This window comes from Sporosarcina sp. ACRSM, from assembly GCF_022346545.1.
GTDB lineage: Bacteria > Bacillota > Bacilli > Bacillales_A > Planococcaceae > Sporosarcina.
The window spans coordinates 1-57,671 of record NZ_JAKRNU010000006.1 but is presented as its reverse complement, the minus strand read 5'-3'; the positions used below and the strand labels follow the sequence as shown (position 1 = coordinate 57,671).

General features: G+C 41.7%; 50 protein-coding genes, 1 other RNA gene and 1 other annotated feature (1 of these 52 running past the window's edge). Of the genes, 37 read left to right on the top strand and 14 right to left on the bottom strand.

All coding sequences use genetic code 11. From position 1 onward, the window contains the following. The 9 genes from MHZ95_RS10770 to MHZ95_RS10730 all read left to right on the top strand — a co-directional run. Positions 1 to 406 carry the 3' portion of a PaaI family thioesterase gene (locus MHZ95_RS10770; protein ID WP_370643005.1) on the top strand. It extends 20 nt beyond the left edge of the window, so 406 of the gene's 426 nt are visible here — the last part of the coding sequence; its start codon lies beyond the left edge, outside the window; the stop codon is at positions 404 to 406. A 422-nt stretch (positions 407 to 828) separates the two neighbouring features. Continuing rightward, positions 829 to 1,755 carry a ribokinase gene (gene rbsK, locus MHZ95_RS10765; RefSeq protein WP_239390636.1) on the top strand — a complete coding sequence of 309 codons (927 nt, stop codon included), beginning with the start codon at positions 829 to 831 and terminating at the stop codon, positions 1,753 to 1,755. A gap of 30 nt (positions 1,756 to 1,785) precedes the next feature. Further along, entirely contained in the window at positions 1,786 to 2,520 is a 735-nt protein-coding gene (locus tag MHZ95_RS10760) for a glutamine amidotransferase (RefSeq protein WP_239390635.1), read from the top strand. A gap of 44 nt (positions 2,521 to 2,564) precedes the next feature. Next, positions 2,565 to 3,866: an ArgE/DapE family deacylase gene (locus MHZ95_RS10755; RefSeq protein WP_239390634.1), complete on the top strand. Its 1,302-nt coding sequence runs from the start codon at positions 2,565 to 2,567 to the stop codon at positions 3,864 to 3,866. Between the two features lie 2 nt (positions 3,867 to 3,868). Continuing rightward, complete coding sequence (locus MHZ95_RS10750) at positions 3,869 to 4,822, top strand: substrate-binding domain-containing protein (protein ID WP_239390633.1); 954 nt, start codon at positions 3,869 to 3,871, stop codon at positions 4,820 to 4,822. A gap of 35 nt (positions 4,823 to 4,857) precedes the next feature. After that, entirely contained in the window at positions 4,858 to 6,363 is a 1,506-nt protein-coding gene (locus tag MHZ95_RS10745) for a sugar ABC transporter ATP-binding protein (protein WP_239390632.1), read from the top strand. Beyond that, the gene (locus tag MHZ95_RS10740; protein ID WP_239390631.1) at positions 6,353 to 7,348 is read left to right on the top strand and encodes an ABC transporter permease; all 996 of its coding nucleotides are present in this window, start codon (positions 6,353 to 6,355) and stop codon (positions 7,346 to 7,348) included. The genes MHZ95_RS10745 and MHZ95_RS10740 overlap by 11 nt, the downstream gene beginning before the upstream one ends. Before the next feature lie 44 nt (positions 7,349 to 7,392). After that, positions 7,393 to 8,403 carry a LacI family DNA-binding transcriptional regulator gene (locus MHZ95_RS10735; RefSeq protein WP_239390630.1) on the top strand — a complete coding sequence of 337 codons (1,011 nt, stop codon included), beginning with the start codon at positions 7,393 to 7,395 and terminating at the stop codon, positions 8,401 to 8,403. 16 nt (positions 8,404 to 8,419) lie between these two features. Next, positions 8,420 to 9,748 carry a M20 family metallo-hydrolase gene (locus MHZ95_RS10730; protein ID WP_239390629.1) on the top strand — a complete coding sequence of 443 codons (1,329 nt, stop codon included), beginning with the start codon at positions 8,420 to 8,422 and terminating at the stop codon, positions 9,746 to 9,748. 546 nt (positions 9,749 to 10,294) lie between these two features. Here the strand turns inward: MHZ95_RS10730 and MHZ95_RS10725 are convergent. From MHZ95_RS10725 to MHZ95_RS10715, 3 genes are all read right to left on the bottom strand, one after another. After that, positions 10,295 to 10,531 (bottom strand): YkuS family protein, encoded by a 237-nt coding sequence (locus MHZ95_RS10725; RefSeq protein ID WP_239390628.1) that lies wholly within the window; start codon positions 10,529 to 10,531, stop codon positions 10,295 to 10,297. Positions 10,532 to 10,620: 89 nt separating this feature from the next. After that, positions 10,621 to 11,064: a YusW family protein gene (locus MHZ95_RS10720; RefSeq protein ID WP_239390627.1), complete on the bottom strand. Its 444-nt coding sequence runs from the start codon at positions 11,062 to 11,064 to the stop codon at positions 10,621 to 10,623. A gap of 110 nt (positions 11,065 to 11,174) precedes the next feature. Continuing rightward, positions 11,175 to 12,080: an AEC family transporter gene (locus MHZ95_RS10715; RefSeq protein ID WP_239390626.1), complete on the bottom strand. Its 906-nt coding sequence runs from the start codon at positions 12,078 to 12,080 to the stop codon at positions 11,175 to 11,177. A 167-nt stretch (positions 12,081 to 12,247) separates the two neighbouring features. Between MHZ95_RS10715 and MHZ95_RS10710 the strand changes: the two genes are divergently transcribed. After that, the gene (locus tag MHZ95_RS10710) at positions 12,248 to 13,045 is read left to right on the top strand and encodes an ABC transporter ATP-binding protein (RefSeq protein WP_239390625.1); all 798 of its coding nucleotides are present in this window, start codon (positions 12,248 to 12,250) and stop codon (positions 13,043 to 13,045) included. 111 nt (positions 13,046 to 13,156) lie between these two features. Beyond that, on the top strand, positions 13,157 to 13,708 hold the full coding sequence (locus MHZ95_RS10705; protein WP_255726724.1) for a DUF420 domain-containing protein: 552 nt from the start codon (positions 13,157 to 13,159) through the stop codon (positions 13,706 to 13,708). A gap of 58 nt (positions 13,709 to 13,766) precedes the next feature. Here MHZ95_RS10705 and MHZ95_RS10700 read toward each other — a convergent pair whose 3' ends face one another. Further along, positions 13,767 to 14,483 (bottom strand): 3-ketoacyl-ACP reductase, encoded by a 717-nt coding sequence (locus MHZ95_RS10700; RefSeq protein WP_239390623.1) that lies wholly within the window; start codon positions 14,481 to 14,483, stop codon positions 13,767 to 13,769. Positions 14,484 to 14,638: 155 nt separating this feature from the next. On the opposite strand from MHZ95_RS10700, the gene MHZ95_RS10695 reads away from it, so the two are divergent. Genes MHZ95_RS10695 through MHZ95_RS10685 form a run of 3 tightly spaced genes read left to right on the top strand, consistent with a single transcriptional unit; the run spans position 14,639 to position 17,979 of the window. Next, complete coding sequence (locus tag MHZ95_RS10695) at positions 14,639 to 15,325, top strand: response regulator transcription factor (RefSeq protein ID WP_239390622.1); 687 nt, start codon at positions 14,639 to 14,641, stop codon at positions 15,323 to 15,325. Positions 15,326 to 15,329: 4 nt separating this feature from the next. Next, positions 15,330 to 16,802, top strand: a complete 1,473-nt coding sequence (locus tag MHZ95_RS10690) for a HAMP domain-containing sensor histidine kinase (protein WP_239390621.1) — start codon at positions 15,330 to 15,332, stop codon at positions 16,800 to 16,802. Positions 16,803 to 16,860: 58 nt separating this feature from the next. After that, on the top strand, positions 16,861 to 17,979 hold the full coding sequence (locus MHZ95_RS10685; protein WP_239390620.1) for a TolB-like translocation protein: 1,119 nt from the start codon (positions 16,861 to 16,863) through the stop codon (positions 17,977 to 17,979). A gap of 172 nt (positions 17,980 to 18,151) precedes the next feature. On the opposite strand, the gene MHZ95_RS10680 is transcribed toward MHZ95_RS10685, so the two are convergent. Further along, the gene (locus tag MHZ95_RS10680) at positions 18,152 to 18,880 is read right to left on the bottom strand and encodes a polysaccharide deacetylase family protein (protein WP_239390619.1); all 729 of its coding nucleotides are present in this window, start codon (positions 18,878 to 18,880) and stop codon (positions 18,152 to 18,154) included. Positions 18,881 to 19,077: 197 nt separating this feature from the next. Beyond that, positions 19,078 to 19,842, bottom strand: coding sequence for a DUF2935 domain-containing protein (locus tag MHZ95_RS10675; RefSeq protein WP_239390618.1), 765 nt, complete (start codon positions 19,840 to 19,842; stop codon positions 19,078 to 19,080). Positions 19,843 to 20,037: 195 nt separating this feature from the next. On the opposite strand from MHZ95_RS10675, the gene MHZ95_RS10670 reads away from it, so the two are divergent. The 7 genes from MHZ95_RS10670 to nhaC all read left to right on the top strand — a co-directional run bounded on the left by MHZ95_RS10670 (position 20,038) and on the right by nhaC (position 30,982). After that, entirely contained in the window at positions 20,038 to 21,888 is a 1,851-nt protein-coding gene (locus MHZ95_RS10670; protein ID WP_239390617.1) for an SLC13 family permease, read from the top strand. Between the two features lie 31 nt (positions 21,889 to 21,919). Beyond that, the gene (locus MHZ95_RS10665; protein WP_239390616.1) at positions 21,920 to 23,392 is read left to right on the top strand and encodes a response regulator transcription factor; all 1,473 of its coding nucleotides are present in this window, start codon (positions 21,920 to 21,922) and stop codon (positions 23,390 to 23,392) included. A 498-nt stretch (positions 23,393 to 23,890) separates the two neighbouring features. Continuing rightward, a complete protein-coding gene (gene hutU / locus MHZ95_RS10660) occupies positions 23,891 to 25,567 on the top strand; it encodes a urocanate hydratase (RefSeq protein ID WP_239390615.1) in 1,677 nt (558 codons plus the stop codon). Beyond that, positions 25,567 to 26,829 (top strand): imidazolonepropionase, encoded by a 1,263-nt coding sequence (gene hutI / locus MHZ95_RS10655; RefSeq protein WP_239390614.1) that lies wholly within the window; start codon positions 25,567 to 25,569, stop codon positions 26,827 to 26,829. Before hutU ends, hutI begins: the two co-directional genes overlap by 1 nt. Then, the gene (locus MHZ95_RS10650; protein WP_239390613.1) at positions 26,826 to 27,797 is read left to right on the top strand and encodes an agmatinase family protein; all 972 of its coding nucleotides are present in this window, start codon (positions 26,826 to 26,828) and stop codon (positions 27,795 to 27,797) included. The genes hutI and MHZ95_RS10650 overlap by 4 nt, the downstream gene beginning before the upstream one ends. 28 nt (positions 27,798 to 27,825) lie before the next feature. After that, complete coding sequence (locus MHZ95_RS10645; protein WP_370643003.1) at positions 27,826 to 29,160, top strand: YjiH family protein; 1,335 nt, start codon at positions 27,826 to 27,828, stop codon at positions 29,158 to 29,160. A gap of 364 nt (positions 29,161 to 29,524) precedes the next feature. After that, positions 29,525 to 30,982 carry a Na+/H+ antiporter NhaC gene (gene nhaC, locus MHZ95_RS10640; protein ID WP_239390612.1) on the top strand — a complete coding sequence of 486 codons (1,458 nt, stop codon included), beginning with the start codon at positions 29,525 to 29,527 and terminating at the stop codon, positions 30,980 to 30,982. A gap of 55 nt (positions 30,983 to 31,037) precedes the next feature. Here the strand turns inward: nhaC and MHZ95_RS10635 are convergent, their stop codons facing one another. Further along, positions 31,038 to 32,288, bottom strand: coding sequence for an HTH domain-containing protein (locus MHZ95_RS10635; RefSeq protein WP_239390611.1), 1,251 nt, complete (start codon positions 32,286 to 32,288; stop codon positions 31,038 to 31,040). A gap of 88 nt (positions 32,289 to 32,376) precedes the next feature. Between MHZ95_RS10635 and MHZ95_RS10630 the strand changes: the two genes are divergently transcribed. From MHZ95_RS10630 to corA, 6 genes are all read left to right on the top strand, one after another. Next, complete coding sequence (locus MHZ95_RS10630) at positions 32,377 to 33,489, top strand: mandelate racemase/muconate lactonizing enzyme family protein (RefSeq protein WP_239390610.1); 1,113 nt, start codon at positions 32,377 to 32,379, stop codon at positions 33,487 to 33,489. After that, positions 33,486 to 34,178 carry a GNAT family N-acetyltransferase gene (locus MHZ95_RS10625; RefSeq protein WP_239390609.1) on the top strand — a complete coding sequence of 231 codons (693 nt, stop codon included), beginning with the start codon at positions 33,486 to 33,488 and terminating at the stop codon, positions 34,176 to 34,178. Before MHZ95_RS10630 ends, MHZ95_RS10625 begins: the two co-directional genes overlap by 4 nt. 156 nt (positions 34,179 to 34,334) lie before the next feature. Continuing rightward, complete coding sequence (locus MHZ95_RS10620) at positions 34,335 to 36,086, top strand: GGDEF domain-containing protein (RefSeq protein ID WP_239390608.1); 1,752 nt, start codon at positions 34,335 to 34,337, stop codon at positions 36,084 to 36,086. 139 nt (positions 36,087 to 36,225) lie between these two features. Continuing rightward, the gene (gene helD / locus MHZ95_RS10615) at positions 36,226 to 38,457 is read left to right on the top strand and encodes an RNA polymerase recycling motor HelD (protein WP_239390607.1); all 2,232 of its coding nucleotides are present in this window, start codon (positions 36,226 to 36,228) and stop codon (positions 38,455 to 38,457) included. Continuing rightward, the gene (locus MHZ95_RS10610; RefSeq protein ID WP_239390606.1) at positions 38,454 to 38,918 is read left to right on the top strand and encodes an SRPBCC family protein; all 465 of its coding nucleotides are present in this window, start codon (positions 38,454 to 38,456) and stop codon (positions 38,916 to 38,918) included. Before helD ends, MHZ95_RS10610 begins: the two co-directional genes overlap by 4 nt. A 137-nt stretch (positions 38,919 to 39,055) precedes the next feature. Beyond that, on the top strand, positions 39,056 to 40,018 hold the full coding sequence (gene corA / locus MHZ95_RS10605; RefSeq protein ID WP_239390605.1) for a magnesium/cobalt transporter CorA: 963 nt from the start codon (positions 39,056 to 39,058) through the stop codon (positions 40,016 to 40,018). Positions 40,019 to 40,056: 38 nt separating this feature from the next. Here the strand turns inward: corA and ssrS are convergent. Next, a non-coding RNA gene (gene ssrS, locus MHZ95_RS10600) (6S RNA) lies at positions 40,057 to 40,248 on the bottom strand. 70 nt (positions 40,249 to 40,318) lie between these two features. Then, positions 40,319 to 40,861 (bottom strand): RNA 2',3'-cyclic phosphodiesterase, encoded by a 543-nt coding sequence (gene thpR / locus MHZ95_RS10595; protein WP_239390604.1) that lies wholly within the window; start codon positions 40,859 to 40,861, stop codon positions 40,319 to 40,321. Between the two features lie 336 nt (positions 40,862 to 41,197). On the opposite strand from thpR, the gene MHZ95_RS10590 reads away from it, so the two are divergent. Both MHZ95_RS10590 and MHZ95_RS10585 read left to right on the top strand, forming a co-directional pair. Then, a complete protein-coding gene (locus MHZ95_RS10590) occupies positions 41,198 to 42,295 on the top strand; it encodes a branched-chain amino acid aminotransferase (protein WP_239390603.1) in 1,098 nt (365 codons plus the stop codon). A gap of 132 nt (positions 42,296 to 42,427) precedes the next feature. After that, a complete protein-coding gene (locus tag MHZ95_RS10585; RefSeq protein ID WP_239390602.1) occupies positions 42,428 to 43,237 on the top strand; it encodes an HAD family hydrolase in 810 nt (269 codons plus the stop codon). 526 nt (positions 43,238 to 43,763) lie between these two features. Here the strand turns inward: MHZ95_RS10585 and serA are convergent. Then, positions 43,764 to 45,350 carry a phosphoglycerate dehydrogenase gene (serA, locus tag MHZ95_RS10580; RefSeq protein WP_239390601.1) on the bottom strand — a complete coding sequence of 529 codons (1,587 nt, stop codon included), beginning with the start codon at positions 45,348 to 45,350 and terminating at the stop codon, positions 43,764 to 43,766. Positions 45,351 to 45,507: 157 nt separating this feature from the next. Further along, positions 45,508 to 45,737: a binding site (T-box leader), on the bottom strand. 188 nt (positions 45,738 to 45,925) lie between these two features. On the opposite strand from serA, the gene MHZ95_RS10575 reads away from it, so the two are divergent. Continuing rightward, positions 45,926 to 46,942 (top strand): LLM class flavin-dependent oxidoreductase, encoded by a 1,017-nt coding sequence (locus MHZ95_RS10575; protein ID WP_239390600.1) that lies wholly within the window; start codon positions 45,926 to 45,928, stop codon positions 46,940 to 46,942. 136 nt (positions 46,943 to 47,078) lie between these two features. Here the strand turns inward: MHZ95_RS10575 and MHZ95_RS21055 are convergent, their stop codons facing one another. Then, the gene (locus MHZ95_RS21055) at positions 47,079 to 47,492 is read right to left on the bottom strand and encodes a methyl-accepting chemotaxis protein (RefSeq protein WP_483315926.1); all 414 of its coding nucleotides are present in this window, start codon (positions 47,490 to 47,492) and stop codon (positions 47,079 to 47,081) included. A gap of 669 nt (positions 47,493 to 48,161) precedes the next feature. Continuing rightward, entirely contained in the window at positions 48,162 to 49,151 is a 990-nt protein-coding gene (locus tag MHZ95_RS10565; protein ID WP_239390598.1) for a M23 family metallopeptidase, read from the bottom strand. Between the two features lie 237 nt (positions 49,152 to 49,388). On the opposite strand from MHZ95_RS10565, the gene MHZ95_RS10560 reads away from it, so the two are divergent. The 3 genes from MHZ95_RS10560 to MHZ95_RS10550 all read left to right on the top strand — a co-directional run bounded on the left by MHZ95_RS10560 (position 49,389) and on the right by MHZ95_RS10550 (position 52,224). Further along, positions 49,389 to 50,267, top strand: coding sequence for a BC_2427 family protein (locus MHZ95_RS10560; RefSeq protein WP_239390597.1), 879 nt, complete (start codon positions 49,389 to 49,391; stop codon positions 50,265 to 50,267). A gap of 183 nt (positions 50,268 to 50,450) precedes the next feature. Further along, the gene (locus tag MHZ95_RS10555) at positions 50,451 to 51,215 is read left to right on the top strand and encodes a CsxC family protein (RefSeq protein ID WP_370643001.1); all 765 of its coding nucleotides are present in this window, start codon (positions 50,451 to 50,453) and stop codon (positions 51,213 to 51,215) included. 244 nt (positions 51,216 to 51,459) lie between these two features. Further along, a complete protein-coding gene (locus tag MHZ95_RS10550; protein ID WP_239390596.1) occupies positions 51,460 to 52,224 on the top strand; it encodes a CsxC family protein in 765 nt (254 codons plus the stop codon). A gap of 358 nt (positions 52,225 to 52,582) precedes the next feature. On the opposite strand, the gene MHZ95_RS10545 is transcribed toward MHZ95_RS10550, so the two are convergent. Then, complete coding sequence (locus MHZ95_RS10545; RefSeq protein ID WP_239390595.1) at positions 52,583 to 53,254, bottom strand: exosporium glycoprotein BclB-related protein; 672 nt, start codon at positions 53,252 to 53,254, stop codon at positions 52,583 to 52,585. A gap of 191 nt (positions 53,255 to 53,445) precedes the next feature. Beyond that, entirely contained in the window at positions 53,446 to 54,666 is a 1,221-nt protein-coding gene (locus MHZ95_RS10540; RefSeq protein ID WP_239390594.1) for a kinetochore Spc7 family protein, read from the bottom strand. Between the two features lie 257 nt (positions 54,667 to 54,923). Here MHZ95_RS10540 and MHZ95_RS10535 point away from each other — a divergent pair, with 257 nt between their 5' ends. From MHZ95_RS10535 to MHZ95_RS10520, 4 genes are all read left to right on the top strand, one after another. Then, the gene (locus MHZ95_RS10535) at positions 54,924 to 55,649 is read left to right on the top strand and encodes a BMQ_0737 family morphogenetic spore coat protein (protein ID WP_239390593.1); all 726 of its coding nucleotides are present in this window, start codon (positions 54,924 to 54,926) and stop codon (positions 55,647 to 55,649) included. Between the two features lie 103 nt (positions 55,650 to 55,752). Then, complete coding sequence (locus tag MHZ95_RS10530) at positions 55,753 to 56,328, top strand: hypothetical protein (RefSeq protein WP_239390592.1); 576 nt, start codon at positions 55,753 to 55,755, stop codon at positions 56,326 to 56,328. Beyond that, positions 56,321 to 56,638: a hypothetical protein gene (locus MHZ95_RS10525; RefSeq protein WP_239390591.1), complete on the top strand. Its 318-nt coding sequence runs from the start codon at positions 56,321 to 56,323 to the stop codon at positions 56,636 to 56,638. The genes MHZ95_RS10530 and MHZ95_RS10525 overlap by 8 nt, the downstream gene beginning before the upstream one ends. Positions 56,639 to 56,699: 61 nt before the next feature. Further along, a partial coding sequence (locus tag MHZ95_RS10520; RefSeq protein ID WP_239390590.1) for a hypothetical protein occupies positions 56,700 to 57,671 on the top strand: 972 nt, incomplete at its 3' end.

Genomic DNA, 57,671 nt, shown 5'->3' with positions numbered 1-57,671 from the left:
GATAGATTTTAGAAATGTGGTTCATAAAAGGGCGGCGCCTCCTAATTGTGATAGTACGTTACAAATTGAAGCCGTTTATGCGGAACAGGGCGAGTCAAAAGGGATTTGGCAAGTCGACGATCAGTTTCTTAATGGAATTGGTGTGGCGATGGGCGGATTTCTCACTTCGGCAGCTGATATTATGATGGCCTACGCTATTGCAACCAAACTGGATGAACAGCAGTCATTCGCCTCTATTGATATACACACAACATTTCATCGCCCGGTAAAGACTGGTCAGGTTCTAGTTTCAGCTAAAGTCGAAAGAATCGGGAAAAAAGTGGCTTATGTTGTTGCGGAGTTAGTACAAAACGACAAGACAGTGGCCAGTGCGGTTTCTTCAATTATGATTTTGGAAAATGAGTGATTGTCCGATATCCGTTAAAGAAGTAGCGTTTTTTCCTTTAATGGATTTATTGAATCCAGCAAATGGATTTTTTCCTTATCCCTATAACCTATAATGAAAAAGCAGCATCTTTTGCGATGCTGCTTCCATTGTGTTTACATTTGATTGACGCGCGTTTCAATGGCATCAGACTATAGATTTAATCAATGATTTATATAAGCACTATCCAAACGGCTTCTATTTAAAATTAGAAAAGAAAATGAGAGATACCAAAGGAGCTGCTAAATACATTGGTTGAGATCTGGCATGCTGATTATGGAATTTCGTACATTACGATTGAGGGTTAATTATTTTATTGACACTCACTTCAGAAGATGGTAAATTATCTGTAAGTAACCGGTTACATATAGACCTATACATTTTGAAGTGAGGGGTAAAGCAAATTGAAAGAGTCACCTTCTATAGTTATCATTGGTAGTTTAAACCTAGACATGGTATTGCAGTCTTCCAAATTTCCCGAAGAAGGAGAGACTATCATTGGTCAAAGCTTTTTTTCTAGTATGGGTGGAAAGGGAGCAAATCAAGCAGTTGCGGCTGCCCGTCTAGGAGCAGAAGTAAGTCTAATCGGGGCAGTTGGAAATGATGCCTATGGAGAACAATTGATTAATAAACTTAAGGAGGAGGGGGTAAACACATCTTATATCACAAAAATCAGTGATCAGCCCACTGGAATTGCATGTGTGCATGTAAGTTCAAATGATAATCGAATAACGGTGATTCCTGGTGCAAACTATCATTTGCTTCCAGCTCATATTGATCAAGCTGAGAGACTCATTGAAGCCGCAGATATCGTAGTACTGCAGATGGAAATACCGATTGATACCATCATCCATGGCATTACAAGGGCTAAGTATTTAGGGAAGAAAATAATATTGAATCCTGCACCGGCATTTAATTTACCTAAAGACATCCTGAGTCAAATAGATTATTTAACACCTAATGAAACCGAACTTCATATTCTCGCATCAGGATCTGATATTGAAATTGATATTCTTAATTCAGCCCAGCGGCTTTTGAAGATGGGAGTTGGGAATTTAATCGTAACACTGGGTGAAAAGGGGGCCAGATACTTCTCGGGAAAAAGTGAAGAAAAGCATTTTTCATCGCATTGTGTACAAGTAATCGATACTACTGGGGCAGGAGATGCTTTCAATGGGGGGTTAGCGTATTCATTGGCAAAAGGAGATGAAGTGGATGAAGCAATTACTTTTGCTACGAAGGTTGGAGCGCACGCAGTAACGAAACTGGGTGCACAGGCAGGCATGCCATCGAATAAAGAGTTAGACGCTTTTTTTATGAATGTGATGTAACCGGTTACATATAATGAGGAGGAGATTGTTATGAAAGTATTATTTATTGGAGAGTCTTGGACAGTTCATATGATTCATGCGAAGGGATATGACACTTTCGAATCTACAAAATATGAAGAAGGTGCAACTTTTTTATTAGATTGTTTAAAAGAAAATGGCGTGGAAATTGACTATATGCCATCACATGAAGTGCAAGTAAGATTTCCCAATAGTCTTGAAGTGTTGGAACAGTATGATTCGATTGTAATCAGTGATATTGGAAGTAACACTTTCTTGCTTCAAAATAAAACTTTCTATCAAATGGAAAGAATTCCAAACGCATTGGAATTGATTCGCCAATACGTCGAAAACGGGGGCGGACTGCTCATGATTGGTGGATACCTATCCTTTATGGGAATCGAAGGAAAAGCCAACTATAAAAATACTGTTCTTGCTGATGTATTGCCGATAGTGATGTTGGACAGAGATGACAGAGTGGAAAAACCTGAAGGCGTTTCTCCGGAAACAATTGCCGAACACGAAATTACGAAAGGTCTTGAAAAATGGCCACCATTCCTAGGGTATAACCGTTTTACTGCCAAAGAAGATGCAACGACATTAGTGAAAATTGAGGAGGATCCGTTATTAGTCGTTGGTGAGTACGGTAAAGGAAAAACAGCTGCCTTTGCCAGCGATTGCGCACCTCACTGGGGATCAATTGAATTCCTTCAATGGGATCAATATACACAGTTATGGAAAAGGATTTTAGAGCAAATCAAGAGGTGATAAATATTATCTATTAATGTTATCTATTATGGAAGGTGAAGAAAATGGCTTTGAAAAACATCCAAGCTCGACTTAATGAACATCAGGATCAATATATTCAATTTCTGAAGAAGCTGGTTCAAACCGATACGATGGTTATTGGACACGGCATCGATGGTGGGAACGAGAAGGCTGGACAGGTCATCATTAAGAAAGAACTTGAAAAATTAGGATTCGAAATTGATGAATTTGAGGTTGAAGATGAAAAAATAAAAAGGTATCCAGGTGCCAACCTTGGTCATGAAAATAAGGGGCGTCCCAATATCGTTGGGACCCTGCACGGAAAAGGCTCTGGTCGTTCGCTTATACTCAATGGACATATTGACACAATGCCTTATGGAAACAAAGAAGATTGGAATCACGATCCTTTTCTTGGGGAAGTAATCGATGGCTATTTGTACGGATTGGGAGCGACTGATATGAAAGCCTCCCTCTCCGCTATGATCATGGCAGCCGAACTGCTTCACTCATTGGGAATTCAATTAAAAGGAGACTTAATTATTCAATCCGTTGTAGATGAGGAAGGTGGCGGTAACGGAACGCTTGCCTGTGTAGAGAGAGGGTATAAAGCGGATGGAGCGATTGTTGGTGAACCAACGACTTTAAATATTCAACCAGCTCATATGGGTTTTCTTTTTCACGAGATTGAAGTGAAAGGGTTAGCTTTACACTCAAGTCAGTTATGGCAGGGTGTCAATGCAATTGATAAGGCAATGGATATTTATCGGGCCATCAAAAAGCTTGAACATAGATGGCTAATGACTGAAAAACATCCATTGTTACCAGGACAGACGACAAACCTTGGCGTTATCGAAGGGGGGATTGCAGGGTCTGTTGTACCAAATAACTGTAAGATGAATTTTTGTACGCATTACCACCCAAAAAAAGGAGTTTCACATCAAAAACGAAGAGACGAAGTTTGTGATGAAATAATGGGAGCGATTGAAAGTGTTGTAAGCGGTGATAAATGGCTTAAGGAGCATCCACCGAAAATAACAGTTTATCAAGAAGGATTTCCATTTGAAACTTCGATAGACGATCCCCTTGTTAGGGAGTCTAAGGAATTGGTGACGTTTATCCTTGGTAGGGAAGCAGTCATTGAAGGAATGCCGGCAGGTTGTGATGCTAGATTATTGTCGGGATATGGGGAGATTCCAACGATTATACTAGGATGTGGCGATCCAAAAGTATCACATTCCGTCAACGAATCAGTAGAAGTGGCACAGTATATTAAATTGATTGAAATCTATGCAGCATTTATTATCCAATGGTGTGGGATTGCTGACATACATAAAGAGGGGGAATGAGGATGTTTATGAAAAAAAACTTGTTAGTGGCTATGATGGCATTTACTTTATTGATTGCGACAGCTTGTAGTTCTGGAACAGCAAATGAAAAAGAGGAAGGTCAACTTACAGTTGGTGTAAGTACAATTACACTTCAGCATCAGTTCTTTATTGAAATTGATAAAGGGATTAAAAAAGCTGCAGATGAGATGGGCGTGAAATTACTTACAAATGATCCAAATCAGGATTTGGCCAAACAAGTTTCGGCAGTGGAAGATTTTATTCAAAAAGATGTTGATGGTTTAATACTAATGGCAACGGATAATGCAGGCGTTATTCCAGTAGTCGAAGAGGCGGATGGTCTAGGCATTCCTGTTGTTACAGCAGACGCAGTTGTAGATTCCCCAGGAGTTACGACATTTATCGGTACTGCAAATTACGAAGCCGGTGAAGAACTCGGTAACTATTTCAAAAAATATCTTGAAGAAAATAAAAAAGCTGATGAAAAAATTAAAGTTGGTGTTGTCACTTCCATCAAGTCATTGGTACAGCAAGAGAGGTTAAAAGGATTCAAAAGTGCATTGGAAGATGTAAATAACGTTGAATTCCTAAATGATCAGCCTGGATATGACCGTGAGGAGTCAATGAGAACGGTGGAAAATATCTTGCAGGCAAATCCTGATGTTGATTATATCTTTGCCTCGGCTGAAAATGGTGTGCTTGGTTCACTTGCTGCACTTGAATCTGCAAAAACAAAGGATATTCAGATCTTAGGATTTGATGTGAATAAAGAAGCTGCTATTGGTATCAAGAATGGTCACATCCTTGCGATGATACAGCAACAGCCTGAATTAATTGGAGAAACTGCTTTGAAAACAGTTGTGGACGCCATTAATGGCAAGGAAATCGATAAGAATATTAGCGTTCCAGTTATACTGATGGATCAAAAAAATGTAAATGACCATTTCAAAGATTGATCAAGGATTTTAGCCGGAAACGGAGGTAATGTCTTGTGTCAACCCCAAGGCTTCAATTAAATCATATAACAAAAGAGTTCTCAGGAGTTAAGGCATTGAAAGGGGTTTCCCTCACGTTGATGCCAGGAAGCGCGCATGGCCTTGTTGGAGAAAATGGGGCTGGAAAGTCGACTCTTATTAAAATCTTAACAGGTGCCTATGCGAAAACGAGTGGAGAGATTATTTACGAGGGAAAAACAATTGAAGGAATGAACCCAAAGAAAGCAAAAGAGCTTGGGATCCACTGTATTTATCAAGAATTAAACATTGCGAATCATTTATCAATTGCTGAAAATATTTTCCTAGGGGAACAGCCGACGAAGATGCTAGGCTTGATTGACTGGAAAAAAATGAACAGTGATGCGCAGGCAGTACTGAGTTCACTGCAAATTGAACTAGACCCTAAAACAATGGCAGGTGAATTAAGTATTGCCCAGAAGCAAATGATTGAAATAGCTCGAGCTATTTCTCAAAATGCCAATGTACTGATTATGGATGAGCCTACTTCATCTCTATCGGAAAGAGAGACAGAAGTACTTCTGTCTCTTGTAGAAAAGTTGAAATCTAAAGGTGTTAGCGTTATTTATGTGTCTCACCGAATGCCTGAAATATTTAGGGTTTGTGATACCGTAACGATTTTACGTGATGGTACGTATATTCAGACACTTCCAGTCGATCAGATTGATGGAACGAATGATCTTGTGCAGTTGATGGTAAATCGAAAGCTTGAAGACTTCTTTGGGAAAACGGAAGTCCCACTTAAGGACATCGTAATCGAGACAAGGAAGTTAAGGAAAGATGGCATATTTAAAGATATCAGCTTCTCCGTAAGAGGAGGAGAAATCTTGGGTGTTGCGGGTTTGGTAGGATCAGGGCGTACTGAAATAGCAGAAGCCTTGTTTGGAGTGATGTCCCTCAACGAGGGGGAGATCTTGATAGATGGTCGAAAAGTCAACATTAAATCGCCTAGAGAAGCCATTTCAAATGGTATTGGATTTGTTACTGAAAATAGAAAGGAAACAGGGCTAGTCTTGAAAAGAAGTGTAATGGAAAATATCTCACTAGCGAATTTATCTTTACTTTCGGGGGGGATGTTTGTTTCAAATAAAAAAGAAAAGGAGATTGCGAACCTTTATAAGCAGAAGTTGAATATAAAAACAGCTAATTTGGAGCAAAGAATATCGAATTTAAGTGGTGGAAACCAGCAAAAGGCTATTTTGGCACGGTGGATGATCCAAAAGCCCAAAGTGCTCATCTTGGATGAACCATGCCGCGGTGTTGATGTTGGTGCGAAAACAGATATTTATTCACAAATTACTGAAATGGCAAAGCAAGGTACGGCTATCATTATGATTTCATCAGAAGTTGATGAAATTGTCGGGATGAGTGATCGAGTTATAGTCATGCATGAGGGTGAAATATCAGGAGAATTGAGCCGAGTAGATATCAATCCTGATAACATTATAAATCTTGCATTTGGAGGAACTGTTAATGCAAAATAATACAACAGAATTAAAGACCATGAATACAAAATCCGATTTTTCTAAGAAAGCGGTTCATTTTTTGTTAGATAAAGGTATAGCGATAATTGGTGTTGTGCTTCTTTTCATTATTATGTCCATTGTTTCGAGTGACTTTTTAACAGTAGATAATTTGCTAAACGTATCTAGACAGTCTGCTGTATTGTGTATAATGGCTGTGGGAATGACGTTCATTATTATTACGGGTGGTATTGATTTAAGTGCGGGATCACAAATTGCAGTTTCAGGAGTAATTATAGCTAGTTTGCTAGCGGCAGGAGTGCCTTTACCATTCGCAATATTACTCACAATTGCCGCAGGTGGAGTAATTGGTTTCATAATAGGAGGTATTGTTGCTACACAAAAAATACCACCATTTATTGTAACATTGGCCATGATGACCATTTTAAGTGGCTTGGCCTTTGTTATTACCCAAGGAAGTCCGATTATCGTTTCAAACGAAGCATTTCGCTTTTTAGGAAGAGGATATATTGGACCTATCCCTGTGCCTATACTCCTACTAGTTGTCGTTTCAATTATTGGTTATCTTTTGTTATCTCAAACTAAATTTGGAAGGTATGTCTATGCCGTTGGTGATAATGAGGAAGCTGCAAGGTTATGTGGGATTAACGTTAAGAAAGTAAAAATGGGTGTCTATGTTTTAGGTGCATCTATTACAGCGTTAGCAGGTATTTTATTGGCTTCAAGGTTGTCAACGGGGTCTCCTAATGCCGGTACAGGATCCGAATTGGATGCAATTGCAGCTGTTGTACTAGGCGGTACAAACCTATTTGGTGGAGAGGGGAAAATTACAGGGACACTCATGGGGGTAGCAATTATCTCTATCCTGAACAACGGTTTGAATTTATTGAATGTTCCTTCATACCATCAGTTGATTATAAAAGGTGCAGTAATTTTGCTTGCGGTATGGTTAAATTCGTTGAAAGAGAAGAGGACAGCTGCGTGAAAATTGCAGACCTAGCTGTTCTCCGAGAAACAGGAGAGTGCAGTATGGCTACTATTCGTGATGTGGCAAAATTGGCAAATGTGTCGATTGCTACGGTTTCAAGAGTTATTAATCAAAACGGTTATGTAAACGGTGAGACAAAGAAAAAAGTGAATAATGCCATTGAATTGTTGAAGTATAAGCCCAATTCCATCGCCAAAGGATTAGCCAGTGGAAAAACAAAAACAATGGCTTTGATTCTCCCTGATATTTCAAATCCTTTTTTTAGTGAGTTGGCTCGTGCGGTAGAAGACAGTGCTTCCAGTCAAGGTTATACGGTATTTTTATGTAACACGGACAGTGATACGAACAAGGAAAAAGACTATATTAGAAAAATGAAAGACAGATTTGTAGACGGTATCCTATTTGCTGGACATACACTCCAGGAACCAGAAATAAAAACCCTAGAGGAAGAAAAAATCCCATTGGTTGTATTGGACCGGGCGCCGGGAGAGGACATATGTTTAGTGGTTCGTTCTAACAATAGAGAGGGCGCAAAGTTAGCAGTGCGGCATTTGTTGGAAATAGGATGCAACAAAATCGCTCACATATATGGACCTCAGGAAGTAGCGACAGCGAGAGAGCGTTTGTTAGGATTCGAAGAAGCTGTAAAAGAGTTTTCTTGGTATACGCCAAGTCTACTTGAGCAGGGTGATTTTACAATTAAAGGCGGTATGGATGCGGTTGGACTACTATTAAAGAGGCATCCAGACGTAGATGGCATTTTTACTGGAAATGACTTAATGGCGCTAGGGGCTTTGAAAAAACTTAAACAACTAAAAATTAAAGTACCTGACCAAATTTCTCTGATCGGTTTTGACGGAATCGAACTGACTGAAATAACGGAACCAGAAATTACTACGATTGCTCAGCCTATTTATCAAATTGGATCATTAGCTACAAGTCTATTAATCAAAAAAATAGAAGGCTCTTTATTACTGCACAAATCACATGAAATAGATGTTGAACTTGTAGTGAGGGGATCGACAAAAGGGAATTCGAAAGTGATTTCCTAAGGGAGGAATAAGTACATTGCATGAACAAGATTCACTACTCAGAAAGTTGTTAATGAACTACAGCGATAAGGAATCGGATGTTGACGGAGTAAAGGGTGGGAGAATTGCCGAACGATTAGCTGAATTAGCTAAAATTGGAATGACTGAAGAAGGGGGTTCCCGGCGCCTAGGTTTTTCTAAAGAGGAGAGACAGGCGAAAGAATTAGTGAAAGACTGGATGCGACAGGCAGGGTTAGTGGTACGTGAAGATGGGGCTGGAAATGTTTTTGGTAGAATGAAGGGGAAAGAAGATGATCGGCCCGCTATTTTATCTGGATCACATGTTGACACAGTTCCAAATGGGGGTCATTTTGATGGAGCGTTAGGAGTAGTTGCGGCATTAGAAGTTGTAGAAGCCTGGAATAAAACAAATTATCGACCGGAATATCCATTTGAAGTTGTCATTTTTTCAGATGAAGAGGGCTCCCGTTTTAACGACGGATATATCGGAAGCAAAGCGATGATGGGTCAAGCTAAGATAGAGGAGTTGATGAAGCAAAAAGATGGTAATGATCTAACTTTTGAAGAGGTATTGAATTCAGATGGTTTATCGATTGAGGGCTTTAGACGAGCAAAACGGAATCGCGAGGAAATTGAGTTATACGTTGAGGTTCATATTGAACAAGGTAAGAAACTCGAAAAGGCAAATCTTCCTTGTGGGATAGTTAGTGGCATTGCGGGGCCCTCATGGTTCGAGATCACATTTTATGGAGATCCAGGGCATGCAGGTAGTACACCAATGGACATCAGATCTGATGCGCTTGTAGCTGCCGGCAAATTTATACACGAACTAAGTCATCTGCCGAAACAAGTTAGTGATTCATCCGTTGCAACAGTGGGGAAAATGTTTGTTGAGCCTAACGGTGTGAATGTGATACCTGGAAAAGTGACGCTTTACGCAGATATCCGCGACATTCATGAAGATACAAGAGAAATACTGATTACCCGTATGCAAAAGCTGATAATAGGTATAGAAAAAGAGTATTCAGTAAGGGTGCATACGAAAGAATTAATGCGAATTCCACCCGTCTTGATAAAAACGGAGTTACAAGAAGAATTATCCGAAGCCTTTAGCGATCTTAATCTCGATGTTTTAAAAGTCCCAAGTGGTGCAGGGCATGATGCGATGATTATTGGTGAGGATATTCCGGTTGCAATGTTATTTGTTCGTAGTAAAGATGGGATTAGCCATAGCCCAATGGAATGGTCTTCACTCAACGATTGTGTGCTGGCGGTGCATGTACTAAAAAGATTTGTAGAGCGTATGAATAAAGTTTCAAATATCAAAGGAAGTTGTATTGATTAGTCAGGGATGCTTGATCGAATATTGGTGTGAGAGAGTATCTTACATCGTGAATAGCAGACAGTATATCGAAAGTATAAATAGAAAAATCCGTTCAAGGACTGTCAAAGTTCCTTAGTGGATTTTTTTGTTTTCAAGCATTCGCCATGCGATTGAAGTATAAATGGTTTACGTTATTAATTGACGCGATTGAGCGGCCATATGAACAGCTTGGATGAATATAAAAATGACCGGGAGAATGATTCTTCCGGCTTTTTTGGGGGTAAAAGAGACAATTGAGCATTTTATGGTAGAGCGTGAACGTTGTTTAGCTATGGTAAGGCATTATTAGGTTTTCTTAGAGCGTTGTTTAGTTCATGTAAAGCGTTGCGAACATGTCGGGAAGCGTTGTTTACTTGTGCGGGGATTGTGTAGTTTTGATCAAGTATTGTTGGTATTTGTCGAGAGTATTGTCTAGTTCGCCTGAAACGTTGTGAACGTTAGGTAAAGCATTGTGGATAATGGAAACATTAAAAAGCAGCATCTATTCCGATGCTGCTTCCATAGTGTTTACATTTGATTGACGCGCGTTTCAACGGCACCGATAACATCTTCGATGGACATGCCTTTCATACTGACGACGGGAAAATCAAATTCGTCATTATTTCCTTCGTTGATGGATCTGACGACGCCGATATCAAAACCTGAAACATTTTCATCCGTGTTAAACATTTGTACTTCATGTCCTTTTTGCTCTAGGGCTGTCTTAACGTCTTCAAAAGGTTGTTCCACTGCAATTTTTGCCACAGTAAATTCCCTCCACTCATTGAGAAATATGCATGCTCTCATAATATTGCCCAAAACGGAGAAATTATATCAGAAATTCCATTCTGATTTTACTTTGTCATCATCATTTCCTTTGTATCGTATCCTTTGAATTTGATTGTTAATTTCAGTGTGGTGTAATCGATGACTTCGAATGCCTCCGAAGCTTTCTTTACCATGTCTTCGGCGTCCATATCCGGTTCGATAGATAGGTCGTTGAAAATGGTATCGAGTTTATCCATTGCTGCGTTGCCGTGTAAGTAAAGGTCCTCGATTTTGTTTTCATAGATGGCTTCTGTTTTGTCACGTTTTTCATCGTAATTGGCTGTCATCGCTTGTTTCATTTCTTTCGTATCAATGGCCACGTTGAATTGTGTGAAGCCGTATGTTTCGCCAAGGGATTCTTCTGCTGTTTCTGAAGGCGGGTTGGTCACGAGGTTTCGATTGGTGCATGCACTCAAGACGAGCATAGCTGTACATAATACCAAGATATGTATGGTTCGTTTACTTTTCAAGGCGATCGTCCTTTCTACAAGTCCGCTATCTTCAATTTAACCGATGAAGCGCCAAGTTATACGAAGAAAGGAAATGTTGCTAAGGTGGATGCAATTGCTTGGTGAAACTGTTAAACACCAAGGAACAGCAACACGACTGGAATCGAAAGGATACTAAGGATCGTCGTGATGAAAGTGGTGAATGATACAAGATCAGGCTCTGTCCCGAATTGCAAGGCGAACATCGTCGTATTAGCAGCTGCAGGCATCGAGGATTGAAGAATGATTACCGCTTTTAATAAATCATTGATTGGCATGAAATAGACAATCGCGACGGCGAGTATTGGCGACACAACCATTCGAATGACCGAGACGGCGGTCACGTAGCGGTAAGCGACTCGTTTTCTTGCAATGACAGCAAGTTGCATCCCGAGGACCAGCATGACGGTCGGAATCGAGGCATCTGCCACCAGACTGATTCCTTCCATTAACGTATTTGGAACGTGCACGTGTAGCAATTGAAGGCCAAGACCTAAAAAAGCCGCATAAATGAGCGGCATACGAATCACACGTTGAAAAGCTTGGCGCCATGTCGCTTTTTCTTCTCCTCCTAACGAGGCAAAAAAGATGCCAACAGTGTTCATTAACAAAGATTGGAGCACCATCATAATGACCGCGTAGTCAAAGCCGACAGCTCCAAAAGCGAAGAGGACGACTGGTGCACCGTAATTTCCGCTATTCATGAACACACCACCAAGGATCATTGCGGAACGTTCAGGGCGTGTCGCTTTCATGGCGACTGAAGTGAGCCAAACGATGAGTAGCAGAACAACTGTCAAAATTAAACTGAAGAGAACGATATAAAAATAGTCCATCGTCAACTCGTTCGAATAAAATGTGCGAAATGCCAAAAAGGGCGACATTAAATAAAGAGCAGCTGTCGAAATTGATTTAATATCGAATCCGATCAGTTTTTGTCCCATATACCCAATGAAGAAAATAATAAAAACGGGTAATAGAATCATGATTAAATCCATTAGTATTCATCCCTATTCACATGACTTTTCAATAGTATAGCAGAAATTCATAACATTCATGAAAAGAATTTCGGGTTTCGAATTGAAAAAAATGCGTAATTCACTTACAGTTAACTATAGAATTTATAGCGTGAATTTTGCAAATCTACATATGAGGGGGATTTATGATGAATGAAATCGTTACATTGAAAAATGTTTCATTCCAAAGAGGGGATAAAGAAATTTTACAGGACATTGATTGGAATATACAGCCTGATGAGCATTGGGGAATCCTTGGTTTGAACGGTTCGGGGAAGACGTCGTTGCTCAATATTGTATCGGGATATCATTTTCCATCAAGTGGTGAAGTGCAAGTGCTCGGTAATCTGTTCGGCAAAACCAATTTGCCGGAGCTACGGAAAAAAATCGGGTTCGTCAGCAGTTCCTTAGATCGCTTTGCGGACTTCTTTAATAAGGAAAAAGTGGAGCGGGTGATCGTGAGCGGGAAATTTGCGAGTTTTGGTATTTATGAGCAAGTGGCGCCGGAGGATTGGGAGAAGGCGGATCATTTGTTGGAAAGTTTGCGATTGGCTTATTTGAAAGGGAAACCGTATCATCTATTGTCCGAAGGGGAAAAACGGCGTGTCTTGATTGCGCGTGCATTGATGAGTGATCCGAAGATGCTTATTTTGGATGAGCCTTGTTCCGGTCTGGATATTTTATCACGTGAGCAATTTCTTGGCGTGCTGGAAGAAGTTGTTGAGAAGAAATGTCATATCATTTATGTTACCCATCATATTGAAGAATTGGTAAAAGAGATTACCCATGTGTTGCTTTTAAAAGATGGGAAAATTGTTGCCAAAGGCCCGAAAGAAGAGGTATTGAAGCCGGAATTATTGTCCGAAACGTACAAGGTTCCTGTTACGGTGAGGTGGGAACAGAATCGTCCTTGGCTTGCGGTTAAGGAAGAATCGACAATCCGATAAGATGTTCACAAAAAAGTGCTCAATTTTAGGGCACTTTTTTGTATATTGCTATACAATTAAAGGAGACATGAATGTCATTAATTTGATCTAATTGAAATTGGAGTGAATGTTTTGAAGAACATTGAAGGTACGTCAAAGCCGTTTCAAAAACGGAATTATAGACCGCTGATTATTGCGTTATCTATCATTTTGATCGGGGCGATTGGTGTGTTGTCCGGTTTGCCGGGCGTTGAGGATTTCGATTTATTTGATGTGACGATATTACCGTTGATCAATGCCATTTTAAATAGCTTTACGTTTTTATTTTTATTGGCTGCGCTTATCGCGATTGTGAAACGCAACGTCACTGTCCATCGCCGTTTCATTTACGCGGCGTTTACGACGACGTCCCTTTTTCTTGTTACATATGTAGCGTTCCATTATCTATCGCCGTCCACGCCTTATGGTGGAGAAGGTTTTATGGCAGGATTCTATTATTTTGTGTTAATTACCCATATTCTTCTTGCGGCTGCAATTGTTCCGCTTGCGCTGACCACTGTGGCTCGCGCTTGGAATATGGAAAACGAGCGTCATAAGAAAATTGCACGCTGGACGATGCCGATTTGGCTCTATGTTAGCTTTACAGGTGTATTAGTCTATATTCTAATCTCGCCTTATTATTGAAGGATGACAAAAGGTGTCCAACTTGTCGGAAAGAAGACAAGTCGGACACCTTTTTCAATTAAGGATTTGTCGACCACAAACCTGCTGATTTCAGGAGAATGCGCGGGTGCAGTTTTAATTGTGCGACCATTACTTCCGCGAGGTCTTCTGGTTGCATCACTTTGTCCGGATTGCCGTCTGTCAGATTTTCGGCGAAAGCCAAATCCGTAGCGACCGTGCTTGGTGTCAATGCGCTGACACGGATATTGTGCTTTCTCACTTCCAGCATGAGGGACTCTGTTAGACCGAGCAGACCGAATTTTGATGCACTGTATGCGCTTGTGACTGGTGCGCCTTTTTGACCTGCAGTGGAGGAGATGTTAATAATATCACCGGTTTCCCGTTCAATCATTTCTGGTAATACCGCTCTTGTTACATAATAGACGCCCATTAAGTTAATATCGATGATGTTTTTGAATTCTTCCGGCGAAAGTTCAAGAAATTTCCCGAACTTGCCGACGCCTGCGTTGTTGATGAGGATATCGATCGGTCCGAGTTCGGATTTGATATGTTCGACAGCCGCGATGACGGATTCGTTATCCGATACATCAGCAGTCGCCATTGTTACATTCACGCCGTATTCTTCCAGTTCTTTTGCGACCGCTTCAAGGTTAGCAGGTGTTCTTCCGAGTAGTCCTACGTTGATACCTTCCTTGGCGAATGCGATGGCTGTTGCGCGACCGATCCCTTTGCCCGCTCCTGTAATCAATGCGTTTTTACCAGTTAAATTTTGCATGAAATGTCTCCTTTTTCTTACACATTTACTAGAGCAAGTATAACAAATGGGACTCCTCTGTCATAAGGAAATGCATTTGTCTGACGAAACATCATCCTCGACACAACTTGGCAATAAGTTTTTAGTAGAATGAAAGGAAGTAAGGAGTGGAATTTATGGCAAAGGACGAAACGATATTAATAATAGAAGACGAAGAATCAATCATGGATATATTAGCTTATGCTTTGCGAAAAGAAGGTTATCGTGTACATGGTGCAGCTACCGGACAGGAGGGGTTGCAATTATTCGAAGGGATTGGTCCGGATCTTGTCATTTTGGATGTCATGCTACCAGATATGGATGGATTTGAAATATGTAAGAAGTTGACGGTCATGGGTAACGTACCCGTTCTGATGCTTACCGCACGGGATGATATTGTGGACAAAGTGCTCGGGCTTGAACTTGGTGCGGATGACTATATGACAAAACCATTCGATGTGCGGGAAATCATTGCTCGTGTAAAAGCATTATTACGCCGTCAAAATCGTCAAACCTCTTCAATGCATTTGGTTATAAACGAAAGCATTCGAATTGAACCTCGTTCTCACACCGTATTGAAAGATGAAGAAGTTGTCATGTTCAAGCCGAAGGAGTATGACTTATTGCTATTTTTTGCACAACATAAAAATCAGGTGTTCTCCCGTGAAGAGATTCTCGATAGCGTTTGGGATTTTGATTATGCAGGGGATTTACGGACAGTCGATGTCCATGTGCAGCGGGTGAGGAAAAAGCTGGATGCTGTTGCGCGCCCTTCCATTATTGAAACGGTATTTGGTGTCGGTTATAAGATGAGGGGGAATTGAGCGGATGAAATGGACCATACAAAGGAAGTTCATTGTGGGTTATTTCATTTTATTCACATTGGCTGCATTCATTGTCGATCGAGTGATGAAGGACTCCTTGGATGCAAATAGTACGGTCATGATTGCAAATGAAGTGACGAAACTTCAGCATACGTCGAGAGAACATATGAAACAATTCGCTTTGATCCATCCTCCGAAGCAGGATTTTTTAAAAGAATATGGAGGAGTGATTGCGCAGGAATTAAGCAAGCTCCATGGTCAAAATGTGGCTTTGTATGATCGGGACGGCTATTTTTTGTATGAAGCGATTGCGATTGATGAACCGTTACTCGTCGAAAATCAAACATTCCAAACTAATTTGAATGACAACTCTAATGAAGAGTTGAAAGCGGCTTTCAGCAATAAAGCGGCATTTACCCGTGTCGATGTGCCGGGTGGCAATTTGGTTTATTTTTCGTATCCTTTCTATTTGAATGATGATTTATATGGCGTTTTCCGCTTCACAGGGGATTATACAAATTTATTTGCGGCGAATGGGACGATTTTACATAGTTTTCGCGTGCTTATCATCTGTTTGTTTGTAGGGGTATTTTTATTATCTTCGTTATTGACGAGCCGGATGATTAGACCATTGCGACGATTGACGGCCGCGACGAAAAAAGTGGTAGCGGGGGATTATAGCGTTAACGTACAGGTGAAAACGAGGGATGAGCTGGAAGTATTAGCGGCAAGCTTCAATGATATGCAGCAGCATATCAAACGACAAATTGAGACGATTGAACAGGAAAAAGAAAAAGTTGTCCAAGCGGAGAAGAGCAGAACAACCTTTTTTAATAATGTAACGCATGAGTTAAAAACGCCCCTCGCCACCATTTCAGGCTATGCCCAAATTATCGGGGAGGAAGACTTTGATGATCCGGAATTTCTGCGGAAAGCGACTTGGAAAATCCGTTTGGAAAGCGAGCGACTTAATCGGATGGTCATTGAATTGATTGAGCTATCGAAGAGGGATGCAATACCTCTTTTAAAGAAGCGAGAACCGGTTCATATGCTTTCATTTATCGAATCGGTTTGTGAAGATATGACGTTGAAAGCGCAAAAACGACAGATGACAATTGATGTGCAAGGGGAAGACTTTATTGTCTATGGAAATCTGGATGAGCTCCGACAAGTCTTTCTCAATGTGCTTGATAATGCGATGAAATACGGAGTGAGTGGAACACAAGTAGTTGTCAGAATTGAGGCTGAGAGGGTGACAGTGACGAATGTCTGTGATCCCGTACCTCATCAGATCGCTTTACATGTATTTGAACCATTTATCCATACAAAAGGGGAGGGGAATAGCGGTCTCGGTTTGTATATTTGTAAACAAATTATCGAACAACATAACGGGACAATTTCTTTTGAGGATGACAATGGACAAGTGACGCTTTCTATTTATCTTCCTCCTTGGAAACAAGACGGCAACAATTGCTGAAAGGTTGGCAATAGGTGAGGTGTATGCTTGGATTGTACACAAAAAGGAGGAATGGATGATGAAGGGAAAGTGGAAAGGATTTGTCTTGCTTACCGCAGTCAGCCTATTGGCGGCAGGTTGTTCAACGCAAGGGAACGCACAAACGCAAGAAACGGTCATTGTGAATGAAGATGTTCAGCTTGAAAGTTCGTTGGCGGATAGTACTTTGGAAGTGTCTCGATTGAAAGATATAGAAATCGGGCAGACGATTGAAAATCGAGGGCTTTATAAAGGCTCTCATAATGAAGAATGGTTTTTGGGTGATCAGCTTTATTACAATAAAAAAGATGGACTTTATTCACTGGATATTGTGACGAAAAAAGAGAAGAAGCTTGCGGAACAAGAAGTGATTTCGGTTTCCAATAATGGAAACTGGGCGTTAACACAACAGGAGGAGAAAGTTCACATACTCAATTTACAAAGTGGTGATATGCAATGGCTCGAGAAGGCATCTCAGTGGGATGTGCGTTTTGTGAGTGATGATGTCGCTTATTACCATTCCACGACATATCAATTGAATCTTTTCGATGTTGAGACGCAAGAAGAAGCTGTATGGGATTTGAGTGATTTTGAAGGCTTTACCCTATCTTTTATAAAAAAAGAAATGGGGAATATGTATATCGCCGCCCATAGTGAAAAGAATGGCTACGGTGTGTATCAACTGAAGGATCAAGGACAAATCGCCGCTGTTGCAAATTTTGGAGGTGACGATACCCAGTTTAATGATTTCAATCTTTTACAAGATGGGTCTCTGCTTTTTAATGGTACATACGATGGAAAAACGGGGATTTATTATTGGGACAAAAAAACAAAAGCAGTCCAACAACTTGTGTCGGGAGGCAAAGACAGCGAAGGTATATGGGTACCATTCTATAACTTGTCTCCTGACGAAAGTAAAATCATGTTCGATATGCCTGTGCAAATTGAAGGTGATTTCAAAACGAATGTCTATATGGCAGAAATAGCAGATGGTCAACTAACCAATAGTGTAAGAATCATGGAGAATACCGATGATCTATATGCGGTCATTTCATTATCAGGACATTGGAGCGAGGATTCCAAAACGGCATATATAACGACATCGAAGGATGATCATGAGCATGTAGGGGATATTGCCGTTTTTCAGTTGAAGGAATAAGTTTAAAGGCTCGAGTTGCAATCAGTTGGCGATTGAATACAAGCAATTCTGACCTGTGCGCAAGCAAATAGCATTTGAATGCAAGCAAAAGTTGCAGAACGAATAAATAAGAAAAGATGCAAGAGCCAAGTGGCGGGTTCTTGCATTTTTTGCATTGCTATCCAGTTACTCATCATTTATTCACTTCTACATGGCTTTGATTGATCAGCTCGGATACTGTGACAAATTCATATCCTTGTTTTTTCAGTTCCGGCAAGATGACCTTTAGTGCTTCAACGGTTTGGGAACGGTCCCCGCCGGCATCATGGAAAAGGATGATGTTTCCTGGGGTTGTGCCGTTTAAAACGGTATCGATAATGTTCTTTGTCCCTGGCATTTTCCAATCTTTCGTATCTTGATGCCATGACCACATGATGACTTTATAGCCGCCTTCAACCGCAGTATTGATAATTTGTTCGTTATAGCTACCGCCGACAGGCCGATAGAGCACGGAATGAATTCCGGTGATGTCATAAATCAGTTTGTTTGTCTTATCCAGTTCCTTTTTCAGTTGCTCGGGCGATATTCTAAAGGGGTGCGTATACGTATGATTAGCGATTTCATGGCCTTCTTCGATTTCCCGTAGGAGTATTTCTGGATGCTTTTCAGCCCGTTCACCGACAACAAAAAATGTCGCTTTTGCATCGTACAGCGCAAGCAAATCTAAAATTTGGGGTGTATAGGTGGAATGAGGACCATCATCAAAGGTCAGTGCAACGACTTTATCTTCTGTCTTGATTTCCCAAAGTACAAACCCTTTTTTTTCGTAATAAGGCCTTCCTTTTTCCGTTGCAAAAGAAGCGAGAGCAAAGGAAAAAAACAGGATGATGACTAGACTTGTTTTCAATCCGGGAAGTTTCACGACGATATCCTCCTTGCTATCCGTGTGTGCCTATCATTCGTTTAGTGTTCGACAAATACATCGATTTATACGAGGTATACTTTTTGAATAACATCATCATTATAAAAAAACAAACGTAAATTCAAAAAGACCAGACTTACCGACAATTCAACCCTGTCGGAAAATCCGGTCCTTTTTGTTTAGAGTATTTAAATGATTTACTGTTCTGTTTCAGCCAACTTCAATAAATAATAACTTTCCTCGCGCGCCATATGATCAGCCATTAATGGGGTCAATGGGCCAAGCGATTCTTTTTTTAGCCCCATTTCCTCCAATTCACGCAAAAAGGTTTTGAATAATGCCATTTCCAATTGGATATCGTCATGAAACTTGTCTAGCGCAGGAAACTTCATGACATTCGTCCGAAGGAATCCAGCAAGCTCCACCGCTTTTAAATAGAAGTCTTCCCAGTCTTTTGTAAAATCCCGACTTTCTTCTTTTAACTGTTTTTCCACTCGATCAAGATTTGCGTCTATGGCTCCCGCGTGACCTGCAGCGTCCAACAACCATAACAAATCATGATGGAGCGGGTGAACAGCCAGGGGTTTTTGACCTTTTTCCAAATAGGAAAACACGCGGATGGCCTCTTCGACTTCATTGACCATGTGGTTGATGAATGTAGGCGTAAGGGAAATGTGGATGGTCCCGACCAATTGTTCTTTGATCAAATGTAATTTGAACTTCCGGATTTCTTCACTTGTCTTTTTTGTTTGTTGTAGAAGTGAAAGAAGTTGCTGTTCGTTGAGTGGCTCTTTTGAAACTGCAAATGATTCTTCAAACCACTTCTTGAAGGAGCTTGCCGTTTCGATGTTTTCGCGCTCATTCGGGGCTAATGAATCATGGATAAACTGACTATGATTTTCTAATATTTGAAGCCAAAAATGAAGTTCATACAGCGCTTCTTCTTGGAATGATTTGACCAATAAAAGACCTCCTATTCTATCAATCAGCATATGAGAATGTCTGACTGGTTATGAAGTCCAGAAGTATACCTGAAATGGCACTGGTGAATTTGCCGTTACACAAGAGTATGTGAATCAGATAAAGCACACTTCTTGGGAGCGCTTTTTGACATGTTAGTATACAATCTAATTAGTGAATAAATAGAAAGGATTCGAGTGAATGTGCAACTGACTATTACATTTATCATTTTGGCATGCAGCGTCATTTTATTTATGAGCAATCGTGTGCGCGCGGATCTTGTCGCTGTGCTCGCATTGCTGACGTTAGTGTTGACTGGCGTGTTGGATGCTTCAGAAGCGCTTGTCGGCTTTTCGAACTCTGTCGTTATTATGATTGCCGGCTTATTTATTGTTGGGGCGGGAATCTTGCGGACAGGGCTTGCTCAAATGGCAGGCAATGTGCTCCTTCGTTCATCGGGGGATAGCGAGAAAAAAATATTTATTTTATTGCTGGTGATCGTCGCTTTTGTTGGAGCATTTATGAGCAATACCGGAACCGTCGCCTTGATGCTTCCGATTGTCGTGAGTGTAGCCATTAGCATGAAAAGTAGTCCGGCAAAGTTTTTAATACCTTTATCTTATATGGCCAGTTTTTCTGGCTTATTGACGTTGATTGCTTCACCACCGAATTTGATTGTCAGTCAACAATTGGTCGATCAAGGTTTTGAAAAGCTTGGTTTTTTTGAAATTACGCCAATCGGGGTGATCGGTGTCATTGTTGGCATCATTTATTTGTATGCTGTGCGAAATATATTGCTTCCGCGTGGTGAAAGGAAAAACAGTTCGAAAGACGAGCATCGGCTCTCGCCTAAACAGCTTGTTGTCGATTACCAATTAGGCGGTCAATTATATCGGGTCACTGTACCGGAAGGCTCCTCGATGATCGGGAAACGGCTCGCCCAACTGAAGTTGCCAGGAACGTATCAAGTCTATATTTTAAAAATGGAACGTAAATCTTCAGAAGGTATGAAGTTATTGCCGATGACCTATCAGGAAATGGCAGGACCCAATAGCATTGTGCAGGCGAAAGATATATTACATATTCAAGGTTCAATGGACAATATGGAAAAATTGGTCAAAGATTTTTCGCTTGTGCTGATAGAAGGGGATGCAGAAGCGGACGATCTTGTATCGAAGCAACTGGGGATGGCGGAAGTATTATTGACCCCTCATTCCAGCCTGATCAATGAGACCGTAAGAAGTGTCAGTTTTAGAGAAAAATACAATTTGAATATTCTTGGAATCAATCGTCGTGGGGAATATGTCGTGAAAGAAATGTCCAAAGAGCGACTCCGTTTTGGCGATGCGCTGTTAGTGCAAGGTTCTTGGGATGAGATTGAATTACTGGCCCGGGAAACAAGTGATGTGGTCGTTGTTGGCCAGCCGAAAGAACATGCGGGCATGGCTGCGGCGAATGGAAAAGCTCCGATTGCTGGCGGTATCATGTTACTAATGGTCGCACTGATGATTTTGGAAGTGTTCCCGGCTGTCATCTCGGTTTCCATCGGCGCGGTACTGATGATTGTAACGGGATGCGTGCGGAATATGGACGATGCTTATAGCAAAATCAATTGGGAGAGCATCGTGCTCATCGCAGCCATGTTACCGATGGCGACGGCTCTCGAGAAAACGGGTGGAATGGTCATGCTCTCGGAAGGGATTATTCAAATGCTTGGTGGATTGGGAGCGATTGGGGTTCTTGCAGGCATTTATTTTATTACAATGGTATTTGGTCAATTCATCAGTAATACGGCAACGGCCGTGTTGTTTGCCCCGATTGCAATGAATGCCGCCATCAGTTTGGATGCAAGCCCTTATACGTTTTTAATTGCCGTGGCAGTTGCTTCAAGTATGGCTTTTGCCACACCTGTCGCTTCCCCGACCAATGCGCTTGTCATGACTGCGGGAGGTTATCGCTTCTTTGACTTTGTGAAGATCGGGGTGCCTTTACAACTTGTGATGTTCATCGTCATGATGATTGCGATACCGATTTTCTTTCCCCTATAAGTGAACTATTCATAAAAGTGATGTGATTGATATGCAAATTCATTTGGTCGCAAAAGACAGATTGGAAGCGGAAGGCATTCGATGGATTGTCGAGAGTCATTTGTCCGGTTCGGTGATGACGACGTTTGCTTCATTGGAAGAATACATTCAACAAGTGGATAAAAATAGTCCAGACTTATTGCTGTTGGATATGGATGGGTGGACAACCGAAAACAATAGGCTAGATGAGCAGTTGCAACAAGCCAATTTTCGTTGGATCGGGATTTCCTCTGAACGGATCTTTCAAACGGCCTATCGTGGCTTACGGTTTCATGCGGAAGATGTATTGTTTCGCCCGTTTTCTCCAACGGATTTGATTAAGCAAATACAACAAGTCCGTTATCAGTTGCGGAATGCACAGCGGCAAAATGCGATGAGGATGAACATCGAATCGACGGATGCGTCCATTGATTATGCCGATTTGTTCTTTTTGGAGCGCGAACGGGCAGAGTCGATAACGATGGCCGCTTTTTTACCGAAACAATCATCGGTACTGCCTTCAATTTATGATGAACTTCAACGATTTTCGTTTACAAAAAAGCATCAGCTTTTTGCACTGACGGATTTTATCCTTTGCGTTCATGACACGCATGACAAAGTTTTTTTTCAAGAGGAATATCGAACTTTCCTCGGGCAATGGAAAGAGCGTGTTGGGGAGCCGCTAGCGATTGTTTATCATGAAAGCGCAGAAGTTCAATCGATCAAAAAAACGTTTGAACAGACGAAAGAGCGGACGGAAGAAATCTTTTTTGAAGGCTATGATATTATTCTATCGACTAACCAACAAGTACATTGGCTCCCAATGGATCCGTTTCTGACACCACTTGAACAACGGCAATGGATTGAAATGTTGGAGACGCGGGATGTGAAAAGAATCCGTCATTGGGTGGAAAAAGAGTTTTTGACGTATCAAAGACCGTATCCTGATCCTGAAATGGTCCGCATCCGCATGACGAGTGTCCTCGCGCAAATTCGTCGCTATATGAAATCGTATCAATTGCAAACAGATGAATGGGAATCCGCTTATTATGCGGTGTTTCAGCAAATCATTCAAAGTCCGATCATTTATGAAATGGTGCAAGACTTGCTTGCATTTACCATTCGACTATTTTCGGATGAAACGGCAAATGTGCATTTAAGGAATGGCGAACAATCGCTGGTTGAAAAAACGAGGGCTTTAATTGAAGCGAATTATTGGGATGCGGGATGGGGATTAGCCAACTGCGCTGAAGCGTTGCGCATTAACAAAAGTACATTAAGTCGCAGGTTTGCGGCGGAGTCCGATCAGCCTTTCCGTGTTGTGTTGCACCGTGTACGAATTGAAGAAGCGAAAAGATTGCTTCAGGAAACGGACCTATCCATTGAGGAGATTTCCCGTTTAGTCGGATATGTCCATCAAAGTTATTTCTCCGCCAAGTTCAAGCAATTTGAAAATTGCACGCCCTTCGCGTACCGAATGCGTTGAGGAGTCGCACACCATCTTTCAATAAATGGGAGATGGTGTTTTTTATTGGAGAATGAATCATGCGCTCAAAGCTTGCTTCAGGAGTTCATAGAATTGTACTCTCGCTCAAAGATTGCTTTAGGAGCTCATAGATATGTACTCTCGCTCAAAGATTGCTCTAGGAGCTCATAGAATTGTCCTCTCGCTCAAAGTTCGCTCTAGGAGCTCATAAAAATGTTTCCGCGCTCAAAGATTGCCCCAGGCGCTCATAATCATGTGCCCACGCTCAAAGCTCGCTCCAAGTGCTCATAAAAATGTCCCCACGCTCAAAACCCAAATCACATCTTATTTCTAATTCAAGCCAAAAATGATAATCTACTATTCAAAATGAGATGAATTATAAAAAGAGCTAAATTAAATAATTATTAATAAACAAATCATAAAAATAGCACTAAGTTATAAAATAAAATCAGAATTGACACCCTATAATGAAATCATAGACAAATAGGAGGCGTTAGTATGAAAACGGTTGCAGAACAAAAGGTAATTCGCTATAGAGGAACAGAATTAAATACAAAAGGCTGGCAACAAGAAGCAGCACTACGTATGTTGATGAATAATTTGGATCCAGAAGTGGCAGAGCACCCGGAAAAACTAGTCGTCTACGGAGGAATCGGAAAAGCGGCAAGAAACTGGGAAAGCTTTGATGCAATTGTCAAATCCCTAAAAGAATTGGAAAATGATGAAACCTTGCTTGTTCAATCGGGTAAACCGGTGGCCATCTTCAAATCACATACGGATGCCCCGCGTGTCCTGATTGCCAATTCTAATATTGTGCCGGCATACGCCAATTGGGAGACGTTCCATGAGCTTGATAAAAAAGGCTTGATGATGTACGGACAAATGACAGCGGGCAGCTGGATTTATATCGGTTCACAAGGGATTGTGCAAGGGACGTACGAGACATTTGTAGAACTAGCGAAAAAGCATTTCAATGGTAGTTTGCAGGGAACAATCACGGTGACGGCTGGTCTGGGCGGCATGGGTGGCGCACAACCGTTAGCCGTGACGATGGCTGGTGGAGTTTGTATCGGTATCGAAGTGGATGAGACGAGAATTGACCGCCGAATTGAAACACGTTACACAGATGTGAAAACGGATTCATTGGAGGAAGCGATCCGTTTGGCAGAAGAAGCGAAAACAGCAGGTAAAGCATTGTCTATCGGATTATTAGGAAATGCCGCTGATATTTTACCAGAAATGATTGCGCGCAACTTCATTCCAGATGTATTGACAGACCAAACGTCTGCACATGACCCGTTAAACGGCTATATCCCTTCAAAAATGACATTGGAAGAGGCAGAGCGATTGCGTACGAATGACCCGGATGGCTATGTGAAATTATCCAAAGCATCGATGGCTCAACATGTTCGGGCGATGTTGGAAATGATGGAAAAGGGTGCAATTACATTTGACTATGGAAATAACATCCGCCAGGTGGCAAAAGATGAAGGTGTTGAAAATGCATTCGATTTCCCGGGATTTGTTCCGGCTTATATCCGTCCGCAATTTTGTGAAGGGAAAGGACCTTTCCGTTGGGTAGCGCTATCGGGCGATCCGGAAGATATCTACAAATTGGATGAAGCGATTTTACGGGAGTTCAGCTATAACGAACATCTGTGCAACTGGATTCGCATGGCGCAGGATAAAATCGAATTCCAAGGTCTTCCATCTCGTATTTGCTGGTTTGGCTACGGGGAGCGTGCGCGCTTCGGGAAGATTATCAATGATATGGTGGCAAGCGGTGAGTTGAGTGCACCGATCGTCATCGGACGTGATCACCTTGATTCCGGATCTGTTGCATCACCAAACCGTGAAACGGAAGCGATGAAAGACGGATCGGATGTCGTTGCGGATTGGCCGATCTTGAATGCCATGATCAATGCTGTCGGCGGAGCGACTTGGGTTTCATTGCATCATGGGGGAGGCGTCGGAATGGGCTACTCCATACACTCTGGAGTGGTCATTGTGGCAGATGGGACGAAAGAAGCGGAAATTCGATTGGAGCGCGTATTGACGACTGATCCAGGAATGGGAATCGCTCGTCATGCAGATGCAGGCTATGAAATTGCGCAGCGGACGGCACGCGAAAAAGGGGTCAAAATACCAATGCTTGATAAAGGAATTGATCAATAATGACAAAACCAATTTGGATTAAACATGTAGCACAGTTGGCAACGCTTGCTTCTTCCGAGAAAGGACCTCGCTCTAAAAAAGCGATGTCCGATCTTGGTTTAATTGAAGACGGCAGTCTATGGATTGAAAATGGCTTGATTCAAGCAGTTGGGACCACAGCAGATCTTGAGAAACAATACGCGGGACGCGAGCATGAGGCGGAAATCGTGGATGCGACAGGACATCTAGTGACACCTGGGTTAGTAGACCCTCATACACATGTCGCATACGGAGGTAGCCGTGAGCGTGAATTTGAGAAGCGGCTCGAAGGTGCCACATATATGGAAATTATGAATGCTGGCGGAGGCATCCATGCGACTACGAGAATGACACGCGAAGCATCGGAAGAGGAATTGATCGAGCAGACGACTAAACGTCTTGATTTATTTTTAGAACATGGTGTTACGACAATTGAAGGGAAAAGCGGTTACGGCATGGATTTGGAAACGGAGTTGAAGCAACTTCGGGTCATGAAGACGTTGCAGGAAACACATCCCATTGACATCGTACCGACATTCATGGGGGCACATGCCGTACCGGTTGAATACAAAGGACGGGAAGACGAATTTGTCGACTTATTGATCGATGAAATGCTGCCTGTGATTGCCGAAGAAAAGCTTGCGGTCTTTAATGATGTGTTTTGTGAAAAAGACGTCTATACACCTGAACAATCGGAGCGTGTATTGGAGGCAGGAAAGCGTATGGGGCTAATTCCGAAAATCCACGCCGACGAAATCGAGTCATATGGTGGTGCGGAGCTAGCTGCAAAGGTCGGTGCTATTTCGGCAGAACATTTACTGAAAGCTTCAGATGAAGGTATCAAAGCGATGGCGGAGGCTGGCACGATTGCTTGTTTACTTCCTGCTACCGCCCTCTATTTACGAGAGCAAGCGGCAGCTGGACGGAAAATGATTGACGAAGGAGTAGCTGTCGCCATTTCTACGGACTGCAATCCGGGTTCATCTCCTACGACGTCTATGCCACTTGTCATGAACTTGGCCTGTATTTCTATGCGCTTGACGCCGGCTGAAGCATTGACGGCGGCAACATACAATGCGGCTTGTGCGATTAAGAGCGAAGACAAAGTCGGTTCTCTCGAAGTGGGAAAACAGGCGGATATCGTCTTATGGGATGCGAAAAACTATCAAGAAATCCAATATTTCTTTGGTGTCAATCATGTGAAATCCGTATGGAAAAAAGGTGTGCAGGTGGTGGGCAAATGAAACAGCATTGGCTTCAACCGCCTGAATGGTCCTGGAATGTAACCGGAGGGGAGGCAACTCATGTTCATCAATGGGTTGCTCCCCTCGGGGAAGGATCGGATAAACCCGATCTCATCCTCTATGGGGCGCCCTTATCACGGTCATCTATCAGTGTATCCGGCGCTTCGTTATATCCAAATGAATTTCGAAAAATGTGGAAAAGCTTTGCAACCTATAATTTAGATGAAGATGTCGACTTGAGCCCGTTTCGCGTTGTGGATGCCGGGGATGTCACGATGCATACGACCGATATCCTAACATCCCATCAACGGATCCAAGAAGCGACGGCCTCTCTTACGGCCAGTTATCCTCAGACGTTGACATGTATGATTGGTGGGGATCATTCGACAACGGCGTGTGCAGTGCGAGGGATCAAGGATGTTCATCCGGAAGAAACAATTGGAATTTTGCAGCTTGACACGCATCTTGATGTGCGAGATCCAGCCGAATTAGGCCCGGCCAATGGAACGCCAATCCGGCAACTCATTGATGGAAGCGTTATCAAAGGAGAACATGTTATCAATATCGGATTGCATGGCTATTACAATGCAAAACCGCTTATCGACTACGCTAAAAAGCATCAGATTCAAATGGTGACATTAAAGCAAGCGCGTAAACAGGGGATAGTCGAAACGATTGAAGAGGCACTGCATCAGCTATCTTCGAAAGTGGACCGGATCTATGTCACGGTCGATAAGGATGTACTCGATATATCCGTTGCACCGGGCGTCCCTGCATCTACACCGGGAGGAATGACAGCGATTGAATTGTTTGATGCTTTGCTTGAAATTGGCAAACATCAAATTGTTCAGCATATTGATTTTGTCTGTCTGGATCCAAGCAAAGATTCTGCAGTATCTGAAACAGTCAAAATCGGTGTCTATGCATGGATGCAATTGATCACGGGGCGTGTCTGCAGCTCGAACTAGCAAGAGGGGAAAGGGAAGGGGATTCAGTATGACGACAAATCAAGAGGTGAATAGACAAGTAGAAGTCGCTACGCAAAAATCTCCGCAAATGTGGAAATTCTTTGTATACAGTATTATTGGTGCATTTATGTTTTTCATCCCTGTGACAATTGCAGGGAAAAACTCCATTATGCTTGATCATATCGTTTCGTTTATTCAATCGTTTGCCACACCGGCTTTGCCTTATTATGCATTGCTCGTCATTGGGGCGGGAACAATTTATCCATTTTTTACAGGGAAATGGAAGAAATCAAATGTTGATATCGTTTTTTCGATGTTCAATATTATAGGGTTGCTCGTTGGAATCATGCTTGTCTTCCAGTTTGGTCCATCGTGGTTATTCGATCCAAATATGGGTCCTTTTCTGTTCGATAAACTCGTCATTCCTGTTGGTCTACTTGTTCCCATTGGGGCAGCTTTCCTCGCTTTATTAGTAGGGTATGGATTCCTGGAGTTTGTCGGTGTATTGGCAAAACCGATTATGCGTCCCATTTGGAAGTCGCCAGGTCGTTCGTCGATTGATGCAGTGGCCTCCTTTGTCGGCAGTTATTCCTTGGGTCTTCTCATCACGAATCGTATCTATAAAGAAGGAAAATATTCCGCACGGGAAGCAGCTATCATAGCGACTGGATTTTCAACTGTTTCTGCTACGTTTATGGTTATTGTCGCTAAAACACTTGGATTGATGGACATGTGGAATACATACTTTTGGATTACACTCGTTGTGACATTCGCTGTCACTGCGATCACCGTAAGGATTCCACCATTATCCAAGATCAAAGATGAGTATTATGAGGGATCAACTCCCCAGCCGGAAGCAGAAATTAGCGGAAGTCGTTTTGCGGCGGCGTGGAAAGAAGCGAAAGCGACCGTATCCAATTCGCCTCGCTTATTGGATAATATCCGTGTAAATGTAAAGGACGGTCTCGTTATGGCGATGGCTATCCTCCCATCTATTTTATCGGTTGGCTTATTGGGGTTGGTATTGGCAGAATTCACACCGGTTTTTGACTGGATTGGATATATCTTCTATCCGTTCACATTAGCTATGCAACTTCCTGAACCAATGCTTGTTGCGAAGGCGAGTGCGCTTGGAATCGCGGAAATGTTCTTGCCTGCATTATTAGTGACAGAGTCTGTGTTGATCGTGAAGTTTGTCGTTGCGGTCGTATCCATCTCAGGTATCATCTTTTTCTCGGCATTTATCCCTTGTGTTGTGTCGACGGAAATTCCAATATCGATTCCTCAACTCGTCCTTCTATGGGTGGTGCGGGTCATTCTAACAATTATAATTGTAACGCCGATTGCGTATTTGATACTTTAGACAGCATAGAGAGGAAAAAGGTTGTATGAAAAAATGCCGAAAGGGTGATTTTTTATACAACCTTTTTATTATGCTCTTAATCCCATGTTACAGAATCAAATGGATTATTTCCCGGGAAACTTTTATTTCTAAGCAATAAATTGCATTTCAATGTGATAACCTTAATGACCTAAAATATCTAGCGGCGGACATTTCTTGAAAAACATATGGGGCGAAATAACCCTTTTATACGAATTAGTGAAATCGCTTACAAAATAATTTTGAATCATATTGACTTTCCGGTACTGAACCTTTACGATGCTAATAACGACTATTAAGCGACAGTTATTAATTTTGTGAAAATAAATGATTTGGGGGAATTTAGATGGAACAAAGGAATGGGAGAGAAGTTAGTTTTTGGCTGGCGATATTACCCTTAACAGTTATGATTATTGTAATGATATTCACCGTCGTGAAATTAGAGCAAGGTCCGCATATTCCGTTGATCGTTGGAACAACGACAGCTGCGTTAGTCGCTTGGAAAATGGGCTATACGTGGAAAGACATTGAAGAAATGATGTATAAGGGGATTCGATTGGCGCTACCGGCAGTTGTCATTATCATGTTGGTCGGCTTGACGATTGGTGCGTGGATGGGGGGCGGAATTGTTGCGACGATGATTTTCTATGGTTTGAAGATTATTACACCATCTTGGTTCCTCGTTGCGATTTGTCTCATTTGTTGTATTGTATCCCTAGCGATTGGGAGTTCATGGTCGACAATGGGAACGATTGGCGTTGCGGGAATGGGGATTGGATTGAGTATGGGTATTCCAGCAGGGATGATTGCTGGTGCCATTATTTCTGGTGCTTATTTTGGAGATAAGATGTCCCCATTATCCGATACGACGAACTTAGCGGCCGGTTTGACAGGTACAGATTTGTTTGACCATATTAAGCATATGTTGTTTACAACTATTCCAGGGTTACTCATTGCCCTTGGCGTCTATACTTTTTTAGGGAAGAAGTTTACGACGAGCCAAATTGAAGCGGTCGAAATTGCACAAACGTCACAAGTGTTACAAGAAAGTTTCCTGATTACGCCATGGCTCTTACTTGTGCCACTTGCGGTCATCGTTATGGTCGCTTTGAAAGTCCCGGCGATTCCGGCTTTGCTTGTCGGCATTGTACTTGGTTTCCTGTCCCAAACTTTTGTACAAGGTGGTTCGCTTGTCGGAGGGATTGAAGCGTTGCAGAGTGGATTTAAGATTGAAACGGGCAATGAAATGGTCGATGGGCTTTTCAATGGAGGCGGTTTGGATTCCATGATGTATACGGTGTCCATGACGATTGTTGCGATGACTTTCGGTGGAATCTTGGAATTTTCGGGTATGCTGAAAGCGTTGGTGAACCAATTGTTGAAAGTGGTGAAGTCTACTGCTTCGTTAATCGTCTCGACAATCGGGGCTTGCTTTTTAACAAATGTGTCCTGTTCTGAACAGTATATTTCCATCGTTGTTCCAGCAAGGATGTTCAGTAAGGTATACCGTGATAAAGGCTTACACTCGAAAAACTTATCCCGTTCCCTTGAGGACGGCGGAACGCTTACTTCTGTGTTCATTCCTTGGAATACATGTGGGGTCTTCATTTTAGGTACGCTAGGGGTTAGTGTTTTCGAGTTTGGACCGTACGCTATTTTGAACTTCATGGTTCCGATCATCTCAATTGTGTATGCGTTTACAGGATTTACAATTGTTAAATTGACTGAACAGGAAAAAGTGGAAATTGCCAAAAGAGAGTTGGAAAAAGAAAAGCTGGAAGATCAAGAAGTCAGCCTAGGGTGATTCGTCTCTATTCAAAAAGGAAAGTCCATCAGCATGTTGAGGGCTTTCCTTTTTATTATAAATATATGGGTAGGTTAAGTTCATAAAGGGAACGAGGTCTACCTTGTTTGTAGGCCATCTCTTCCCCAATGATTTTGGCATAGTTGAAGTCGACAAGCTTTTTAAGTGTCCGTTCCGCGGTTCTTCGGGAAACGTTCAAATAGAGGGCTAAATCATGTGCGGTAAACTGTTTCGTTTGACGGAAATGGCTAAATGACAGCAGTTTTGAAACATTGGCAGGACTCAGTTTTGTTTTCTCGGCCATTGCCACTAAGGCGGGATCGTTGACCTTCATTTCAATGGCAACGCCAGTTTCAGGGAAAGGACCGTGCATTTTTTTGTCGCTATCCAGCATATAAAAAGAGTGATCATCGTTTTGCTGTATGAAGTCTAGAGCGAACTGCGCGTTTTCAGTAGCTTCGACAATCGTCTCCCCGCAGCCAAAAGCCAGTTCAGCTTTTCCTTCTAACGGTTGGTAAGCAGATAGAAAATCGTTTCTTTTCAATGCTTGTTCAACGTTCCCCATCGTCGTGAAAAAAGTAAATGTTTGTTTCTTTTCCTCCCAATGGGCTTGCAGGATAGACGCCATCTTTTCGATGGTGGGGGTTATGTCTAAGGAAAAATCATTATTTTTTACAATGCCGACCGCGATTTGAGCTGCGTTGCTTTTATGTAAAATGGCCTGCTGTTTTGCGAGTTCAATCGTCCGCAAAATGGAGCTTTCAGGGTCAATCATTTTCATGGCCGGGATATTTTGCTGGTGCAGTTGTTCGTGCACTGCATGAACACTCGTGATGGCCATATCCGTTTTCTGTTGTAACGCCAATTGTTTGTGAAACGCAACGATGGCTTGTATCGGTTCATTGTCTTGCAGGATATGGACGAAAGGTCTTTCTGTTGTACAGTTCAAATCTTTTAACACAGATTCAATATTCTGTTTGCTACGCACGTCAATGGAAAGCCGTTTCAAATCCTGCGGCCTTTGTAAAGCAAGATGGAGAAGGGTAATGGCAATCTCTGTTTCGTCCTGCTTCAAATAGACAGAAGGGATCGGGATGTTTTCCAAGGTCTCTTTCGCGTATAAGTAGGGAAGGGAGCCCGAGAAAAAGAGGACGTCACAAGGTGTAAGCGAACGGATCAAATCGGGCGCCTGTTGCGGTTCTTCATATACATATGAATTCAGCTCGATATCCGTCCGAGCTGAGGTAAGCTGTCTCGTGCGTTCGCAAAAATCTGTAGACCCGATGACCGCAATTTTTATTTTCAATATAGATGACCACCTTTTTATTAGCGACTATTTAACGACAATGATACAATGAAATAAATAATTTGCCAACGGAAAGGACTTTTAGACGATGAAAATTTCAGAAATCGAGATTTATGCTATTCATTTACCGCTCTACGAACCATTTGTCATTAGCTATGCCTCTTACGATTACATGCCCTCAATTATCGTGAAGATTACAACGGATACGGGTGTTGTGGGGTACGGAGAAGGTGTTGCAGATGAACACGTAACTGGAGAGAGCTGGGAAGGCACCTTTGCTATTTTGAAGAATACCCTTGCACCGAAACTGATTGGAGAAAATCCATTGAATATGGAACGGATCCATGCATTGATGGACGCTGAGATTTATGCTGCACCGACGGCTAAGGCGGCGATCGATATTGCTTGCTATGACGCAGCCGGTAAAGCGCTTGGAGTCCCTGTCTATGACTTGCTTGGCGGAAGATACCATGAGGCGTTTCCGATTACGCATGTACTGAGTATCGCGTCTCCGGAAGCAATGGCGGACGAAGCAGAAGAGCGTGTGGCAGCAGGTTATCGTTCTATGAAAATGAAAGTTGGGACGCAAGTGGCTGAGGATGTCAAACGCATTGAAGCGGTGCGTGCGCGCGTTGGTGAGGATATCGCCATCCGTGTAGATGTCAACCAAGGCTGGAAAAATAGCGCTAATACGTTGCAAGGCTTGAAGAAACTGGAACATGTTTCGCTTGATTGGCTGGAACAGCCGGTAAAAGCGGATGATATCGATGGCATGGTTGAAGTTAAATCGAAGTCATCTGTTCCGCTGATGATTGACGAAGGCTTGCGCGGATTTCGTGAAATGAGGGAGATCATTGCAAAACGTGCGGCAGATAAGGTGAATATTAAACTGATGAAATGTGGCGGTATTTATCCGGCGATGAAACTGGCACATATGGCGGAAATGGCGGGAATCGAATGCCAAGTTGGTTCAATGGTGGAATCGTCCATCGGATCAGCCGCAGGTTTCCATGTGTCATTTTCCAAGAAAGTTATTACAAGTGTCGAGTTGACGGGACCTTTGAAATTCAGCAAGGATGTGGGGAATTTGCAGTATGACGTGCCATTTATCTGTTTAAATGATAGACCAGGACTTGGAATCGATATCGATGAAGAAACACTCCAAGAATTGACGGTGTTTTCTGAGAAGGTAACCGGATGAACAAGAAACTTACATTGAAAGATGGCCGTAACCTGTCGATTGTCCATTTAACTACTGAACAACTTCCCGAAATTCTCGAGCTACAGGAAAGAGTGCTTGGCGCTTTGACAACCGGTGCTTTTTTACAGCCGCTGATAGAAGAAGAATTTCTCTCCATTCTTCAAGGGAAAGGTATTATGATTGGAGCTTATTATAAAGAACGACTTATTGCCTTTCGGGCGATGCTGGAGCCGGAAATTGATGCCGAGCATCTAGGGCTTGATGCAGGTTTACAGGATTGTGAGCTTGATAAAGTGATCTATTCGGAAATCTCGAATGTCGATCCCGATTTCCGGGGAAATGGGCTGCAATCCCTTTTAGGCGAGCGGATTTTCCAAGAGGTCGATACAAGGCGCTTCCATTATATTTGTGCTACAGTTGCACCGTTCAATATTGCCAGCCTCAAAGACAAGTTTGGGCTTGGAATGGCAATCGTTGCGTTGAAAGTGAAATATGGAAACATGTTGAGATATGTATTTTTGAAATCAATCGTACAGGCGGAGAAAAAGCATTTTGCGGAAAAGCGATTGATTGGAATGGAACAAACAGAAGAACAGCAAAGGTACCTGCGAGATGGTTGGATTGGTACGGGCATGGAAAAACATGGTGATAACTGGTTCGTATGTTATGAAAGATCAATAGACGTTTGATGACAACCCCTATTCCATGGAAATTGGAATAGGGGTTTCTGATTGGTTGGCGCATGATTTACAATAACTTAACAGAATCATTACTCGCTTGTGATAGAGGACCCTGCACTATTCGATAAAATGGATGTAATGACCTATCGAATGGAGAGGGCCTTTTTGATTAAGTTAGAGGAAAATTATTTACAGAAATTATTTTATCGGATTCTCCGCAATAAGGATATACAAACGGTTTTTCAGCCGATACTTTCATTGGAGGACGGAACAGTTCTCGGATATGAAGCATTAAGTCGCGGACCAGTTCGTACCCCCTTGCAAAATCCCGCGAAACTATTTACATATGCAATGGAAAATGGACAGTTGTGGGAGTTGGAATTATTATGTCGAACAAAAGCATTGGAGGCTGCCCATGCACTGCAGACAAAAGGAAAACTGTTTTTAAATGTCAATCCCAATATTATGAGTGACCGCAAGTTCAGACAAGGCTTTACGAAAGATTATTTAAGACGCTTTCAGATGGATGCGGAAACCATTGTTTTTGAAATTACCGAAAAAGAAGCCATTAGCAATTTAAATCATTTTAAACAGACTGTTCGTCATTATAAAGAACAAACGTATCACATTGCGATCGATGACGTAGGGTCGGGCTATTCGGGCTTGAATATTTTAACGGATATCCATCCGCATTTTATGAAGCTGGATATGCAATTGATCCGGAATATTGATAGTGATCAAACGAAGCAGTCACTTGTGAAAAGTTTATGTGAATTTGCAGCACATTCTCAAATCCATATTATTGCCGAAGGGATTGAAACGGAAAAGGAGTTGGTCAAGCTCATTGAATTAGGTGTCCATTTTGGACAAGGCTATTATATTCAGAAACCGGCTCCAGATCTATTACCAATAAGGGAAGAGGTCAGTGCATTGATCATAGATGAAAACAAACGTAAACAAAACCGGTCGTTAAAAAGGTTGGGAGGCCCATTTGTGAAGGAAATGTCCACTCCTTTTCAAACATTGGAAGCTCACGTTTTAATTGAAGAAGTAAAAACGTTGATGCATCAAGATCAATCGGTGCCGGGATTTTGCGTCGTTCAAGGCAACCGGGTCATCGGGGTAATCACTCGAAATGAGTTGCATGTAAAAATTAGTGGACCTTATGGATACAGTTTATTCAGTAATAAACCGATTATCGAAATTATGGATACGGATTTTTTGCAAGTGGATGTGGAGACACCGATTCATACCGTCGCAAAACTGGCGATGAGGAGAGATGCGAAGCACTTGTATGATTTTATTACGGTGACGCAAAATGGGGATTATTATGGTATTGTCACAGTCAAAGAATTATTGGAGAAGACGATGGAAATCGAAGTGAATGTCGCCAAACATTTGAACCCGTTAACGGAATTGCCGGGGAATCTTCTGATTGAACAGCAATTGCAACATTGTGTCGAAGTGCAGGAAGGGTATGCTGTACTCTATTTGGATTTGGATAATTTTAAGCCCTACAATGATGTATACGGTTTTGAAAAAGGCGATCAAATTTTAATGCACGTGGCGAAACTATTAAAGGAAATTGTATTGCCTTCTGATTTTATCGGTCATATTGGCGGGGATGACTTTATCGTCGTGGCGTCTGCGGAACAAAGTGTGAAGTATTGTGAACAAATTATTCGGCGATTCAATGCTTCCATCAAGCAATTCTACACACCAAAAGATGTCGCGAATGGATGGATCACTTCCAAGAATAGGCATGGGGAAGACGAGTTATTCCCATTGTTGACGATTTCAATCGCGGGTATTATGAATCATCATTTTCATACGACGTATGACTTGGCGAGAATTGTCAGTGAAGTGAAGAAGCAATGTAAACAATTGATTGGCAGTAATTATTTGTTTGCCGAATGAATACTCCTATTACTTTGCGAATTATACTTGCTCCTTGTTGGTGAGAATGGTAGAATGCAGTTCTATTCTACCGCTATGATCCCTCAACATCTCACCTTCTCAATCGACAGGACGCAAATACGCAAAATGGAGGGCTGTTATGACAGAGCAACATCCTGATTTTGAATTTGAGTACCAGCGTCTTGATTATACAAAACAGTACATGCAACAGTTACTGGAAGAATCGAGACGCGAAGTAAAATCCTCTCAAGAAGAAATTCGCCAATCGATGGCCGATTTGGATTATTTGGATTCCAGTTTAAGTTACATCAATATTTTAACGAACGCTCGTTTTTTTGAGATGGCTCGCTCTCAGAAGGAAGGCTTGGAAGCGATTCAGCAGAAGCCTTATTTTGCAAGGATTCATTTTCAAAAAGAAGGGGATATGGACGAGTTCCTTTATATTGGGAAAACGTCTTTGTTTCACAGAGAAACGCAAGAACCGATCATTGTCGACTGGCGATCGCCTGTTGCGAATGTCTATTATGATGGTAGGCTTGGTGATCTCACCTACCAAGTACATGATGAAACCTTTAAAGGTCATCTATTTTCCAAGCGGCAATACAAAATTGAAGATGGAGAACTGCTTGCGATTCGTGATATCGACCTGACAACGAATGATGAATTGCTTCAAGAGGCACTTGCCGGCAAGGCGGATACCCGCCTGACAGAAATTGTTTCGACCATTCAAGCAGAACAAAATGCGATCATACGGGCAAATTTAAAACAGCCGATTATCGTGCAAGGGGCTGCCGGAAGCGGGAAGACAACAATCGCTTTACACCGTATTTCTTATTTCCTCTATACGATGGGAGAACATTTCCCTTCCGACAAGTTGATGATTTTAGCGCCGTCGAAACTGTTTATGGACTACATTGCGGATGTCTTGCCTGAACTCGGAGTCGGTCGGATTTGTCAGATGACCTATGCGGAGTATGTCCTACAGGCAACCGGCTTGAATTTGAAATTGACAGATCCAAACAGCAAGTTGGAATGGCTGACGGAGACGGATGTACTTGAGAATCGTCATCTATTTAGCACAAGTGTAAAAGGGACGCTTGCTTATAGAGATATCATGCAACGTTATGTGAAGCGGTTGGAGCTTGAAATGGCCGAGCTTTTTGAAGATATTTATATTGAAAAGTACCGGATTATGAAAGCTACCCGTTTGAAAAAACTATTTTTAGACGAGTTTGCGTATATGCCCGTTGAGAAGAGGCTTGAGCGAATTAAAATCATTGTACAAAACGATGTGAAACGGAAGCGAAAACAACTACTGGATAAACTTACTGCTAAATATGAGGAAGCACTAGATAAAGTGCTCTATGGAACCCGTGACGCTGAGAAACGAAAAGCGAAGCTGACAAAAATATTGGAAGAACGTGATGAAAGACTGCCTTCCATTGAAAAGGAAGGTAGAACGACGGTCTCCGTCTATATGCGCAGATTTAAAAAGTTCAACATTAAGAAATTATATCGAAATTGGCTTTCGGATAAACAATTACAAATGGAGCTCGCTTTCCAATGGTCTGAAGAGGAAAGGGCTATTTTTTTTGCTGAACATAAAAAGGAAAGATGGGAAATTGAAGACTTAGCTTCCCTTTATTATTTACATGCAAAGTTGAAAGGTGTTAGCGTTCAATGGAAAATGCGGGTGGTGTTCATCGATGAAGTGCAGGATTATAGTGAATTTCAACTCGCCGCTTTAAAGGATGGACTGGAGACCGATATGTTCACCCTTGTTGGCGATTTGGCGCAAGGGATTCATAGTTATCGGTCGTTAACGTCTTGGGATCCTGTCAAAGCAATTTTTCCGAGGGCTACGTATACAACGTTGCAAAAAAGTTATCGGACAACGATTGAAATTATGGATTTGGCGAATCAAGTGTTGGCAGAGATGGATGAGGAACTTCCACTGGTTGAACCGGTCGTCCGTCATGGAAGGGAGCCGGAATTCCATACGATGACGACTTTTGAAACTGACCGGATTTGCCAGCTCTATCATGACATTCTCGATCGCGGTCATCGCTCAGTCGCTTTGATCTGTAAAACGAGGGCCGAGGCTGAACGGAATTACACAAGGCTCCATGATGCGGGAGTACCTATCCAATTGTTGGAGGAGCAGTCGGATATAAGTGCAGATCATCTGTTGATTGTCCCTAGTCACTTAGCGAAAGGGCTGGAATTTGACGCAGTTCTCATCGCGGCTTTTGATGAGCCGTTCAGGGATCATCCGATCGATCGGAAGCTGTTATATGTCGCGATGACAAGACCGATGCATGAATTGCATCTTCTAGGTCAGTTTACTTCGAAAAGGTGGCTTGTAAAATGAAACAATGGACAAAGGAAGTTGAAATCGATGCACCTATTGAGAAGGTGTGGCAGTTTTTCGATGGGTCGTTGGAAAATATGCAAAAAATCATGCCGCAAGTCGTTGAAAACAAAGCGATACACGTGACAGATGAAAGAGTTGGAAGTGTCTATTTGCAAAAGTATAAAGAGGGCAAGCGTGTCATGGAATATGAAGTAGAAACGTTTGTGTATATGGATTCCATAGACAAAAAGCAGATGAAAGTCGGATTTACACTGGCGAATATGTTTGACATAACGGCACAATATGAATTGAATAGACTGGATGCGGTTAGGACCTCTTTCAAATACACCACCACGAATCGACCGTTAAAATGGTTTGTCAAACCATTTCTACTGTTTGCCAGTGATAAAGTGGTGGTAGAATTTGTTCAACGCGTAAAATCGGTTGCCGAATCAGAAAGCGAAAAGGCCGTTCTTTAGGAAATGAATTAAAGGATTTAGGGGGCAAATGGAGTGCAACTTCATTGCTTAGGAAAAAAGTAGCGCATATGCCGCATGCCAACACACATACTAAACATTCATGAGAAGTATGTTTCAAGTGGAAAGGAAGTTAGACGATGATCCGGACGATGGGATTGACAGATGACGATGAATTAATATTCGATTTCCCACTGGCGGAAATAGCAAGCCGTCCTATGCAGTGGTATTGGGTGGATTTTGATAATCCGAGTGCAGATGAAGAATCATTGTTACATTCATTTTTTCACTTTCATCCACTGGCAATCGAAGACTGTCTGCATCGTTTGCAGCGCCCGAAGCTGGATTATTATGATGAATATGCATTTTTTGTCTTATATTCCATATGCCAGGAAGACTTAACAGCTGAAGAAGTGAATCTGTTCTTGGGGGAAAACTATATTGTTACCTTTCATTATCAGGAGATCGAGGAACTGACAAAAACACGTGAACAATGGATCGAAAACTCCGGGAAGTGGGAACGGGGACATGTGTTCAAAGCGTATCAAATCATCGATAATGTAGTCGATCATTATTTCCCGATTCTCTATAAAATTGAAGATCATTTAAATGAAATCGAAGACCAACTGTCACCCACGACGGTCCACTTGTCGATGGATTATGTATTCGAAGTACGCAGTGATTTGTTGCGCTTACGGCGTACGATTTTCCCGATGCGGGAGTTATTGTATCGGATGCTTTACTCACATCGGTTAGATCTCAACTCCCATGAACTTACTTATTTCTCGGACATTCATGATCATTTGCTACGGTTGGGTGAAATGATTGAATCGAACCGTGAATTGACGTCCGATATCCGGGATAGTCAATTATCCATCAACTCGAATCGAATGAATAGCATCATGATGACGTTGACCATTATTTCTTCCATCTTCATACCATTGACTTTCATAGCAGGCGTGTACGGGATGAATTTCGATGTTATGCCCGAGTTGCATTGGCATTATGGTTATTTTATTATTCTAGGGATCATGTTCATCTTAGGGGCGGCAATGGTTGTGTATTTTAAATATAAAGGATGGCTAAGTTTTTTTAAATATTGAAAAACCCGTTTCCATTGGAAACGGGTTTGTATGCGAATAATGAAGCCGCCTTTGCCGTATGTGATTAGAAAGTTTTAAACCACCACTCCTCAAAGTGGGTGTTCGCAGAAATTTTCCTGTCTGTCCTTGTTATTCAAAAAGAACAAGGCCTGCCATTTCAATTCCGATTTAAACTCCCTTTTACAGCTTAAAGGTTAAAACTTAATGGAATACGAACAACGCAGCTTGTATTAATGATTATAAATGAAGTATAACGGATAAGCAATGGTAATATATTGTATACTACAAATTGATAGGCATTCAAGAAAGCGTAAATGTCTTAACAGCCTCATACTTTGGGGATTTCTCCGGATGGATCGTGAATAGAGAAAAGGAGTGAACCGGGACTTCAATCGGTTTCCACTCTTCTTTTTGAATGTAAAGCGGTTTGGTCGTTTTGCGTTTTTTTGCGATTGTCATATGCGGTGTGAACCGGTCTGAAATCGACCGATTCAGAAGAGTAGCGACTGTTTTATCAACTTCCTTTTGCAAGGTCCTTATTGCCTCGGAAGCATCAACTGAAAAATAGACCACACGCGGACCAGCAGGTGAACCAAAGTATGATAATCCATCGATATGCATTTGAAAAGCGGGTATCTTTTCCGCGATTGCCTGTAAATTCTCCGTGAGTAAAGGCAAGGATGATTCGGGAATGGCGCCAATGAAAACCAATGTTACATGTAAATCATCTGGATGAGGAATCGTCTTGTATGTTTCGGGCAAACTGTATTTCTCTTTATAAGCATTGATAAGCGATTCAAAATCCGCCGGACCTTTTATACCGATAAAGTAATGCGAGGGCATTTCATTTTCCTCCTTCGAACTTTATGTGCATTGTTTTTAGTGTAACCGAACTAGGCAGAACCAAGTCAATTAAAGAGATGGTTTTCAAATGGGATGAGTCGTATTTACTTTTAATTTTTCAATAAAGTATTTTTGTAAGAAAATTTTTTCGTGGATTCCATAGCATATTTTGAAAAATGTTGATATAATCGATATTATTAGAAAATGAATTCCGCGAATAGGAAGTTAAAGGATGATCAGTGTTCTTTGGACGCTGTATTCCATTTGAAACACCAATTTTACGGAAGCGGCCAAATTATCTGGCTTCAAAATTAGAACCAAGGAGATGCAGGTAGCATGACGAATTACGCTATTCAAGTCAGATTGAGCGAGACGAAAAAACAAAAGCCTTTATCCGATCAATTAGAATTCGGAAGAGTCTTTACGGACCATATGTTTGTCGCGGATTATTATGAAGGAGAAGGCTGGGTTGACCATCGAATCGTGCCCTATGAACCCCTTCTGATCGATCCGGCTGCAACCATTTTTCACTATGGGCAAACTGTTTTTGAAGGATTAAAAGCCTATATCGGGAAAGATGGCAAGGTTCTACTGTTTCGCCCCGAAGAAAACATGCGCCGCATGAACAAATCGAGCGAACGTTTGTGCATGCCTCAAATCGATGAGGAAAATGCACTTGAAGCGTTGAAACAACTAATCACGGTGGATAAAGATTGGATCCCGGCTACAGAAGGGACCTCCCTTTATATAAGACCGTTTATGGTCGCAACTGAACCTTATTTAGGCGTTTCGCCAGCAAAAAAATACAAATTCATCATTATCTTATCGCCAGTTGGCTCTTATTATAAAGAAGGAATTCATCCGGTCAAAATTCTTGTTGAAAACGAATATGTCCGTGCGGTAGCTGGCGGAACGGGAACAGCAAAAACAGCAGGAAACTATGCGGCTGGTCTACGCGCACAGGAAATAGCAGATCAGAAAGGCTATTCCCAAGTCCTTTGGCTAGACGGCGTAGAGCGCAAATATATTGAAGAAGTCGGCAGCATGAATGTCTTTTTCAAAATTAACGGTGAAGTCGTGACGCCGATGCTGAATGGCAGTATTTTGGAGGGAATCACAAGAAAATCGATTCTTGAATTGATTCGCTATTGGGGTATTCCTGTAAGTGAGCGTAGAATTTCAATTGAAGAAGTATATGAAGCCCATCGTACAGGTACTTTGGAAGAAGCGTTCGGTACGGGAACAGCAGCGGTTGTCTCTCCGATCGGCGAACTGAATTGGCGAGATGAGAAAATTATCGTTAATAACGGTGAAACCGGCGAACTGTCCAAAAAATTATACGACGTGCTCACTGGCATCCAAACCGGCGAACTGGAAGATCCGTTCGGCTGGGTAACAGAGGTAACAGAAACGGCTGCTGTGAAAAGCGTTTGATTCGTAGATTAAAACATAAAAGAGCTATTAACCGATTCGGTTATAGCTCTTTTATAATGCAGAGAAATATATCGGAAAATTATGTACTAATCATGTATACTGGTATAAAGTACGGATAAGGAGAAGATTTCGATGATTAAAACAGTCATTTTTGATTTGGACGATACTTTGTTATGGGATAAAAAAAGTGTAGAAACTGCATTCAGAAAGACATGCGAACGGGCTGCCCAAAGCTACGCTATCGATCCGGCTGCGTTAGAAGAAGCGGTCAGGGCAGAGGCGAGGGAGCTATATGCCTCTTATGATACATATGCATTCACGCAAATGATCGGAATCAATCCCTTTGAAGGGATCTGGGGGACATTTGACGATGAAGGAGAATCCTTTCAAAAGATGAAGGAGATTATGCCGAATTATCGGCGCGACGCATGGACAAAAGGGCTGCAGCGATTGGGAATCGATGATGCAGATCTGGGCAGTGAACTTGCAGAACTATTTCCAGCGGAGCGAAAAAAGAGTCCGTTTATTTATGAAGAAACATTCGAAGTATTGGATCGCTTAAAAGATAACTATCAGCTTGTTTTATTGACCAATGGTTCTCCTAGTCTCCAACAGACAAAACTGACAATCACACCGGAGATCGCTCCTTATTTCGAGCATATCATCATTTCAGGTGCATTCGGAAAAGGGAAGCCGGATCCAGCCATTTTCCAACATGTCTTATCTACATGCGAGGTGTCTGCCGATGAGGCCATCATGGTCGGCGATAATCTGATGACGGACATACTTGGAGCTTCCCGTGTCGGCATGCGTTCCGTGTGGATCAACCGTGAGAACAAGGAACGGAGCGAAGAAAGTATACCAACATACGAAATCGATCATTTGGAGAAGTTAATGCCAATCCTTGACATGCTTGCAATGGAAGAAGTTATAGGAAAATAATAGACAATCAAAACCTATCCGCATCCGCAGATAGGTTTTTAATATGGAGATTTTTTTATGTTGTTTCCATGCTCATAAATTTACTTCCTCGCTCATAAATCAGGGGAGACACATAATCAACCGTTTGTGGCAATAAAAGCGGCGCTTCTGCGCTCAAAAATCCCTCCAAGTGCTCATAGACTCATAGTCCGCGCTCAATCACCGCTTGGAGTGATCAAAGCGAAATTCTTGCGCTAAAAGATCCCTTCAAGTGCTCATAGACTCATAATCCGCGCTCAATCACCGCTTGGAGTGATCAGAGCGAAGTTCTTGCGCTAAAAGATTCCCCCAAGTGCTCATAGACACATAGCCTGCGCTCAATCATCGGTTGGAGTGATCAAAGTAAATTTCTCGCGCTCTTAATTTCCTCCGCGCGCTCATAAATCATAGAGATCGCTCAATCAATCGTTTCAAGTGATCATAAACCACATAACTACGCATACAAAAAAGAAGCCCATCTACGAAGATAGGCCTCTTTTCTACTATATTATAGATCGATTGCGATGACATCATAAATGTCTTCCAATTCTTTTAAGCGGTTGACGTTTTCTTGTTCAACATGATTATCGACGGTTAGCATCATGATAGCGTCTCCGCCGACAGTTGAGCGGCCCACTTGCATCGTGGCGATGTTGATGTTTTCGACGGCAAGCATTGTTCCGACACGGCCGATTGCGCCAGGTTGGTCTTTATGTTTGACAAAGAGCAAGTGACCTTCTGGGCTGATATCTACTAAATTATCATCCACTTTGACAATGCGGGCACCTAGTCCATTAAGCAATGTGCCTGATACGCGACGAATCCCGCTTGCTGTTGTGATTTCCACAGTGATCAAATTGGAGAAACCTTTTGTTGTCGATGTTTTATGTTCATTGACTTTAATGCCGAAGCGCTCAGCAAGATATTTTGCATTGACGTCGTTGACATGTTCACCTAGATTGCGTTTGAGCAATCCTTTTAGCGTGTTCCGTGTGAGTGGTCTGACATCCGATTCGGCTAGTTCACCTGCATAGTAGATGTTCACTTCTTCGATGACTTTATTGCTTAATCGGGATAGGAAAATTCCGATCTTTTCTGACAAATCGAAGAATGGTTCGATTTTCGCCAATACTTCTTTTGAGACGGAAGGGAGATTGACAGGATTTTGGACAGCCCCTCCATTCAAGAATGTGACAACATCATGGCTGACATCGATTGCGACGCTTTCTTGTGCTTCAATCGTACTTGCCCCTAGGTGAGGAGTTGCAATCACTTCAGGAAGTGTCAATAATTTATGACCAACGAAAGGCTCCTGTTCAAATACGTCGAGTGCGGCACCGGCGACTTTCTTCGAAACAATCGCATCATATAGTGCATCTTCATCGATAATCCCACCGCGTGCACAGTTGACGATTTGGACGCCTTCTTTCATGATCGCAAATGCTTCTGCATTGATCATATTGCGTGTTTCTTTCAGTAGCGGCGTATGGATCGTAATGAAATCTGCAGCTTTTAACACTTCTTCGACTGTTCCCGAACTGATGCCCATTTTTTTCGCTTTTTCTTCGGTTAAAAACGGATCGTAAGCAATAACATTCATTCTTTGTCCCTTTGCCCGTGCAGCTACTTCAGCACCGATACGACCAAGTCCAATGACACCGAGTGTTTTGTTTTTCAATTCAACCCCGATGAATGATTTGCGGTCCCATTCGCCACTTTTCAATGAATTGAAAGCTTGCGGAATTTTTCTTGCCAAAGCAGTGAGCATCGCTATTGTATGTTCAGCCGCGGAATTCGTGTTGCCATCCGGCGCGTTGACGACGATGATTCCGTGTTCTGTTGCGGCATCCAAGTCGATGTTATCAACACCGACCCCTGCGCGACCAATTATTTTCAAGTTCGGCGCATTCTCAATGATGTCGCGTGTGACTTGTGTTTGACTGCGGACTAATAACGCATCGTAATCACGAATTTTTTCTGCAAGTTCAGCAGGCGTGCAAGTCGTATCTACAACAATGTTCATACCTTCCGCTTGGCGTAATGGAAAAATACCATCTTCGCTTAATGGATCACTAATTAGAATATTAAAAGACATCTCGATCGACACTCCTTTGATTTATGTACAATTTTTTTATGGACAAGTGGATGTGGGACAACTATGACAACATGCAAAAGCTAAAAATTACTTCACATCGTTCTTTTCCCCTTTCTAAACAATAAACAATAAAAAAAGCCTTCCACCCCTTACAAATGTAAGGGGCGAAAAGCTGAACTACTCACGCGGTACCACCCTTGTTCACTGTCCTAAATTACTGGACAGTCTCGGTTAGCATGCTTAACGGGCATGGAGCGGATTGGTCTACTCTCTATTTCAACCAATCTATTCAGAAGTGCTACTTTACGTTGAAATCACTGATTTGCACCAACCATCAGCTCTCTTTAGATTTCTTAGCGTAAAACTTATCTTCATCGCAATAGTTAAAAGAAATATTAAATTTAGAACTAATCATAACAAATGAAAAAAAATTGTCAAGCGCCTATTTCACTTTCATTTGCAATTTTTTAAAAAGTAAGTGAGAAGTGGAGTGATTTCTCACGAAGTCGCATTGTTAGAGATTGTATTTCCATAAAGGTATCATAAAAGAATAGCCAAAGGAGGAATGAACCAAAGTGAATGATGAAAAAGTAAAAGAATTCAATAATATTCCGCTGTCCGTTTTGGATTTATCGCCAATCAATGAAGGCAGTGATGCAACGCAATCCTTTAAAAATAGTGTAGAATTGGCCCGGCTTACGGAGCGATGGGGCTTTCATCGCTATTGGTTAGCGGAACATCATAATATGCCGGGGATCGGCAGTTCTGCAACTTCTGTTCTCATCGGACATATAGCGGGAGCGACACAAAAGATACGTGTCGGGGCGGGAGGCATTATGTTACCTAACCATGCTCCGTTAGTCATTGCCGAGCAATTTGGCACACTTGAATCGATTTATCCGGGACGGATCGACCTTGGCCTTGGCCGGGCACCAGGCTCGGATCAAGCAACCGCTTATGCACTGCGCCGAACCCTACATAGCAGTGGGGAAGATTTCCCGGAACAACTAGATGAGCTACGTGCGTATTTCGAACCGGATAATACTGCCCGCGTGCGTGCCTTTCCAGGAGAAGGTCTGGAAATACCGATTTGGTTGCTAGGTTCAAGTGGTTTCAGTGCACAACTTGCGGCACAAGAAGGCTTGCCGTTTTCGTTTGCCAGTCATTTTGCACCTGCCTATACATTGCAGGCATTACAGCTTTATCATCAGCATTTTAAACCATCGCAAGCGCTTCAGCAACCGTATGCCATGCTTGGCATCAATGTCATCGCGGCGGAGACGGATGAGGAAGCGAATTTCTTGGCAACATCCCAGCAACAGCAGTTCCTCAGCTTAACGAGGGGCATGCCAACGCAGTTGAAACCGCCAATCAATAACATCAACGAAGTATGGTCACCTTACGAACGGGCCTCCGTCGAAAGAACCCTCGATTCTCGTTCAACGATGGTCGGAAGTCCTGAAACGGTCAAACGGAAGTTGGAAAGTTTTATTCAAGAAACCAAAGCGAATGAACTGATCATCAACTCGCAAATATACGATCAACAAGCCCGCTTGCGTTCGTATGAAATTGTTGCAGAAATGATGGAATAATTTACTCTAACGAAACCACGTTCTTTCAAGCGGAAGATGAATTTTATTTAATTATAAAATTTTTGTTTTTAACTTTGTTGAATGAGTAAAAGCCCTGCTGAAAATTGCAGGGCTTTCCCTTTTCGCATTCGAGCCATTAGTTGATCGTGCTTGACTGCAGCAGTTCGTCGGCCAATTGATTCAATTTCGAATAGGTGCCGTTTAGTTCTTCCATGCTGGCATGATGCTCTTCCGTAAAAGAAGCGATATGGCTGGTTGAGACATTCATTTCATCGATTGCATTTGTAATGATGTCTAATTGGGTTTCTATTTTGTTTGCGCTTTCATTGCTGTGATCAGCCATTTTACGGATTTCATGCGCAACGACTGAAAACCCTTTTCCTTGTTCGCCAGCTCTTGCCGCTTCAATTGAAGCGTTCAGGCCCAAAATATTTGACTGGCGGGCAATGTTTTTCACCAATGCCAAGACATCGATGATTTTGGAAATGTCCTGTCTGACAGCTCCAGATCGTTCAGATAACGCTTGCAATTGAGTGGTCACATCTGTCATTGCATTGGTCATCATTTCGGTCATCGCCGACATTTCTTGAACAGCTGCAGCCAAGTTTGTCGCCCCAGAGCGTAATGTTGAAACTTTTTCGTACGAAATGAGTGCACTCAATACCCCGATGACTTCACGTCCATCGAATATAGGTTGTGCCAAAGAAATATAAGGGAAGCCGAAGTTGGAAGAATCGTTTTCCTCTCGCAGTAGCCGCCCCTCTCGGAGTGCTTTCATGGTCACGCTGTTACTAAGTATTTTATCTCCAACTTTCACTTTGACATCAATGGTTTTTCCGGGTAAATATTCAAGCAATGTTCCTTCGTGATCGCCTAACACGAGACAGGCGTCTTCCGGATATGTTTTTTGAAAGTCTCTCATCGATTGTTTTAAGCTTTCTAATTTCGGATGCAACTTTGTTTCCCCCTTAAACGAAATACATTGTGAGATGAGAAAATTTGGGTTTTTTATCACAATTATTAGAATTATAACAAACTGCATAGGACATTGGAAGGTCTAATTGGAGCAAAATGGTAGTTGTTTGGTTATTTGTGAAATAAAAAAGTGAATAATTGCAAAAAAACTCCTTCAGCAGTCAAGGAAGTGAAATGGCATTTCCCGAACAGCTAAAAGGAGTAAACATGAAAATGAAAATTCAGTCAAATGATGGTCCTTCCATCATTTTCGTTGCTTATCTTGACGTTCCCAAACGCGTAAAGAAGGGTAGGGGTCAAAAGACCATTCCGTCCGTCCATTATATTTGTACATGCCGTAATGTAGGTGAGGAGGGAATTTACCGGAAGTTCCTTCTTTTCCGTAGCCAGAACTGCCGACATAACCGACGATTGTTCGAGGTTCAACAATGTCGCCTACCTTCAAATCCTTATTAAACGAAGATAAATGGGCAAAATAGTGGTACGTATTATGACTATCGCGGATGCCTACGCGCCAACCACCAAATTCGTTCCAGCCCATGATTTCAATAACACCATACGAGGTAGAGCGGACAGGAGTCCCATATCCGGCAAACAAATCGGTTCCTTCATGGATCCGTCTACCGCCCCAACCTCGGCTAGCCCCCCATGTACCTCTGTAACTGTAATTGTAGTTGGTCGGGATCGGGAAAGCATGTTCATCCAAATCCAAAGACTCGAAATGTTTATACATCATTGCAATGGTCATAATTTGGTTAACTGTTTCTTCACGCATATAATAATCCCATAGCGCCAATTTAAAATCCTCTTCCGTTTCGCCGTAAAGGCTGAGGTAGGTAGCCATCGTATAAAGGATATCATTTGGATTGTCCGGATCTGCAATCCCATCGGCGTCACCGTCCAGTCCGTTTCCGCCAAAGTAAGTAATCGATTCGGGGGATGTATCTAAGCTCTCCGGGTTTTGTGCGCCAGCCCAAAATTCTTCGGAAAATTGGATGGCAATGGGGCCATCCCTTTTTGGAATATCGTTCCTCACTTGTTGGATATTCCTTTCAAACTGATCAATGGCAGCCAAGAAATACCAAGGGGTTGTAATTGACTCGAATTGTAAATAATAACGCATCCGCTCATCCATTACCTCTTCCCTTGTCAGCTCTTCTTTTGCGTATACAACTGAGAAGAAAAGCCAAGATAAGGCACATACATACAGTGGTAAAAGATACCTGTGACGCACGAGAAAACCTCCTTTTTATAGGTCTCATTAGATTTCCCCAAACGTCCTTTTTCATGAGTTTGAAATTGTAGAATGTAATCCGGAATTGTATGAGTGACAGTCACCTAACCCAAAGCATAAATTAAGAATGAATTTGTTTGATTAGGGGTGGAATTTAATGAGAATTTCGTGGATTAGTCATTGGATATGACTGGAAATAAGAAGCGCGCGATATCTAAAATGGTGAATGCACTGAAAATGGTCCAAGCCATTCAGACGGATGCTCCTTTTTCATTATCAGTTGGTCATAATTCTCCGATGATTGGTGAACATACACTTAAAGAAAGTGAAATGGAGCCTGTAAATTTTTCTCAATCCCGGATTATGAATGATATTCCCCAGAGCGATATTATTTATTGTAAATCAATAAAAAGTCCGTTTTCCACTTTTGTAGAAATTGCTGATTTTCGCCAAGAGCCTTTATTTAGCGAAATCAATCAACAGACATTTGAATTTCTGGAACAATCCAATACGCAAGGTTTTAAATCCGATACAAAATTCATCAGTACAACCACATGCTATCCGCACCAGCCTGCTTGTCATTTAGTAAGTTCTGCAATTCATGAGACCATCTATTTAACGAAAATCAATCGTGGGGATGGCTCGGAGAAACAAGCAGAAATTAGCGCTAAATCAATTGTCAGACCAATCCATTCTCCCCGAAAAATAGTGAAATCAAAACATATAAATGATGCCAATGATTACATAAAAATCAGAGTTCCAGTCATATTAGGAGAATACAATATTGAATTTTGTATAGAAGAAGAGATTTTGTTTGAAGAAAAGGTCATACGGATTAAGGAAGTTTCTAACAGGATTGTCCTAACAAATTGTCATTTCATACCGACTGGATTTTCTACATCGATCGGGGATGGAACATGTGCAGCATCCAGTGGAATGTTAGTAATTGAAGGACATATCGTTCAACATATTAAGTATAGTGCAATACCAGTTAAAAACAGCCGTACTAGAAAAAGGCGGAAGATCATGAAGTTGCATGAGAAAATCACATTGGAATTAATCGTCCAATTGTTGCAGGAACAAGCAATTCATGTGAATTATAATCATTTAAATTAGGATGACTCTGGCATTTGCACAGGGTCATTTTCTTTTGATCCCACTGAATTTCAATGCGGTTAATTCGGTTGAGTTTTCGATAATAATTTGGACAACTCCAAGAGTTTTGCCCGAGCAATCAAGCTGTTTTTACATAATGTATGAGTGTAAGCTTACAAAATTATTTCAAGGAGATGTATTTAAATGAGTTGTAATGACAAAGGCTTCGATGGCAAAATGCACCATGACCAGTCTTGTAAAGTGCGTTCGCACCAGCAGACTCCGTTAACTGATGATGCTATCGATCTTCAACTAACCGCTGGCACACCTACGTTTAAAGTACCTGTAGTTTTAGCAGAGAGAACTCTTCAAGTTGTTGTAGAATCAGATATTTCCCTTCACCCATCCGCATCAGAGATTAAGCGGGTGACAAAGAATGCGTTTTTAGACCAGGTCAAACTTGTACCTGTTAGATTTAGCCGAATTGGTACTACAGACTATTTTGAAGTGACACGGGCTAAATTGTTCGTATCCGGCTATATTCGTAAAGATATTGAATATGCTTCACGAGATTGCTATGGTAGCATTCGGGATCGAATTGCTGAGGTGCCGTTTTCAGGATTTGCGGAAATCACGGAGGACGAATTCCTCAACCTTCCTATCATCGGAGTTTCCGATAGCAACACTGCCCGGTTCCTGAATGACAAAAATGAGATCGAACCTCGTTTGGATAAGTATTTCTTCCAAAATCTTGTGCGATACAATGAACAACCGTACGGTGAGTTACTGGGTGCCAACTTCTTTGAACTTGATTTTTCACCGAAACACACAAAACGCGGAGGAGAGTTTGACACACTACGGGAAAAAATTGTCTTGGATCTGCATTTAAAAGTATTGCAAGTCCAACAATGGCGAGTTGCAGCTACACGAGCTATCCCAATGTTTGATGAAGGAACTCTTGGTGACTAAGAGTAGTTTCTAAAAACCACTGGAAATCCATATACGGATTTCCAGTGGTTTTTGTTTGTATAATTTGGGATTACAAAGATCCAGCGGGCACAATCCGCTATGGGCAATTGAATAATAGAGTCATATCGGAATGATTGTACGCATGAATAATATGGACAACTCCAAGAGTTTTGCCTGAGCGTCGAAGCGAAACGAACATAATTTAGGAGTGTAAGCTTACAAAAAATCAAGGAGTTGTTTTTACATGGGTAATTATGGTCATACCCCTCATGGGACGCCTGATGGCATTCCTCCCTGTGAGGTGAATTCGCTTCAACAAATCCCTTTAACCGATGATGCTATCGGACTTCAGGAAACCGTTGGCACACCTACTTTTAAAGTCCCTGTAGTTTTAGCAGAGAGAACACTTCAAATTGTTGTAGAATCAGATATATCACTTGAACCTTCCGCAACGGAGATTAAGCGAGTGACAAAGAATGTGTTTTTAGACCAAGTCAAACTTGTACCTGTGAGATTTTGCCCAATTGGCGATACAGACTTTTTTGAAGTAACACGGGCTAAATTGTTCGTATCAGGACACATCCGTAAAGATATTGAATATGCTACGCGTAATTGCCATGGAGGACTTCGGGACCGAATTGCTGAAGTACCATTTTCAGGATTTGCGGAAATTACAGCGGACGAATTCCTCGAATTCCCTGTCATCGGAATTTCCGATAGTAGCACAGCCCGCTTCCTAAATGACAAAAATGAGATCGAACCTCGTTTGGACAAATATTTCTTCCAAAATCTTGTGAAATACAATGAACAGCCATATGGTGAGTTACTAGGTGCCAACTTCTATGAACTTGATTTTTCACCAGTACACACGAAACACGGAGGAGAATTTAGTACATTGCGGGAAAAAACCGTGTTGGATCTTCATTTAAAAGTATTACAAGTCCAACAATGGCAAGTTGCAGCTACACGAACCCTTCCGATTTTTGACGAAGGTACACTTGATATCTAAGAGTGATTTTTGTCGTTAGAATTCAATGTGCAAAAAATCCCCTTTCCATTCTTGCGATGGAAAGGGGACTTTAGGAATAGAAAGTCGTTTTCTATTCATGGGACAGGATCTATTCCTGTGAGAACAAACTTTTCCTCGACAATTGACTTTTTTATGACATTGATTATTTGAAATTATATTTATACCTCGCATTATTCAACTAAAGGAATTAAATGGCGGACGTGGTAACGGCCTGCTTGAAATAAAGAAGGTTCCAACTTCCTGAACAATTCGAAGTTGTTCAGGAAGCTGAAACCCGTTACTTGATTAAAGATTTTTCCTATAGTCACTTGTCCGTGACTTGTCTAGAGACAGGAAATCACTCAATAGTAATACCTGCACCTGCAGTACCTACAATGACATCAGCTATAGCTAATCCGGTTGTAGTTGTAGAAAGCACCAATAATAGACGATCCCCTAAGGCTACCGGGAAATTGAAGCCTGTCGCCGTTCCTGAAACTGTCTGACCGGTAGTAAGGACGCCTGATAGAGCTGGGGTCAGGTTTACTGCAACGCCAGTAGCTACAAAATCTGTTGAACCTTCCGGAGCTCGATAGACCTCGGCTCTGATAGATACAGATCCACCAAGGGCGAGGGTCAATCCTGTTGTTACAGAGAAGGTTGCAGAAATAGCTGTGAGAACACCTGGACGTGCTGCTGAAAAAGCTTCATTAAAGACACCGCTCAGATCTATACCGGTTCCTACAATTGTTAAACCAGGAACAAAACTTCCAAATCCGAGTGCGGTAGTAGTGCCGACCAGTGCACCTCCGACAACAGCAGTCAAAGGGAGTGGTGTAAGCCCTGACGCAAACGGGATCATCGCACCGACGCTGCGTGGAGCTGGTGTGACAACACAGGCCGGGTCAACTGCTACAAATGGGCCGAGTTGACCGCAACGATTGTTGTTTGATGAGCCATTGCCACAATTGATATCGTTTTGACATCTACCACGTCCGCCGCATCTGTTGCATCCGTAATAATTTGACATGTTAACACCTCCTTTCTTTGCTATACTATTCAGAGGTTCACAGGTCGGACGGGCATTCAACTATTTGTTGCATATAGTTTTTTGCATAGTTGGATCTAATTCACTTTACCGATAATTATTGGGTAAAAAAACTGCTGTCCTGATGTTGAGTCAGGACAGCGTTTATTCATTAGTTTTACACTCAATAGGATTTACTTTAACTTCTTCCAAAAGAGTTTTAAAAATGATAATGGTTCATTGCTTTTATTTTCTTGTTGTTTTGCATTATTTGAAACTTCAATTTGCTCTTCTTTCTTCAAAATTGGTTCCTCTACAATCGCGATAGATTCTACTTTCTTCAGAATTGGTTCATTTACAACCGCGACAGGTTCATCATTTTTCAGAATAGGATCTTTTACAATCGCGATAGGTTCTTCTTTCTTCGGAATAGTTTCATTTACATTCACGATAGGTTCATCATTTTTTTGAATCGATTCACTTACCCCCACAGTAGATCCTTCTTTCTCCTGAATAGCTTCTTCTATCATTTCGACAGGTTCATCATTTTTCTGAATTGCCTCTTCTGCTTTTTCAATTTGCTCTTGCCCGCCAATTGGTGGTACATCAGGCTCATGCTTACTGAATTCTTGCTGCACCTCATTATTGGTAGGCGTGCTATTAGTCAAGGGGATAGGATTGGTTTCTATACCTTTAATCGGGATTCCTTTTATGGGGAAGGGGTTATTCCGATAACCTGCGAACTTCGGATTATTACTTTTGTGCATGCTGTTATAGAATTGGCTAGGGCTCATGTTGTTTAATGGTGTATTTCGTTTGTTGGAATACTGCTGTCCTTCTTGAGAGTTCCTTGGAAAATTGAACCCTTCTGTTAGCGTTGAACCATTCGGTAATTCTTTGATACTTTTTGACTGGCTCAAGATTTTTTGAAATTGATTGTAAGATGGTGGGAGATCGGATTTTGGGATAGAAGGAAAGGTTGATTGGCCAATGTTTTGGGGAGTGTCATTCATAAAATCGATTTCCCTAGTGGTCATGGAACCTTGTAAAACAATCCCGGGATTTTGTTCTTCTATAAGATTATCGTTATTGCCTTCATCTATTTTGCTCATGATTGATGAAATTTTTTGGTTTAAATCCTCGATTGTTTGGTTTAAAGAGTCAATCTGAACCGTGAAATTCTTAATTTCCTCCTTATATCCCTGGATTTGCATACTATTCTCTTCATCCATTATTTCCATCAACTCTTCTAAATCCGTGATTTTCGTTTTAAAACTTTGAAATTCTTCCTTGTCGCGATAATCGTCTTCAGTTGAATTGTCTGCTTTCAACATTGTTAACGTTTCCCGATACGTTGTGATTTTCTGTTTCAGTTTTTCAATATCATGAGCGGAGGATAGCTGAACATCTCCCATCATATTTCACTCCTTTACAGTTCACTCCTATACTATTAATAAGATTTTCGATAGGTGACAAACCCTATGCGTTGAGCACTGTATAAGTCATTAAAAGCCCATGTGCTCAATCTTTTACATCATATTATGCTACGAACGAAAGAAAAAAAGGAGGTGTTAATAAAATGAGGGAAAAAAAGTGTGGTTGCCGCCCATGCACAAAATCCCCTTCATCATATTCTAGGTGTGAAAGAGATAATCTCGGAGGTGTAAACAGGATGCAAGAAAAAAAGTTTGAGGATAGGTTTGATGATAAGTTTGATGGTAAAGAACTGATGTGTGTGAATGTTAATAAGGTGTATGACTGGATTGTGAAGGAAAATAATTTTGATGCTATCCCGGTAGCGGCTGGAGTAGGAGTTTCTTTTCCAAGTATACCAGCTACTTTAACAAATCCGATTGTTACATGTAGCGTGGTTCCTAGTACGGGGGTCAGCCCCGCCTTGCCTCCAATTCAAATTCTCAACCGTGAGGATCGTCAATTCTGCATCGATGGCAAGAATATCTGTCTTCAACAGCTGACGATCAGAAAAAATTTCACGGTACAGCTTACTATTACTGCAACAGAGGGAACATTTGTAAGCCCTACGCTTCTGCCTATTTCTCGTACTGAAGTAGTCACTTTGTGCGCACCTGATGACACAGCTGTTGAAGTGGTATATACAGAACTGAACTGTGTCATATCTAGTACAGGTGCGATTGCTGTAGTTGGTACCGGTGCAACTGCGACTGTCACGTTCACCAATTTAGTAGTCTCAGTAAATACTTGTCAAAGCATCCAATCGACATTCCCGGTCACTCTTGAACTTTTTGCTGAATTCTGTCATCCAAGAGAAGATTTTATAACTGCTTGCCCACCGCCTAGTCATCCGCCACAATGTCCTCAACTGTTCCCGGATCATGGCCACGGTCACGGTCATTGTCGCGATCATGGCTGTCACTAATATCGGCTATTGGTGATAATCATTAAGCGGTCAACATATCTTAAAGAGAGGAAACTCCTCTCTTTATTTTTATTTTCATTTGAGGAAAAGGTGGTTAAAAAAGGTGAGACACGGTGGAAATGATGTAGAAGCGAAGATTGAAGAGCTTCATCTGCAAACGACAGCCTACTTGTCTGAAATTAGAAAGTGGGCAGATGAACTTCATCATCCTGACAGACTGAACATTATCAGTTATTTTACGTATTCATTGGACATCTCCCATGATTCCGCTCAGGAGAGTTTATGTCTTGGATCCTACCATATATCGAACAGGGGAAATCGACCTATCACAGATCCCTATGTGTGTATAAAACTCCCTGAACAATCGCCCTTTTCCTTTTCAGGGAAGTATGTGTATGAAAACTTCCAACAGAGGTTGAAGTCGCCCGGCGGATGGCAACGGATCAATGAAAAAGAGGATAAAGAGGAATTTTGGCTTAAACCGTTGGGGAAACGATTGATTGAACCGAATGAAACCCTTTCTTTTTCGGATTTTCAGATTAAGTGGAACCCTACTTCATCGTACGCAGGCAGTATCATGGGATTTACTTACAGTGACGAACTGAAAAATGGAATAGCTGTGCTTAACCCCATTAATCTCAATGGAAGCATTTCGAAACAGGAGGTTACAGATGAGTGATAGAGAGGGCAATGAGCAAGAGTTGTTTGTGAAACAGATGGTGCGTCAAATCATGAAAGACCAATTGAATGAATGGAACACAGGGAATATGGAAAACAATCATAGCTATGTCTTTTTAGAGAACAAGACATTGAATATGGTGCTTCTCTATTTATTGATGAAAGAAGAGCGTCGGACAAATGGAGAAATGGATGGAGAAGATAAAAGGCATTCTGAAGAGGAGACTATAGAGAAACTTGAACAGGCTATCGCGGATACGAAAAAAGAATTTGAAGAAACAATCACTTTACTAAAAGAGAAGTTGTTATAACTTACTATAACTGACGCCTTCTATTTATGCTCAAGGAAAATCTGAGATTGGAGGTTCTATTATGAATAGTGAAAACATCAAAAATAATGATCCCATCCAGCTTAAACAAATGATCATCTTTTTAAAAGCGGAATTGACGAAGTATGAGCATAAAGTGAAAGAATACAAAGATAGCTATCACTATTCTATCATAGAAAATCTTGAGCAGGAAAATGTGCAACTGACAAAAGAGAATGATGAACTCAAAAAGCAATTACATGAAATGCAGCGGAGAAGATATAGCCCGGCTGTCGACTTTGTATGGAAAACAAAAACGGATTGGCTACCGGTTAACAAACAGTTGAACGAAGTGATGAAAAAATTAAAAGACGATGCCGATACTAATCAAACAAGGCACCGAAGACAAGAGCGGCAAATCACTTCTCTACATAAAAAATTTAAAGCTCATAAATCAAATTTAGAACAGTTCGAATATAGACTTATCGACCTCATTCAAAATATGACCAACCAAGTACATAACCAGCTCGCAAATGTAAGTATTACTAACGAAGAACGTCATCGATTCGAGGATGGGAGACGACGTTTATTAAAAAAAATAGAAGAAAAAAACATTAAGATCGAGGAACTGCAGCATGAAATGATAGAGGTGAAAAAACAAAAGGCACTATCAGAAGATAATATGATAACTGCCACATTAAAAAGTGAGTCTACTAAAACTTCAGACAGACTACTGCAATTAGAGTACCAACTAAAAGAAGTCGTGGCAAAATCGTTGGATGCTGAAAAGAAGAGGGCAGCCAAGCTAGACATTTTCGATGATATGAAACAGCGTTACCTGAAGGAGATTGAAGAAAAAAACAGTAAGATCGAGGAACTGCAGCATGAAATGATAGAGGTGAAAAAACAAAAGGTACTATCAGAAGATAATATGATAACTGCCACATTAAAAAGTGAGTCTACTAAAACTTCAGACAGACTACTGCAATTAGAGTACCAACTAAAAGAAGTCGTGGCAAAATCGTTGGATGCTGAA

Bases quoted from the DNA above. Each gene is read 5' to 3' on its own strand.
- MHZ95_RS10760 (WP_239390635.1), top strand. From the start codon at position 1,786: ATGAAAGTATTATTTATTGGAGAGTCTTGGACAGTTCATATGATTCAT.
- MHZ95_RS10755 (WP_239390634.1), top strand. From the start codon at position 2,565: ATGGCTTTGAAAAACATCCAAGCTCGACTTAATGAACATCAGGATCAA.
- MHZ95_RS10750 (WP_239390633.1), top strand. From the start codon at position 3,869: ATGTTTATGAAAAAAAACTTGTTAGTGGCTATGATGGCATTTACTTTA.
- MHZ95_RS10740 (WP_239390631.1), top strand. From the start codon at position 6,353: ATGCAAAATAATACAACAGAATTAAAGACCATGAATACAAAATCCGAT.
- MHZ95_RS10735 (WP_239390630.1), top strand. From the start codon at position 7,393: ATGGCTACTATTCGTGATGTGGCAAAATTGGCAAATGTGTCGATTGCT.
- MHZ95_RS10715 (WP_239390626.1), bottom strand. From the start codon at position 12,080: ATGGATTTAATCATGATTCTATTACCCGTTTTTATTATTTTCTTCATT.
- MHZ95_RS10710 (WP_239390625.1), top strand. From the start codon at position 12,248: ATGAATGAAATCGTTACATTGAAAAATGTTTCATTCCAAAGAGGGGAT.
- MHZ95_RS10700 (WP_239390623.1), bottom strand. From the start codon at position 14,483: ATGCAAAATTTAACTGGTAAAAACGCATTGATTACAGGAGCGGGCAAA.
- MHZ95_RS10695 (WP_239390622.1), top strand. From the start codon at position 14,639: ATGGCAAAGGACGAAACGATATTAATAATAGAAGACGAAGAATCAATC.
- MHZ95_RS10690 (WP_239390621.1), top strand. From the start codon at position 15,330: ATGAAATGGACCATACAAAGGAAGTTCATTGTGGGTTATTTCATTTTA.
- MHZ95_RS10685 (WP_239390620.1), top strand. From the start codon at position 16,861: ATGAAGGGAAAGTGGAAAGGATTTGTCTTGCTTACCGCAGTCAGCCTA.
- MHZ95_RS10665 (WP_239390616.1), top strand. From the start codon at position 21,920: ATGCAAATTCATTTGGTCGCAAAAGACAGATTGGAAGCGGAAGGCATT.
- hutU (WP_239390615.1), top strand. From the start codon at position 23,891: ATGAAAACGGTTGCAGAACAAAAGGTAATTCGCTATAGAGGAACAGAA.
- hutI (WP_239390614.1), top strand. From the start codon at position 25,567: ATGACAAAACCAATTTGGATTAAACATGTAGCACAGTTGGCAACGCTT.
- MHZ95_RS10650 (WP_239390613.1), top strand. From the start codon at position 26,826: ATGAAACAGCATTGGCTTCAACCGCCTGAATGGTCCTGGAATGTAACC.
- MHZ95_RS10645 (WP_370643003.1), top strand. From the start codon at position 27,826: ATGACGACAAATCAAGAGGTGAATAGACAAGTAGAAGTCGCTACGCAA.
- nhaC (WP_239390612.1), top strand. From the start codon at position 29,525: ATGGAACAAAGGAATGGGAGAGAAGTTAGTTTTTGGCTGGCGATATTA.
- MHZ95_RS10630 (WP_239390610.1), top strand. From the start codon at position 32,377: ATGAAAATTTCAGAAATCGAGATTTATGCTATTCATTTACCGCTCTAC.
- MHZ95_RS10625 (WP_239390609.1), top strand. From the start codon at position 33,486: ATGAACAAGAAACTTACATTGAAAGATGGCCGTAACCTGTCGATTGTC.
- helD (WP_239390607.1), top strand. From the start codon at position 36,226: ATGACAGAGCAACATCCTGATTTTGAATTTGAGTACCAGCGTCTTGAT.
- MHZ95_RS10610 (WP_239390606.1), top strand. From the start codon at position 38,454: ATGAAACAATGGACAAAGGAAGTTGAAATCGATGCACCTATTGAGAAG.
- corA (WP_239390605.1), top strand. From the start codon at position 39,056: ATGATCCGGACGATGGGATTGACAGATGACGATGAATTAATATTCGAT.
- thpR (WP_239390604.1), bottom strand. From the start codon at position 40,861: ATGCCCTCGCATTACTTTATCGGTATAAAAGGTCCGGCGGATTTTGAA.
- MHZ95_RS10590 (WP_239390603.1), top strand. From the start codon at position 41,198: ATGACGAATTACGCTATTCAAGTCAGATTGAGCGAGACGAAAAAACAA.
- MHZ95_RS10585 (WP_239390602.1), top strand. From the start codon at position 42,428: ATGATTAAAACAGTCATTTTTGATTTGGACGATACTTTGTTATGGGAT.
- serA (WP_239390601.1), bottom strand. From the start codon at position 45,350: ATGTCTTTTAATATTCTAATTAGTGATCCATTAAGCGAAGATGGTATT.
- MHZ95_RS21055 (WP_483315926.1), bottom strand. From the start codon at position 47,492: ATGACAGATGTGACCACTCAATTGCAAGCGTTATCTGAACGATCTGGA.
- MHZ95_RS10560 (WP_239390597.1), top strand. From the start codon at position 49,389: ATGGTCCAAGCCATTCAGACGGATGCTCCTTTTTCATTATCAGTTGGT.
- MHZ95_RS10555 (WP_370643001.1), top strand. From the start codon at position 50,451: ATGAGTTGTAATGACAAAGGCTTCGATGGCAAAATGCACCATGACCAG.
- MHZ95_RS10550 (WP_239390596.1), top strand. From the start codon at position 51,460: ATGGGTAATTATGGTCATACCCCTCATGGGACGCCTGATGGCATTCCT.
- MHZ95_RS10545 (WP_239390595.1), bottom strand. From the start codon at position 53,254: ATGTCAAATTATTACGGATGCAACAGATGCGGCGGACGTGGTAGATGT.
- MHZ95_RS10540 (WP_239390594.1), bottom strand. From the start codon at position 54,666: ATGGGAGATGTTCAGCTATCCTCCGCTCATGATATTGAAAAACTGAAA.
- MHZ95_RS10535 (WP_239390593.1), top strand. From the start codon at position 54,924: ATGCAAGAAAAAAAGTTTGAGGATAGGTTTGATGATAAGTTTGATGGT.
- MHZ95_RS10525 (WP_239390591.1), top strand. From the start codon at position 56,321: ATGAGTGATAGAGAGGGCAATGAGCAAGAGTTGTTTGTGAAACAGATG.